Raw genomic sequence first — 57,671 nt, forward strand, 5'->3', positions numbered from 1 at the left:
AACTTGTGGATAAGTCAAAATATGTTACAATTAACTTATTATTTCAGTTCATTTAAATTTGGTAAAAGAGGTGACTTCATGGAAGAGAAAGACCAGTTTTGGCAAGAAATGACTGAATATCTCCGCCAACTCCTCTCTGAGAATGCTTACAAAAATTGGGTCGAACCCATATATCCTCTACGTATGGGGAATCAAGCCATCTCATTAGCTGTTCCTAATGATCTCACTAAGACATATTGGGAAAGACATTTGGCTGGTTATATACTGCAGCATTCACTTAATAAATATGGGGTAGAATATCAACCCACTTTTATGATAGTTCAAGATCAAGGACCTGCCCCCACTGCTTACAATCAGGTAAATAAAGCGAATCGGCCAGCCTATTTTTCTGATACTTCACTTAATCCCAATTATACTTTTGATAATTTTGTCATTGGGGAAGATAATAAAATGGCAAGTGGAGCAGCACAAGCTGTCGTGGAATATCCTGCCACTCTTTATAATCCTTTCCTTATATATGGTGGCGTTGGATTAGGAAAGACGCACCTGATGCAAGCCATTGGTAATGAGATTAAAAGAAATAATCCCAGTGCTAGAATCAAATATGCTACCAGTGAAGCCTTTGTTAATGACTTTATTACGAGTATTCAAAATGGATCACAAAATGAATTTCGTGAAATGTACCGAAATGTTGACGTCCTACTGATTGATGATATTCAATTTCTATCTAATAAAGGGAAAACCCAAGAAGAATTCTTCCACACTTTTAATGTCCTTTATAATAATCGTAAACAGATCGTACTAACCTCGGATCGACTCCCTAATAATATTGATAATTTGGAAGACCGATTAATTAGTCGCTTTAAATGGGGATTATCCACAGATATTACTCCACCTGACTTAGAAACGCGGATTGCTATCTTAAGAAAAAAAGCAGCCAATGAACACCTAGATATTTCCTCTGAAACTTTAACCTATATCGCCAATAATATTGATTCAAATATTCGTGAACTTGAAGGCGCATTGGTGCGTGTCATAGCTTTTGCTGCAATTAATGGTCAAGAAATAACTACAGATCTTGCCGCTCAAGCTTTAAAGAATATTGTTGATCAACAAGACGATCGGCCACTAACTTGCGAGCGAATTATTAATGAAGTTGCTCATTTCTATACAGTGACCAATAAAGAAATTAAAGGTAAGAAACGCATCAAAGAGATTGTCGTCCCCCGCCAAATTGCCATGTATTTGAGTCGTGAACTTACTAATCTCTCTTTTCCAAAAATAGGAGAAGAATTTGGTAATAAAAATCATACAACCGTGATTCATGCCTATGAAAAAATTTCAACTAACTTAAAAACAGATGCTTCTTTACAAGAAGAAATCCAACAACTAAAAGATCGACTAAAATAAGCTTGTTGATAAGATCGCAACTCATCAAGGACTTATTGACATGGTCTTACACAAGATAAAGCTAGAGTAAATACTGTTTAATTCATTTTTACACAGAATCCACACCTCCTACTACTAAGACTTATTTATATAAAATATATTAATTAATAAAGGAGCTTATTATGAAATTTACAATCCATCGACAAGCGTTTATGAATCAACTTGCCAATGTTACAAGAGCAGTTCCAGTAAAAGCAACAATACCTGTCTTGACTGGGATTAAAATAGTAGCCCAAGAAGATGGAATTACATTGATTGGTTCAGATGCAGAAATTTCCATCGAAGCTTTTCTTGATACTAATGATGAAGCCTATCAATTAGAAATTATTGAACCAGGTTCTATCGTGGTAACTGCTCGGTTATTTAGCGAGATAATTAAAAAATTACCAACTGATATTATTACCATTGAAACCGATGAACAATATTTATTAACAATACGTTCTGGTCAAGCCGTATTTAATTTAAATGGAATTGATGGACAAAGTTATCCTCATTTACCTGAGATCGTAGCAGAATCAACACTTGAATTACCTACCTTACTTTTCCGCGATTTGATTAATCAAACAATCTTTTCTGCGTCTAACCAAGAAAGTAGACCAGTATTAACTGGATTACATCTAAGTTCTGGCGATCATTTCTTATCTGGAGTGGCTACGGATAGCCATCGATTAAGTCGGCGAATGATTCCAGTTAAATATTCTCAAGAGGAATTAAATTTTGAATCCATAAACATTCCTAAAAAAACTGTCCAAGAATTATCCAGAATTATCGAAGACGAAGATCAGTTGAAGATGATGGTAGCCGATAAACAAGTAATCTTTACCATGGACAATTTAGTGATTTATTCACGCTTATTGGAAGGAAATTACCCAGATACGAATCGTCTCATTCCTCAAGACCATCAGACAGAAATCGTTGTGGATTCACAAGAATTCTTAGCGGCAATCGAACGGGCAAGTCTAATGTCTCATCAAGGTAAGAATAATGTCGTCCAATTAGATATCAATGACCAACAAGTGGAATTGTTGGTTAACTCCAATGAACGTGGCCAAGCTTCAGAGATTATTGAAGTTAAATCAGCTGAAGGCGATGATTTAAAGATTTCTTTCAACCCTGATTACATGAAAGATGCTTTAAAATCCTTTGGTCCGATTGATATTCATATTGGTTTCCAAACTCCAGTTCGTCCGCTTCTGCTTACCCCAGCTGAGAAGAATGAGAATGAGACCGCTAATAATCAACTTCTTCAATTATTAACCCCAATTCGGACACATTACTAATCTAAAATTTAAAGAAAAAAAGGCCTTTTTAGGCCTTTTTTATATTTTAGGGATTTTTACTAAGTTTGCTTTGTAAGACTTACAAAGTGATTTATTTTTGATTATGGTTTGTGAATGATCGTAATATTGGGTATAATATAAGTAAAGAAAGGGTAGGTGAATTATGGAATCAATCCAACAGTCATTAAGTCAGCCATATATTAATTTGGGACAACTATTAAAGCAGCATGACATCATTTCTAGTGGTGGTATGGCGAAATGGTATTTACAAACCTACCCTGTCTATGTCAACGGCCAACTTGAGAATCGACGTGGCAGAAAATTATATGTCGACGATCTTATTGAATTGCCAGAAGAAGATTTAAAGATTCTTCTGACTAACCATGAAACTGAGTGATTTTTTCAATGTTTATTGACAATCTTCAACTTCAACATTATCGAAATTATGATTCTCTTGAACTAGAATTTCACCAAGGTTTAACGATTTTAACTGGCGAGAATGCCCAAGGAAAGACCAACCTCCTTGAGGCGATTTTTTTGTTATCACTTGCAAAAAGTCATCGCACCAATCATGATCATGATCTGATTCAGTGGGGTCAAGATTATGCCAGTATCCAAGCTCAAGTTCATTTGAAAGATTACACTTTTCCCTTAGAATTAATCCTTCATCCTAAAGGAAAAGTGGCCAAAGTCAATTATATCGAACAAGCCAAATTAAGTGCTTTTATTGGCAAATTAAATGTCGTTCTATTTGCGCCAGAAGATTTACAAATGATTAAAGGCGGTCCTAGTTTACGTCGAAAATTTATCGATGCTGAATTAGGCCAAGCACATCCCTTATATCTACAATCTTTAGTCAAATATCAGACGATTTTAAAACAAAGAAACAAGTATTTGAAAGATTATGGACAGAGTTCTAAATTTGATCAAACCTTCTTTGAAGTGTTAACGGATCAATTAATAGACGAGGCCTGCGTGATTATAAACAATCGTCTGGATTTCATTGACCGTTTGATGACAATCGCTCAACCCATTCACCGAATCTTATCTAATCAACGGGATAAATTGACCATGTCCTATCAATCTAGCATTAAGCAAATCGATTATGGGGATCTTTCTCAAATAAAAACACAAATGAAAGAGTATTTTGAGAACAACATTGATAAAGAAAAAGAGCGTATGTTAACTCTGATTGGACCTCATCGAGATGATTTAATTTTTTATATCAATAATCGTCCCAGTGATCTTTTTGCCTCGCAAGGTCAACAACGAACCATTATTTTGAGTTTAAAACTAGCCGAAACCGAATTATTCCAGCAATTCACCGGGGAATATCCTATTTTGCTATTAGATGATGTATTGTCTGAACTTGATGATGATCGACAGCATCTTTTGATGAACCATATAGAAGATAAGATTCAAACGTTCTTAACCACAGCTACCATTAAGGGCATTCGCTCAGAGAGTTTACAACATGCACAAATATTACAAGTTCACCAAGGAATCATTAATGAATTATAAATAAGGAGTGTTTTCCATTGCCAGAACAAGAAAAAAATAACAATGTCTATGATGCGAGTCATATTCAAGTATTGGAAGGATTAGAAGCTGTCAGAAAGCGACCTGGGATGTATATTGGCTCTACTTCCATTGAAGGTCTTCATCATTTAGTCTGGGAAATTGTCGACAATGCAATTGATGAGGCTTTAGCAGGTTATGCTGATCATATTGAAGTGATCATTGAAAAAGATAATAGTGTGACAGTGATTGATAATGGGCGCGGAATACCGGTAGATATTCAGGAAAAAACCGGTCGTCCTGCTGTTGAAATCGTCTATACAGTATTGCATTCGGGAGGAAAATTCGACGGATCTTCTTATAAAGTTTCTGGCGGACTCCATGGTGTGGGTGCTGGAGTGGTTAATGCTCTTTCTACTCAAGTCAATGTTGAAGTATATCGAGAGGGAAAAATTTATTCAATTGCTTTTGAACGCGGTGTAGTCCATAAAGAATTAGAAGTCATTGGCAAGTCGGAACATTCTGGAACAAAGGTTAATTTTACACCAGATCCAGTGATATTTTCTGAAACGACAGATTTTAAATATGATCGCTTAAGAGATCGTATTCGTGAGCTAGCCTTTTTGAATAAAGGATTGCGGATTAGTTTAGAAGATAAACGTCAAGACCGCGAACAAAGTGAAAGTTTTCATTATGAAGGTGGCTTAAAAAGTTACATTCAATATTTAAATGAGGAGGAAAAGGTATTATTTGATGATGTTATTTATTTAGAGGATGAGTCTGAAGGCATTGAAGTGGAAATTGCTCTTCAGTACACATCCGGATATAGGACAAAGATCTATTCGTTTGCCAATAATATTCCCACCCATGAAGGCGGGACCCACGAATCAGGATTTAAAGCCGGATTGACTCGGATTATTAATGATTATGCTAGAAGACAAAAGATGTTGAAAGACAACGAAGAAAATCTCAATGGGGATGATACTCGAGAAGGATTGACCGTTATCCTTTCAGTTAAACATCCAGATCCGCAATTTGAAGGTCAAACCAAAACAAAATTAGGAAATTCAGAAGTCAGGACGATTGTCGATCGACTATTCTCTCAAAATTTTGAAACTTTCCTTCTAGAGAATCCTCGCATAGGTAAGATGATTGTTGATAAGGGTATATTAGCGTCTCAAGCACGCAATGCTGCTAAGCGAGCAAGAGAGATGACTCGGAAGAAATCAGGCTTAGAGATTGCTAACTTACCTGGTAAATTGGCAGATTGTTCAAGTAAAGATGCTGAAAAATCGGAATTATTTATCGTCGAAGGTGATTCAGCGGGAGGTTCAGCTAAGCAAGGTCGATCAAGAATGTACCAGGCTATTTTACCTATTCGAGGTAAAATATTAAATGTTGAGAAAGCAACCATGGACCGCATCTTGGCCAACGAAGAAATTCGTTCAATGTTCACGGCGATGGGCACTGGCTTTGGTTCTGAATTCGATGTTAGCAAAGCTCGCTACCACAAATTAATTATTATGACCGATGCTGATGTCGATGGTGCACATATTCGGACATTGTTGTTAACATTAATTTTTCGTTTTATGCGCCCTCTTTTGGATGCGGGCTATGTATATATTGCTCAACCCCCTCTTTATCAAATTAAACATGGAAAAAAGGCTATTTACATCGATTCTGATGCAGAATTAACCGCTTGGAAAAGAGAAAATCCCGATGCCAAATATCGAGTGCAACGGTATAAAGGTTTGGGGGAAATGGATTACGAACAATTATGGGAAACTACGATGAATCCAGAAAATCGTCGCCTATTAAAAGTTTCTGTTGATGATGCCGAGGAAGCTGATCAAGTGATGTCAATGTTAATGGGTGATGAAGTTCCACCAAGACGTAACTTTATTGAAGAAAATGCCATTTACGTTGAGAATTTAGATATTTAATTTATTCTAGTTGAAAGGAGTAAATCATGACTTTAGAAAATATTGACTTCACCCCACGCGATGATTATGAAAAAGTAGACCTACCAAAAGAAATGCGTAAGTCATTTCTTGATTATGCTATGAGTGTCATTGTTTCTCGTGCCCTGCCTGACGTGCGTGATGGCTTAAAACCAGTCAACCGTCGTATTCTTTATGGTATGAGTGAACTAGGTGTGACGCCAGATAAACCTCATAAAAAATCGGCCCGGATTGTCGGTGATGTGATGGGGAAATATCATCCTCATAGTGATTCAGCAATCTATGAAGCGATGGTAAGAATGGCACAAGATTTCTCTTATCGGGAGATGCTAGTTGACGGACATGGAAACTTCGGTTCGGTCGACGGTGATGGGGCTGCGGCCATGCGGTATACAGAGTCGCGAATGAGTAAAATTGCTCTGGAAATGTTGAGAGATATTAACAAGGACACGGTTGATTTTCAGGACAATTATTCTCAAGAAGAGCGTGAACCGGTTGTTCTGCCGGCACGCTTCCCTAATTTACTGGTCAATGGGGCCGCTGGAATTGCTGTCGGTATGGCTACTAATATTCCGCCTCATAACTTGTCAGAGGTCATTGATGCTATTATTTTATTAATAAAGAACCCAGAAGCTACTTTGGATCAGATTCTAGAAGTTTTACCCGGACCGGATTTTCCTACCGGAGCGATGATTATGGGTCGAGCCGGTATTAAAAAAGCCTATAAAACAGGTCAAGGCAAGATTTTAGTTCGCTCAAAAATAGAAATTGAAGAGTTAGCTCATGATCGCGAAAGAATTATTATCACTGAAATACCCTATGGGGTAAATAAAGCCAATCTCGTTAAAAAAATTGCTGAATTGGCTCGGGATAAAAAAATTGAAGGAATCACATACGCTAATGATGAATCTAGTCGTGATGGTATGCGGATTGTGATTGAAGTTCGACGTGAAAATTCAGCAGCAGTGGTCATTAATAATTTATACAAATATACTCAATTACAAACTACCTTTGGCATTAATATGTTGGCAATTGATCAAGGGGTTCCAAAGATATTAAGCCTTAAAGAAATTTTACAAAAATATATTGAGCACCAAGAAATTGTGATTCGGCGGAGAACCGAATTTGAGAAGAAAAAAGCTGAAGATCGAGCTCATATTTTAGAAGGTTTACGCATTGCCCTAGACCATATTGATGAAATTATTTCAATTATCCGCTCATCCCATGATAGTGAGGTAGCTAAAGCTCAATTGATTGAACGTTTTAGTTTGACTGATATCCAAGCTCAAGCAATTTTAGATATGCGTTTGGTGCGCTTAACAGGTTTAGAGCGAGACAAAATTGAAGAAGAATATAAGTCACTATTGGAACTTATTGCTCGTTTAACTGAAATCTTGGAAAATAAAGATCGTCTCTATGAAATTATCCAAGATGAATTAATTGAAATTCGAGATCGATTTGGTAATCCGCGTCGAACCGAGATTGTTTCAGGAGAAATTATCGATATAGAGGATGAAGATTTAATCCCCGAAGAAGATATTTTGATAGCTTTAACGACCAATGGTTATGTTAAACGGATGACTAATGATGAATTCCATGTTCAGAATCGTGGAGGACGTGGGGTTAAGGGAATGACCTTAGCCGATAACGACCGTATTCAGAACCTAGTTTCTTGTTCAACCCATGATACTCTGCTATTCTTTACTAATTATGGGAAAGTTTATCGAGCCAAAGGATTCGATATTCCAGAATTTGGTCGACAAGCTAAAGGCTTACCTATAGTGAATTTATTGAATATCGAACAAGATGAAGTTGTTAAAGAGGTCATTGCTGTTAAACCGAGAGAAGAAGAGACTGGTTATTCTGAACGAGAACGCTATTTGTTCTTTATTACCCGTGATGGAACCGTGAAACGTAGTCTGGCTCAAGAATATTTTAATATTCGGACGAATGGTCTGATTGCGATTAATTTGAAAGATGAAGATGAGTTAATTAATGTGATTGAAACCGATGGTCATGCAGCGATAGTTATTGGAACTCATGAAGGAAATGCCACCGTCTTCCCTGAAGAAGAAGTTAGAGTCATGGGTCGGACCGCTACTGGCGTTCGTGGCATTAAATTAAGATCGGCTGATTATGTGATTGGAGGAGCTTCATTAGCTGCCAATCAACACGTCCTGGTAGTCAGTGAAAAAGGATATGGTAAAAAGACCCTTGCTGAAGAATATTCAATTAAACATCGGGGCGGCTTTGGCGTAAAAACAGCCAATATTTCTGAAAAAAGTGGAAAATTAGCCGGTATTCTAGTGACTGACGGTAGTGAAGACTTATTAATTATGACCAATCAAGGGGTAGCTATTCGCATAGATAGTAATGATATTCCTGAATCATCTCGCGCCACTCTTGGAGTGAAAGTGATTCGGATGAATTCAGATTCCATTGTATCTTCGGTCACAAAAATTATTGCTGAAGAAGATGATGCTGATGATTTAGAAGATTCAAATGAAGAAAGTGAGTCAAATTCAGCAGAATAATTTTTTCGAATGAGATATGTATTTTTACCGATACACATCTCATTTTTTCTTGCTATTATTTACCGTTTGCTGTAAACTAGGCAAGTGTGAGTATTGTTTTCAATACTCTCCTTGCTTTAATGTTTCATATTAAAGCCAATAGACCAAAAGGAGGTGCAGACATGAGCCAAACAGCAAAGTATGAAATCTTATACATTATTCGTCCTGATATGACTGATGATGCAAAGAAAGAACTTGTTGAACGTTTCGATGCTATTGTTACAGACAATGGATCAACCATCATCGAATCAAAAGATTGGGCTAAACGTCGTCTTGCATATGAAATCAATGATTATAAAGAAGGTATTTACCATCTCATTAATCTTGAATCTTCAGATGCAAAGGCTATTGATGAATTTGATCGTTTAGCACGTATTAATCGCGATATCTTACGACACATGATTGTTAAAATTGAAGATTAATTTTGTTTCACGTGAAACATTGAGGAGGATGTAAAATATGAACACTGTTCAATTAGTGGGACGGCTGACTAGAGAAGTAGATTTAAAATTCACTTCTTCTGGAGTAGCGGTAGGAACATTTACTTTAGCGGTTAATCGTAGTTTTACTAATCAACAAGGTGAACGTGAGGCAGATTTTATTAATTGTGTTATTTGGCGGAAAGCAGCTGAAAACTTAGCTAATTTTACCCGTAAAGGATCTCAAATTGGAGTTGAAGGACGGATTCAAACCCGTAATTATGAGAATCAACAAGGTCAACGTGTGTATGTTACCGAAGTGGTTGTGAATAACTTCCATCTCTTAGAGCCTCGATCAGTTACAGAACAAAGACCTGTATCTAATAATTCAAACAACTCTTATTCTAGTCCGACATTTGATAACACAAATCAATATAACAATAATAAGTCATCATTCGATAACAAATCGTTTAACAATAATTTTGACAATCAGTTTTCTCAAAGTCCATTCGTGGAAGATGGACGTCCAATTGAAATATCAGAAGACGACCTTCCCTTCTAAGCAATGGCACAAAGTGTAAAGGAGGAAGAATAATGGCACAACGTCGTGGAGGAAGACGCAGAAGAAAAGTATGTTATTTCTGTGCAAATCATATCGACCATCCAGATTATAAAGATGTTGAATTGTTAGGACGTTTCGTTTCCGATAAAGGTAAAATTTTACCTCGTCGTGTAACTGGAACTTGTGCAAAACATCAACGTGCTTTAACAACTGCAATTAAACGTGCGCGTATTATGGCATTACTACCATTTACCGTACAAGATTAATCGTAAAAGATCCTTCGGGATCTTTTTTTGTTTCACGTGAAACAAACTAGCTAGCATAGTAATGGTGCTGTAAATATGATAAAATTAAACATATTGAAATGAGGTGAACCATGTTCTCAAAAGAAAAAATCAAAAGATTTTTTTCTATTTTCCATTCTTTGGAAATTTCCTGGCAAATCTATACGGTAACGCTGGCTTACATCATTATTATGACGATTGCCATGATCAATGATTGGAAAACAGGAATCTTACTATTATTATTACTGCTCATTGTGCTGGCTTTTTTGTATTTTAATATGGAAACATTCGTTCAAAATATTAATGCTCTAGCAAATGATCTATCTAAAGAAATACGAGAAGCCCATGAAGATTCATATAATCGTAGTCCACTAGGAATTTTATTTTATGATGATAAACAAAGAATTCGTTGGTTGAATACTTCGATGCAGAATATCATTGGTAAGAAAGACGTATTAGGAGAATATATTCCTGAGATTGACGAACAAATTTCTCAATTCTTTGCTGTAGAAGATGATAAGCATTGGCATATTATTAAGTATTATTCAAAATATTATAAAACACTCCATCAAAAAGCTGATGGTAGATTGTTTCTTATTGATGTCAGTGATGAAGTCAATATTCAAGAACAACGAAAAAATGATCGTTTGGTCTTTGGTTATTTATTGTTAGATGATTACAATGAGGTCATTGAAACTTTAGATGATCAAGAGGCAGCTGATTTTGACGCAACCTTATTGAAAGAAATTAATTACTGGACCAATACCTATCATATTTATAGTAAACGAATAGATGATGAGAAATTCATTTTACTAATGAATCTAGCTACCTTAGCTGAACTTGAACAAAATAAATTTAAATTCTTTGATGAGCTTAAAAAGAAAAATAACCTACAAAATATACTTGTCTCTGTAAGTATCGGAATTGCTTATCCAAGTAAAGAAGAAGTAGATTATCGAATCAATGATTTGGCCAAACAAGCTCAAGCAAACTTAGATTTAGCCTTAGGTCGAGGTGGCGATCAAATTGTGGTGAAATCCCAATATGATAAAGCTCGTTTCTATGGCGGGAAAACCCAACAAACGCAGAAACGGTCAAATATTCGCTCAAAACTCATATTTCAAGCCTTTCAGACCCAAATTCAACAATGTGACAACGTGTTGATTACAGGCCATCAAGTCCCCGATTTAGATTCTATCGGCTCGGCTCTAGGTATGTATAAAATTGTTAAGCTGTTTAATCGACCAGTAAAAATAGTTGTCAATGAAGACGAATTTAATTCTGATGTAAAGGAATTAATACGTTTAAGTAAGAATTTAAATGTTAACGAAACCTTTGTAGATGTGGAGGCTGCCAAGGCTCTTATTTCTAAGAAAACCTTGATTATTATGGTGGACCATAATAAACCGAGCTTAAGTGATGCTGAAGAGCTGATCGATATGGCTGAAGTAGTAATTGTTGACCATCACCGTCGGGGAGAAGAATTCCCAACGAACTCTGTGTTAACCTATATTGAGCCTTATGCTTCCTCAACTTCTGAACTAGTGACAGAATTCTTTATGAATATGCGTTATTCAAAAGAAGGTTTAAGTGCCTTTGAAGCAACTGCTTTGTTAGCTGGTATTATGATTGATACCCATAGTTTTTCATCCAGAACGGGATCTAAAACGTTCGATACGGCAAGTTTCTTGAAATCCCGGGGTGCCGATATGGATCAGATTCAGATACTTATGAAAGAAGACTATGCAGCCGTAAGTATGCGTAATCGTCTGATTGAGAAGATGGAAGTGTTTGATCATTTTGCAATTACCAAAGGCGATAATCAAACCATCATTGATAATATTATTGCTTCACAAACAGCTGATTCAATGCTAACCATTAAAGGCATTGATGCAAGCTTTGTGGTTTATCGACGGAATGATCATACCATTGGTATTAGTGCACGTAGCCTCGGTACCGTTAACGTCCAAATTATTATGGAGAAATTAGGTGGCGGAGGACACTTGTCTAATGCGGCTACTCAGATTGAAGATATCAATATCGATCAAGCCTATCAAAAGCTTATTGAAGAAATTAAGATATTCAAGGAGGATAAATAATTATGAAAGTCATTTTACTTGAAGATGTTAGAAAACAAGGTAAAAAAGGACAAGTTATTGAAGTGTCCGAGGGTTATGGACGCAATTATCTTATCAAAAATAATCTGGCCATATTGGCTGATAATGCAGCATTAAACCAATTAAAATCAAAGAAAAAGGCTCAGGCGCGGATTGCTGAAGAAGAATTGCAAGAAGCAGAAGCAACTAAAAAAGCGATTGAAGCCAAAGATGTTACCGTCACCATCGAGGTTAAAATTGGTGAAGATGGTAGATTGTTTGGTGCCATTCCACCTAAGCAAATTGCTGACGAATTAATGAAACAATATGATATCGAGATTGATCGTCGTAAAATTCAATTAAAGGAAAATATTACTGCTATAGGTAGATATAATGTGCCAGTCAAATTACATCATGAGGTGCTGGCTAATATTGATTTGAAAGTCACTGAGAAATAATTCGACACATTAGGGCTTTAAATTGGAGGTTTCCGATTGGAAGGTTTGAATTTTGAAGAAAAGCAGCTCCCTTTTAATATCGAAGCAGAAAAATCTGTGCTAGGAGCTGTTTTAATTAATCCACAGAAAATTGCAAATTTACAAATGATTTTGGAGATGGACGATTTCTATAAAAGGGCCCATCAGCTGATCTATAATGCCATGGTTAGACTAGCCGATAACAACTTAGTTATCGATATTGTCACTTTAGCTAATCAACTTGACGCCTTTGACGAGTTAGAAAATGCGGGTGGTAATGAATATTTAATTGATATTTCATATGCGACGCCAACCGCGGAAAATATTGATTATTATGCTAAAATTGTTAAAGAAAAAGCGACACTCAGAAATTTGATTGCAGCTAGCCAAAAAATCTCTAATTTGGCTTATGCAGAGGCGGATGAAGTTGAAAATATTATCGATGAAAGTGAAAAGATTATTCTTTCAATTGGGGATAAAAATCATGCCAATCATCCCGTCTTAATCCGCAATATTGTGGGAGAAGCTTTTGAGCGTATTACTACCTTAAGTGAAACAAAACAAGACATCGTTGGGCTTCCTTCTGGTTATATTGATTTAGATCGGGTGACCACAGGATTTCAACCGGATCAATTGATTATCATCGCAGCTCGACCTTCAGTGGGTAAGACCGCTTTTGCTTTAAATATTGCTCAGAATGTGGCTACCAAGTCAAAAGTGCCTGTTGTCATCTTTTCCTTGGAAATGGGTGCTTTGGATTTGGTCAATCGGATGCTGTGTGCCGAAGGAAACATCAATGCAACAAATTTAAGAACAGGACAATTAACTGACGATGAATGGACCAGTCTATCAATCGCTGCCAATGTATTACGGGAGTCTCCAATTTATATTGATGACTCTGCAGGTACAAAAGTTAATGAAATACGCGCCAAATGTCGCCGACTAAAACAAGAAACTAAAGAATTAGGATTGATTGTTATCGATTACTTGCAATTAATTGAAGGATCAGGGAAAGAAAATCGACAACAAGAAGTTTCCGAAATTTCACGTCAACTCAAAAAATTAGCTAAAGAACTTTCTGTACCGGTCATTGCTTTATCTCAATTATCCAGAGGCGTGGAACATCGTCAAAATAAACGGCCAATTCTAAGTGATATTCGTGAATCTGGATCAATTGAACAAGATGCTGATATTGTAGCGTTCTTATATCGCGAAGACTACCATCAACAAGAAGATGAAGAGGGACCTCGTGACGACGATTTGCCAGATAATACTGTGGAAGTTATCTTAGCAAAAAATAGAAACGGGGCTCGCGATACGGTTACTTTGTTATTTAAGAAAGAATATAACAAATTTTCTAGTTTATCTTTCGCTCCCGTCCCGGAATTTTAAATTACTTAACATTTACGAAAAAATAACCCCATCGTTACGAGTTATTTCTACTCGTAACGATGGGGTTTCCTTATGACGTATGATTACGTAAAGGGTCAACATCACGTCTAGTAATGATTAGATTTATTAGTATAGGGTTCTACATGAACATCTGTATCATAGACTTGATAGAGTCGGTTTAGAATTATTTCTATCTCTTCGGTAATAGTATGGGATTCAGTAACGCTTAACGCTCCATCAATTTCTACCACGACGTCAACGTAAATATTGACACCACTACGTCGTGCCCGAATCGCTCTGACTTTTTTGACTCTTGGATGCTTTTCGACAGCAACTTGATATTTTAATAAATCTTCTTTATTGAAGGCATCGGATAAAATAAAAGTTGAATCTTTAATAATTGTAAAAGCTGAATAGATGGTTAATAATCCAACTAATATCGCAATAAATATATCTATGGAAGCATAGCCTCGATTAGCAGCTAACGTCCCAATAATTGTTGAAAGCGATATCATCACGTCAGTAAACATATCTTGGGCGGTAGCTCTCAGTCCCAGACTCCGATTCTTGGTCGCAATAGCTTTCAAATATTTGTAAGTTATAAATAGAATGATTGATGAGAGCACAGAAATCCACATAACTTTTAAGTCGGGATTAGGAAAATCCTGTTGAATGAATCGATTAATCGCGGAGCGAATGACATCAATCCCAATATTAGCCATCAGCATCGCAACAATAAATGAAGCTAAGGATTCGTACTTATGATGATCAAAATAATGGTCATCATCCTTCGGTCGTTGGGCAATGAAAAGACCGATGAAAATAGCCAAAGATGAGAAGACATCCGATAAATTATTTAAACCATCGGCATACACTGATGGGGAATCAAAAAAGAGCCCGCCAAGTATTTTACTAGAAGCCATTATAATATAAATAAAAATGCCCAGTCTTGCCCCAAAAGAGGCTGAAGGCTGGGATTTATTTGAATTTGATTGGTTAAACATTTGATAACGTCCTTTTTCCTTATTTAGCATATGACCAATAATTGAGGCCTTCCTCTAAAAAAATACTCTCATCGATACCTTGAATCGAAAACATTTTTAAGGGGTTGTCATTGGGATCATTGACATAAACTTTTCCATTATCGTAGCCACGAATCACAAGAATATGGCCGATTTCAGTGAAATAGCCAGGTTTAACACTAGCCACAACAACTTCGCCTTGTTTGACGGCTTCCATGGCTTGATAGAAATCATTTCCATAATTCATGAATTGATAGCCAAAAGCGTCAGCAAAATCACCAAAAATTTGCCAAGAAGTACCTTGATTATCGACATAGTAATTTTCTTTAGACCAATCAAGAATGTCTTGGGGTTCTTGGTAATGACCAGATAGACTTGAATGTACCATGGCCAAAGAAACGATGGCACACCCGTTTTCGCCTAATTGACGTGTGGTATTAGTACCATAAGGTGTTTTACGCCAATGGGCATCTTTTTGCAAAATCAAGGGAATATTTATTTGGGGAATTTCGGCCAATTCGGGATAATTAGCTGGATTTTCCGGTAAAAAAAGATAGCCTAGCTCTTCAATATCTAGGTTATTTGCATTAATAGCGGAAACTATTTCGTCTTGAGACTCAACTAAATTATTTTCGAATTGTTGTTCATTAATCTTTTTTACTTCATCAATGGTTTCTGGGTTATCAGGATTATATTCAACCAAAGCTTGGGATAAGGGTTTTTGAATTTGCCTTCCCGTCACGAGCGATCCCTGCGAGCTGTCAGGTTCCATCACTAAACTGGTTGTTTCTTCTGGTTCCTGTTGGTTATTTTCTACAATGGTTTGATTTTTCACCGTCATGTCATTTAAATAGAAAACAATGACGGACCCAATAAGGATGATGATAAGACTAAGGCCTGCTGCAAAAAAGTTATGATATTTATTTTTCATGCACAAAAAGGGCCTCCTCATATTTTTTCTTATTGTAACACATTCTCTATAAATTTATATTACAAATCGCTTTCAATCCGATTTATGAACAAAGCTTAAAAAATTTTTGAAAGTTTACAAAAATACTTTGACCCATGCCCATAGTATTTTTATAATGGTCACATTATTAAAAGGAGGCAATAGTATGTCTGAGAAAAAATGGAATCGACAAAGTATCCTGGAGGATGCGCGCCTAAACGAAGTTCGATTTATCCGTTTAATGTTCACCGATATTATGGGCATGATCAAAAATGTTGAAATCCCCTTCTCTCAATTAGAGAAAGCTTTGGAAAATAATATGACTTTTGATGGCTCTTCAGTCGATGGCTTTGTTCGTATCGAAGAAAGTGATATGTATTTAATTCCCGATTTAGATTCATGGTTAGTTTATAATTGGCAGGAAGGCAATGGCAAAGTTGCTTCCTTAATCTGCGATATTGAAACTTCAAAACGTCAACCTTTTATTGGGGACCCTAGAACGAACTTAAAACGCGTCTTAGAAGAAATGGAAGAAATGGGCTTTACTTCCTTTAATTTAGGACCAGAACCAGAATTTTACTTATTTAAGAATGACGAAAATGGGAATGCTACGATGGAATTGAATGACCAAGGAGGTTATTTCGATTTAGCGCCGATGGATTCAGCTGAGAATACTCGACGAGATATTGTCCTAGAGCTTGAAGATCTAGGTTTCGAAATTGAAGCTAGTCACCATGAGTGTGGCCCTGGTCAACATGAAATTGATTGGAAGTATAGTGATGCCTTAACTGCTTGTGATAACATCCAGATATTTAAACTCATCGTCAAAAATGTTGCCCATCGTCATAATTTACACGCATCTTTTATGCCGAAACCAATTCATGGCTTAGCTGGGTCAGGCATGCATTTCAATTTATCTTTGTTTACGGAAGCAGGAAATGCCTTTTATGATCCTGATGGCGTTGACCAACTTTCACAAACGGCCTATTACTTTATTGGGGGATTAATGAAATATGCTAAAGCCTATACTGCTATTATTAATCCTACCGTCAATTCCTATAAACGTTTAGTTTCTGGTTTCGAAGCACCAGTATATATTGCTTGGTCGCAACAAAATCGTTCTCCGCTTATTCGTATTCCTGCAGCAAGAGGCAATTCAACCCGTATTGAAGTACGTAGTGTTGACCCGTCAGCCAATCCTTACTTAGCTTTATCGGTTTTACTCACGGCGGGATTAAAAGGAATTAAAGAAAAGATTATGCCACCTGAAGCAGTTAATCAAAATATCTACGCCATGTCTGATCAAGAACGCTCTGAACATCATATTGATCAATTGCCAGCCTCATTACGTGAAGCAGTCGCCTATTTAAGTCAAACACCTGACATGTTGGCTGCGTTAGGAAGTCATATCTCTGACGCCTTTATCAGAGAAAAAAGTTTAGAATATGCCGAGTACATTCAACAAGTCACTCAATGGGAAATTGAAAAATACTTTATGACCTATTAATAAATTGATATAGTAGCTTATAGTTTTGAAAAGTATTTCGTTTCAGATTTCGGTATTTAGCATGAAGATAGCCTCGAATCTTCAAGAAATTATCACTTGATTCAATTTTTTTGATAGAATAATTAGGATAGGAGGTGACCAAATGATGCAAAAAATTCGTGGTTTTGAAATTGTAACTGCATTTAAATCAAAGGACATTCAACTGCCTTATAGGTCGACGCATCATGCCGCAGGCTATGATATTCAAGCTGCTGAGACCATTATTATCCCCTCCTATTGGGAGCAATTGTTTAAATATTTCTGGGCTAAAATTAATAAGACAGAGGATGTTGAGCATAAATTTGATGAAGAGATTTTTAAAGCGAGTTTAGTCCCTACCGGTTTAAAGGCTTATATGCAAGAAGATGAATATCTTCAGATTATCAACCGATCAAGTAATCCCTTGAAACGATTCCTCACTTTACCCAATAGCGTAGGCATTATTGATGCGGATTACTATAATAATTCAAAGAATGAAGGGCATATCTTTGTTCAATTAATTAATTATGGCTTAAAAGATCGGGAAATAAAAAAAGGGGACCGCATCGCTCAAGCAATTTTTACCAAGTATTTAAAAGTTGATGGCGATCAAGGCGGCTTAAGTCAACGTGAAGGTGGTTTCGGATCTTCAGGACGATAAAGGAGTCAGAATGGCAAAGAAAAAAGTAATCTACGAATGCACAGCTTGTGGTTATGAATCACCAAGATGGCTAGGCAGGTGTCCAAATTGTGGTGGCTGGAATACTTTAGAAGAGCAATATGTTGCACCTGAACCTGCATCGAATACCTTGTCGAATTTAACTCAACGATCAGCCAACCATCCAGAAGCCAGCACTTTACAGAATATTCCTCTGATGGAGGCTGAACGAATTTCCAGTAAGCTGGCAGAATTTGATCGTGTCCTAGGTGGGGGCATCGTTCCAGGATCTTTAGTCTTGATTGGTGGAGATCCTGGCATTGGCAAGTCCACTCTATTATTACAAGTATCCTTGTTATTGGCCGAGCAGAATCAACAACTTCTATATGTATCCGGCGAAGAGAGTTTAAGCCAAATAAAATTAAGAGCCCATCGCTTATCAGTACAAGAATCTGAATTATTATTATTAGCTGAGACGGATCTTACGATTATTGCTAACGAAATTAATAAAACTCAGCCAACGATTGTAATTATTGACTCGATTCAAACGATGACTTTGCCAGATCATCAAGGAATTGCCGGTTCTGTATCCCAAGTTCGAGAAGTCACCGGTCAATTGATGAGGATAGCTAAAGATAATCAAATCGCAATCTTTATCGTTGGTCATGTTACCAAGGAAGGGAATATAGCTGGACCACGAATGTTAGAACATATGGTGGATACAGTTCTTTATTTCGAGGGAGAAAAGTACAATCGTTTCCGCATTTTGCGAGCTGTAAAGAATCGTTTTGGTTCGACGAATGAAATGGGTGTCTTTGAGATGCTGGACTCGGGCTTAAAAGAAGTAACCAATCCTTCGCAAATGTTTTTGGAAGAACGGTTACCGGGAGCCATTGGCTCCATCGTGGTGCCTGCCCTGGAGGGGAGCCGGGTGGTCCTGGCTGAAATTCAATCCCTAATGACTCCCACCGTCTTTGGGAATGCTAAGCGGACCAGTAGTGGTATGGAATATCAGAAAGTTTCTTTAATTTTGGCTGTAATGGAGAAACATTGCGGTTTGTTAGTCCAAAATCAAGACGCCTTCTTTAAAACGGCAGGTGGTGTTCGTTTAGATGATCCAGCCATTGATTTAGCTTTGGCGATGAGTATTGCATCTAGTTACTGGAACCGGCCGACTAAAGTGGCGGATTGCTTTGTGGGTGAAATTGGTCTAACAGGAGAAATTCGCAGAGTCAATCAAATCCGCGATCGAATTAAAGAGGCCGATAAGTTAGGCTTTAAACGAATCTTCATTCCTAAAAATAATCAGGACCAGTTAGAAACAGATTATGAGATTGAGATTGTTCCAATTAGTACGATTCAAGAAGCCGTAAGACTAGTTTTTCCGCGATAAAGTTTTATAATAAGATTTAGCAAAGGGGGTGAGATGATGTTAAAAAAAGTAGTGCTATTTATTTCAGCAATTGTGGGCATAAGTTTTGGTTTAACCATTGGACAAGCTTTGTGGCAAGCGATTAATATAAAAAATGTAATCTTAACCAACCCATTGTTTAACGCACTTATTTTTGGACTTATTTTTATGATATTAGGCGGGTTGTTGCTACCTTTTATTGATAAAGTGACACGTCGGATTATCGATTGGACCCATCGGCAAACGACCTCTTTATTAATTGTTGAAGCCATTGGAACACTTCTGGGATTAATCATTGGTTATCTAATTGCCTTACCTTTTGTCAGTTTAAATATCCCATTTATTTCCAGTACTTTACCAATTGTACTTTCAATTATTTTGGCCTATATTGGCTATAATATTGCTGCGACTCAACATGAAGAGATTGTAACCAGTGTGAGTCATTTTTTTGCTAAGGATCGTCCGTTTAGTTTTTCTGAAAAAGGTAAACAAGCTAAGCTTACCGAATCTAAGTCGGGGGAAGCTCTTTACAAATTACTTGATACCAGCGTGATTATTGATGGCCGAATTGTTGATATTGTTAAGACGAATTTTATCGAGGGGACCTTAATCATTCCTAATTTTGTTTTACATGAATTACAATTAATTGCCGACTCTTCGGATGGCTTGAAACGGGCCAAAGGTCGACGCGGATTAGATATCTTAAATGAACTGCAGAAAGATGATTCTATTCCCATTGAATATTATGAAGGTGATTTTGATGATATTAAAGAAGTGGATAGTAAATTAGTCCGTCTGGCAAAATTATTAGGGGCGGCGATTATCACTAATGATTATAACTTGAACAAAGTTAGTGAATTCCAACAAGTGAAGGTCTTTAATATCAATGAATTGGCTAACGCACTTAAACCAGTATTTATTCCTGGGGAAGAGATGATGGTTCAGGTGATTAAAGAGGGTACTGAGCGCAAACAGGGTGTGGCCTATTTAGAAGATGGTACCATGATTGTGGTCGAAGACGGGCAGCTCTATATGGGCGAAACGATCCCTGTGGTAGTAACGAGCGCCTTACAAACAGCGGCGGGTCGGATGATCTTTGCTAAACCAAAATAAGAAATTGTCAACTGAACTGGAGGGTCTATTGGTAAAGTGATAGACTTAAAGATAACAATAATAAAAAAGGAGTCGTAATGAATGAGTTCTAAAATTCGGGTACGATATGCACCAAGTCCAACCGGACATCTTCATATCGGTAATGCAAGAACAGCTTTATTTAATTACTTATTTGCCAGACATCATCAAGGTGATTTTATCATTCGGACTGAAGATACCGATTTAAAACGTAATATTGCCGATGGTGAACGCAGCCAATTAGAAAATCTTGAATGGTTAGGGATGGATTGGGATGAATCGGCAGTCAATCCTGGCGCTTATGGACCCTATCGCCAATCTGAACGTTTAGATATTTATCAAAAATATATTGATCAATTATTGGCGGAAGATAAGGCCTATAAATGTTATATGACCGAAGAGGAATTAGAAGCTGAGCGTGAAGCCCAACAAGCTCGAGGCGAGGCGCCCCATTACGGAGGACAACATGCTCATTTAACCAAAGAAGAACAAGCTGCCTTCGAAGCGGAAGGTCGTGAGCCAGTCATTCGTTTCCGTGTTCCCCAAAACAAAACCTATGCCTTTGATGATATTGTGAAGGGCCCGATCCAATTCGAATCTAAATCAGTTTCTGGTGATTGGGTTATTCAAAAACGTGATGGCTATCCAACCTATAACTTTGCCGTGGTAATCGATGACCATTTAATGGAAATTACCCATGTCTTAAGGGGAGACGACCATATTGCCAATACTCCTAAACAAATGATGATCTATGATGCTTTCGATTGGGAATATCCTCGTTTCGGTCATATGACCTTGATTATAAATAGTGAAACGAATAAGAAATTAAGTAAGCGTGATGAATCTATTCTCCAATTCATTGAACAATATCGTGAATTAGGGTATTTGCCAGAAGCTATGTTTAATTTTATTGCTTTGTTAGGTTGGTCACCTAAGGGAGAAGAAGAAATATTCAGTCGAGAAGAACTCATCGATATCTTTGATGTTTCTCGCTTATCCACTTCACCAGCTGCTTTTGATGTGAAGAAGTTGGAATGGATTAACAATACTTACATGAAGAAAGCTGACTTAGAGACAGTGACTCAATTGGCTTTACCGCATTTACAAAAAGCCGGGCTAGTAGCAGAAAATCTAAGTCCTGAAGATGATGAATGGGTAGAGAAATTAGTTTCTTTATATCATGATGAGATGAGTTATGGAGCGCAAATCACCGACCTATCACAATTATTCTTCAATGAGACATTGCAGATTGATGAAGCGGCTCGTCAAGAAGCATCGGTCGATACAGCTAAGACAGTTATTGAAGCTATGGCAGAAAAATTAAAAAATCTCGACCTGGCTTCCTTTACCGAAGAAAATATCAAACCTCTTATCAAAGAAATTCAAAAGGAAACAGGCATCAAAGGCCGTAAGTTATTTATGCCAATTCGGATTGCGGTCAGTGGACAAATGCATGGTCCAGAACTCGCCAAGGTTATTGAAGTGTTAGGTAAGGAAAAGGTCTTAGACCATATTCAACAAGTCCTGCAACAATTATAATTAGCCGTTGACTTATTTATTAACGCTACACTGATATAGATCCACCAGCCATTGGTTAAATCCATGTGACTTGGTGGATCTCTTTTTGTCGTTACTATGTGGTATGGATTCCTTGACTGTTTTTTCCCGAAATAGAAATTGTTCCAAAGTTGATCCAGGAAGATAAAAGCTCGCCAACATCACAGCATGCATGAAAAAATATTAGTAGGGTGCCTGTTTAAGTTGAACTAATTTTCTAACTTGAGGGAATCAGTAGATAATTTTATTAATGATCAGTCTTCCTATAGATGACAAAGTTTTTCCGATCATAGTCAGTTGCGATTCATCCCTGGGCCAAGTAGAAAACCGTTCAAGTTGCATGATGAAATGTGTTAGAATGTATTTATTATCGAACAGAGGGGGAAGAGCATGGGAATTGAAATTTATAATACAATGACTCGACAAAAAGAAGTATTTAAACCGATTGAAGAAGGAAAGGTACAATTCTATGTATGTGGGCCCACGGTTTATAACTATATTCATATTGGTAATGCTCGGAGTGCTGTGGCTTTTGATACCATTCGGCGCTATCTAGAATATCGCGGATATGAAGTTAACTATGTGTCCAACTTTACCGATGTGGATGACAAAATCATCAAAGCTGCTAAACAAGAAGGGTTGTCGCCGAAAGAGCTCGCTGATAAATATATCGCCGCCTACAAAGAAGATACTCAAAAAATCAATATTAAAACTGCCAATGTTCACCCCCGCGTAATGGAAAACATTCCAGAAATTATTGATTTTATTCAAGATTTGGTGGATCAAGGATTTGCTTATGAAGCTGATGGTGACGTCTACTTTAGAACCCAAAAATTTGATGATTACGGCAAACTATCGAATAAATCGGTGTCAGAACTATTAGTAGGTGCTAGTCAGCGGGTTGATACTGATGAGACTGAACGGAAGGAAGCGCCGATTGATTTTGCCTTATGGAAGGCTAATCGCCAGCCAGATGAAATTTCCTGGCCATCACCTTGGGGACCTGGCCGTCCAGGTTGGCATATTGAATGTTCAGTCATGTCAACCAAATACTTGGGCGAACAATTAGATATTCATGGTGGTGGACAAGATTTGGAATTCCCGCATCATGAAAATGAAATTGCTCAATCAGAGGCTCACAGTGGTCACACCTTTGCCAATTATTGGATGCATAATGGCTTTGTCACTGTAGGTGCTCAAGATGAAAAGATGAGTAAGTCATTAGGAAACTTTGTTTTGTTACGAGATATGTTAAACGAAGTAGATCCCCTAGTCGTTCGATATCTATTAGCTTCAGTTCATTACCGTCGTCCTCTACGTTATGATGATACAACGGTTCAAGAGGCCCAAGTTAATATTAATCGCTTAAAAGAATTGCATCGCCGCTTATCTTTACGATTAAAAGATGAGAATCTGGCTGATGCGCTCTCTACTGATCAAGAATGGCAAAACAAAATTCGTCAACATGAAGCAGATTTTGTTCAAGCTATGGATGATGATTTCAACGCAGCGAATGGTCTGACTGTTATTTTTGAGATGGTTAAAGAGATGAATCGCTATCTCAGTCTAACTCAATGCTCACGGACCAGCCTACAAATGATGCTTGATCGTCTGGAGACTTTGTTAAGTATTTTTGGTTTGATCTTTGAGAATGAAGAAGAAATTTTGGATGCAGAAATTATTGCCTTAATTGAGGAACGCAAACAAGCACGCCTAAATAAAGATTATCAAAGAGCAGATGAGATTCGTAAACATTTGAAAGAACAGGGTGTGGAACTAGATGATACTCCCCAAGGAACGGTTTGGAAACGTCAATAACTATAGGAATTAAAGGAGCAATCAATGGATGTAAATCAATTAAATGGGGTGGCTTTAGCTTATTTGGGCGATAGTGCCTATGAATTAAAAATTCGTCAATATGTTCTAGAACAAGGTATTCGCCAAGCTAATCAGTTACATCGAGCCAGTGTTCAATACGTCGAAGCCAAGGCGCAAGCTAAAGTCATCCAATATTGGCTCCATGTTAGTGACTGCTTAAGCGACGAAGAAATTAATATCTATAAACGGGGGCGTAACCATAAGGCGAATACTAAAGCAAAAAATGCTTCGATAGGTGAATATCGTCAGGCTACAGGATTCGAGGCCTTGATGGGCTGGTTGTACTTAAGTCAACAGTACGATCGATTCAATCAGTTGGTTGAAGATGCCATCCAAATCATTGAAGGAGAATAAAAATGGCTGTGGATAAGAGAGAAAATTTCAATGGAAAACAAGAAGATAACGAAATTTTATATGGTCGACACACCGTTTTAACCATTTTGCAGTCAAATAAAGAGGTAAATAAATTATTTTTACAAAAAGGGATAGCGGGTAAACAAATAACCGATATACTGAAGTTGGTAAAGCAACGAGGTATTGTTTACCAAGAGGTCCCCAAGAACAAATTAGATGAACTGAGTCAAGGAGAAAATCACCAAGGCGTGATCATCACTGTAGCTCCATATCACTATCAGAGTATAGAAGATAGCTTTGCTTTAGCTAGTCAAAGACAAGAAGATCCTTTCTTGTTAATATTGGATGAAATCGTTGATCCTCATAATTTAGGTTCGATTCTCAGAACGGCTGACGCAACTGGCGTGCATGGGATCATTATTCCTAAACGTCGATCCGTTGGCTTGACAGGGGTCGTCGCCAAAATTTCAACGGGAGCGATTGAACATATCCCTGTGATACGGGTAACCAATCTAGCGCAAACGATCGATCAGCTTAAATCTAGAGGCCTATGGATATTTGCAACGGATATGGAAGGTGAAGATATGCGCCAATGGAATTCCCAAGGACCGATTGCCTTGGTTATTGGGAATGAAGGCAAAGGAGTTTCCCCTCTACTCAAACAAAAATGTGATGGGATCGTGACCATCCCGATGCAAGGGCATGTTCAAAGTCTCAATGCGTCAGTCGCAGCTTCTGTCTTAATGTATGAGGTTGCTCGAGATCGCATTCCGATCAGGTGATTTGATGCGAAAGAAAATTCTATTTGTTGATGGGTATAATATGATAGGATCCTGGCCCCACTTGAATCAATTGAAACATAAGGATTTAATTCAGCAGGCCCGGGATCTTCTCCTATTCGAACTCTCAAATTACCGGAAATTTCGAGGTATCGACCAATTAGTGGTAGTCTTTGATGCCCAATTCGTTCCGGGACTGAGCCAAAGTTTCGAAGAATATGAGCTGACCGTTGTCTTTACCAAAGAAGGAGAAACAGCCGATACTTATATTGAAAGAGAAGTTCAAGCTTTTATTCATCCTTTAAATGCTGTCCGTGTAGCGACTAGTGATGCAGCAGAACAATGGTTAATCTTTCAACAAGGGGCTCTGAGAATGTCAGCTCATGAGCTCTTACTGGATAAAGAATTAACTGAAAAACAAATTCAAACTGAAGTAAAACATCACTATCAGCAAATTGTGCGGCGCAGAAGTCCATGGGAAATGGAAGATTTAGAGTATTTAGATTTACTTCGTCATAATATTGAACACTTATCAGATAAGGATGGCCATTCTCCTAAATAAGTAAAGGAGAAAGAAATATGAAGAAGATTGCTCTATTATCGAATGAACAACTTGTCGAAGCTTATCAACAAAGCTCTAACCAAGATTATTTAGTTGAATTATTTGATCGTTTTAAACCTTTAATACGCAGTCTCTCCCGTCAATACTTTATTATTGATTATGATAATGATGATTTCGAACAAGAAGTTCGGGTCGCATTATTGAAAGCTGTCCGCACATTCAATTTGGAGCGTAGATCTTTTTTTGCACCTTATGCCCGCTGCGTATGTCGCAATCACATCATTAATATTGCGCGTTACCGGTTGGCTTCCTGTCGAGGCGGAGGCAAGAAGGATTTATCACTTAATGTGGAAGTTGATGGAGATAGTGTGGATACCTTGAGTCTATTACCAGATACTAATAATTTGCCCATTTATGAAATTTGTTCAACCCAATCTAAATTTATAAGAGTTTTGAATAGCTTGTCTAAATTAGAGAAACAGGTATTGCATAAATATCTTTCGGAAGGAAATTATAAGAAAATTGCCGAAGAATTAGGGATGAGTTTGAAAAAAGTTCACGATACGATTTATCGGTGTCGGAAGAAATTCAAACAATTAGCCTAAATTTCAAAAAAACCTCTAAACTTTAGAGGTTTTTTTTAATGGATATGATAATATATAGCTTAGGCAAAGGAGTGGGAGACTGAATGGTAAAAAACGAGTTTATTGAAAAGGTTCAAGTGGCTGTAGAAGGAAAGGAAAAATTACTTAATCAACATTTTCCTTTATATGCATTAAGAGCCATCTATGCAGGAATGTTCCTCACCATCGCAACGGTGTGTGCTGCGATGGCAGCGAATGTATTTCAGGATCCTCTTCCTTATTTAGCTAAATTTGTATATGCAATTATTTTCCCTTTTGGTTTAATGATGATTTTGGTACTCAAGACAGAACTAGCGACCTCTAACATGATGTATACGATGGTCGGTCAGCATCAGGGTTTGTTGAAGATAAGCTCAGGCATTAAGATTGTCCTAATTTGTACTTTCTTTAACTGGTGTGGGGCTATTTTAATGGCATTGTTAATGAGCTGGGCGACAAATGCGCAACAAATTACAGAAACATCATTCTTAGTGAATGTGGCGCAGGCCAAATTAGCGAAGAGTCTGTTAAGTATTTTTATCGAAGCTATTTTAGCTAATATTTTTGTCAATATTGCTATCATTGGCCAAATGAATATTAAAAATGAATTCGCCAAACTATTTTTTGTTGAAGTCGTTATTTTTATGTTTGCTTATTTTGGTTATGAACACGTAATCGCGAATTTTAGTGTGTTTTCAATGGTAGGTTTTACAGGTCATAGTTTACCTTGGGGGCAAGTTTTGATGCAATGGCTTGTGGCCTTCTTAGGTAATGTTGTCGGCGGCGGTGTAATTATGGGCTTGGGTTATAGTCTGTTAAATCGAAACACTTTATAGAGATACTTGACAAAAGTGGCATCAGTTCATTAGTATATTGATGACTTATAAAAAGGAGGGGTTGTTATGGCCCAAAAGAAAGGCGCTTTAGCATGTACGGTCTGTGGCCAACGCAATTATTCAATGACTCCGACACAAATGGGCAAGGCCACTCGCTTAGAAGTTATGAAATTCTGTAAATACTGTAATAAACACACGCTTCATAAAGAGACTAAATAGTAAATGTTATAGAAAGGAAAGACTCATGTCATATTTTAAAAATGTTCTGCAAGAAATGAAAAAAGTGACTTGGCCAAATCTCCAAGAAGTGAATCGTTATACTTGGACAGTTATTTTCATGGTGATTGCTTTTTCTATTTTCTTTGCTGTCGTTGATTTCGGCCTATCTAATCTACTAAATTGGTTATTTACCTTAGCTTAAGCTACTGATATTTTAACCGAAAACATGGTATAATATACTAAAAGAAAGCCTACATGATGTAGGTTTTTTATTATGAAGAGAAAGTCAAAGGAGGAAAGTTGCGTGAACGGAGAAAAAGCTTGGTATGTGCTCCATACTTACTCAGGATATGAGAACAAAGTCAAAGAGAATATAGAATTGCGTAAAGATTCGATGGATATGAATGAAAATATCTTCCGGGTTATGGTTCCAGAAGAAGAAGTAACCGAAATGAAAGATGGCGTTAAGAAGACCAAATCTAAGAAGAAATTTCCTGGTTATGTGTTAGTAGAAATGGTCATGTCTGATGAAGCGTGGTTTGTGGTCAGAAATACACCAGGGGTAACGGGGTTTGTTGGTTCACATGGTGCAGGATCTAAACCTTCTCCCTTATTAGAAGAAGAAGTGGCTGTTTTATTAGGTGATAAAGCTGCTCCAAAACCAGTGGTTGATTTAGAAGTTGAGATTGGTGATCGGGTTGAAATTATCGATGGTGCCTTCTCAGGGTTAGCCGGTGTCATTGAAGAAATTGATCAAGATCAGCAACGATTAAAAGTTGTGATTGAAATGTTTGGTCGCGAAACCGTGACCGAGCTAGAATTCTATCAGGTCAAAGCCGAAGAAATCTAAATTGAGCAAGTAGTCCTGAAAAATATTATAAATTTGCTTGATTTTGCTAAAGATTGTGTTATAATGCTTCGGTGCGCATGTACGCACACTGAGTGGGAGGTTACTAACCGTATACCACATCACGAACTTAAAAAAACAAGGAGGAATGTTTCGTGGCTAAAAAAGTTGTCAAACAAGTCAAATTGCAAATTCCAGCCGGACAAGCAAGTCCAGCTCCACCAGTAGGTCCTGCATTAGGGCAAGCCGGTGTGAATATTATGGCTTTCACCAAGGAATTTAATGCTCAAACTCAAGATCAAAATGGAATGATTATTCCAGTAGTGATTGATGTTTATGAAGACCGTTCATTTACCTTCATCACTAAAACTCCACCAGCCCCAGTTCTATTGAAGAAAGCTGCTGGTTTATCTAAAGCTTCTGGCGAACCTAACAAAAATAAAGTTGGAAAAGTGACCAAAGCTCAAGTTCAAGAAATTGCTGAAATCAAAATGAAAGACTTAAATGCAGCAGACGTAGAAGCTGCAATGCGCATGATCGAAGGTACTGCTCGTTCTATGGGTATTACTGTAGAAGGCTAAATGCGGGTGCAGTTTCCACAAACCCGTATTCTATCGGGTGTGGGAGGAAAAACCGTTATCACCACAAAAATAGGAGGAAATAAAAATGGCTAAAAAAAGCAAACAATATCAAGCGGCCTTAGAAAAAGTAGACCGCAACAAACTTTATACTCCAACAGAAGCAATTACTTTAGCTAAAGAAATCGACTTTGCTAAATTTGATGCCACTGTCGAAGTATCTTATAACTTAAATATCGATGTTAAAAAAGCAGACCAACAAATTCGTGGTGCCATGGTCTTACCAAATGGTACTGGTAAAACTCAAACGGTTGTCGTAGTTGCTCAAGGAGCAAAAGCTGAAGAAGCTCGCGCTGCTGGTGCTGACTTCGTTGGTGATGCTGATATTATTGAGAAAATCAACGGCGGCTGGTTAGATTTTGATGTTATGGTAGCTACCCCTGATATGATGGGTCAAGTAGGCCGCTTAGGTCGTGTCCTTGGTCCAAAAGGCTTGATGCCGAACCCTAAAACAGGTACCGTAACAATGGATGTTACTAAAGCAGTAGAAGAAATCAAAGCTGGTAAAGTAAATTACCGTGCTGACAAAGCTGGTATCGTGAACGTGCCAATTGGTAAAGTATCCTTCTCTACTGAAAAATTAGTTGAAAACTTCAAGGCTTTACACGAAGAATTAATTCGAGTAAAACCAAGCGGAGCTAAAGGTAGATTTATCACCAATCTTACTTTGACCACAACCTTTGGACCTGGTATTAAGATTGATGCACAAACAATCACCGCAGCCGTAACTAAGAAAGATGAAGAAGAAGAATAATTCTTCTTGCAAATCAAATAATAATGCGTTACAATGTGTAGCGTCAAACGACCGAAGACAGTAAGTGGCTTTAGCCTTAATTTCTTACCGAGGAAGTTCCCGAATTATTTTGGAAGCTATCTCTATGTCTAAGGTGACATAGAGATTTTTTAATGTAAATTAATGAATCTCTATCTTATCTAATATTGACGGAGGTGAATTATTTGGTTAAACGTGTTGTAAGTAAAGAAGCAAAACAAGCAGAAATCGATCAACTTGTTGAAGATTTCAAATCTTCTTCAGCAATCTTGGTTGTAGACTTTTTAGGTTTATCTGTTGCCGAAGTTACTGCATTACGTAAGGAATTACGTGATAACGACGTGAAGATGAAAGTTGTTAAGAATACTTTATTACGTCGAGCTGCGGCTCAAGCAGAAATTGAAGGTCTTGATGAATATTTCAGCGGACCTACAGCGATTGTCTTTAGTGAAGACATTGTGGCTCCTGCTAAAATCTTGACCGAACAAGTCAAGAATCTTGATGCCTTGGAAATCAAGGGCGGTATGATCGAAGGTAAAGTGGCCTCATTGGCTGATATCGAAACTGTCGCTAAATTACCTAGTCGTGAAGGATTACTATCAATGTTACTATCAGTGCTACAAGCGCCAATGCGCAATACAGCATCTGTTCTATCTCAAGCATCTCCTGCACGCAAGATGGCTTATGCGCTTAAAGCTGTTGCAGATTCAAAAGACGCTGCCTAATAAAATAAAATTATAAAGGAGAAATATATTATGGCATTAAATATTGAACAAATTATTGAAGATATTAAATCATCAACTGTTGTAGAATTAAACGAATTAGTTAAAGCAATCGAAGAAGAATTCGGTGTGTCTGCTGCTGCTCCTGTAGCTGTAGCTGCTGCTCCTGGTGCTGGTGAAGCTTCAGCTGCTGCTGAACAAACTGAATTCAATGTTGAATTGAAATCAGCTGGCGCTGCTAAAATCAAAGTTATCAAAGCAGTTCGTGAAGCAACTGGTTTAGGCTTGAAAGAAGCTAAAGAATTAGTTGACGGCGCTCCTTCAGTGATTAAAGAAGCTGTTTCTAAAGAAGAAGCTGAAGAACTTAAAGCTAAGATCGAAGAAGCTGGCGGAGAAGTTGAAGTTAAATAATTATATTAACTTACAAATAAAAGAGAAGCATTCCTTGCGGAAGCTTCTCTTTTTTTGCGTTAAGAATTAATAATTTTTTAGAATAGCTTCGATGATTTGGCTCACACCGTGGAGATTATGGTCGGGGGCACGTAAGGTTGAGAATGATTTAACCTCTTCGCTCGCGTTTTCCATGACAAATCCATATTTTGCCATTTGTAACATGGATCGATCATTTAAGGAATCGCCAATCGTAGCCACTTCATCCATCGTCCAACCTTTAGCTGCGGCATAAGAGGCAATGGCTAAGCCTTTCTGAGCTTTTTGATGGGTTACTTCTAAATTGTCAATATTTGATGAAGTTATATCTAAACTATCTTCACTCGCGAAGACATCTTGAAAGGCCTGCAGTTTTTCCGGATTTTCGGAAAGAATCATCATCTTCAGGACGGGACTAGCTTGATTGAATTGGTAATCATTAATATCACGAACATAATTAATATCATTAATGAATTGCATGCGACTACTTTGGTCTGAATCGATTCCCAAGTCGAGATTGGCGAAGATCTTCTTTAAGAAACTATCAGTATCCATCACATAGAGATATTGTGAGTCCATAACGGAATAACCAATTCCATGCTGTTGACAAAAGAGGATCATTTGTTTAACAATTGGGAAACTCATTGGGATCGAATGCTCTAAATGCCCGTCTCTGGTATAAATGGCAGCACCGTTTAAATTAATCATTTCGCAATCAATCTGATGCATATCTAAAAAAGGTTTAGCTGAATGGAAGGTTCGGCCAGTAGCAATCATAAATTCGATACCACGAGCTTGTAATTTCTTGATACTATTGGCATTTTCTTGACTAATAATGTGTTGGTCATTTAACAGGGTACCATCCATATCTGAGACAAATAATTTAATCATATTTTTCCTCCATGCTTACTATGCTAATAGTTTACCATGAACCTCGGTAAAATGTTAGAATATCAATTAAGATTACAATTCAAAGGAGTATAGCATTGACGGAACAATATTTTGAACACCAGCCTCATAGCGCCGACCATCCTCAGACTTTTGAATTTAGCTTTAAGCACAAGACTTATACCTTCCAAACGAATGCTGGAGTATTCTCCAAGAGTCAAATCGATTACGGTTCCCAGGTCTTATTAGAAAGCTTTCTTTCAAATTATCAAGTTGAAAATCAAGAAAAAATCCTGGAATTAGGTAGTGGTTATGGGCCTATCTCTATTATTCTAAACCAGGAACTTCCCCAGACGAAGATTACGGCGGTGGAGATTAACCGACGAGCTTATGAATTGGCAAAGCAGAATGCTGCAGTGAATCAGGCTTCATCAATTCAATGGCTTTTAACGGATGCCATTAATTTACAATTAATTGATCGATATCAGTGGGTCTTGACGAATCCACCCATTCGAGCTGGGAAACATGTAATCCAACGATTTGTAGCCGTGGCTTATGAGCATTTATTAGAAAATGGCCGTCTGGTTCTCGTGATTCAGAAAAAACAAGGGGCCCCTTCGATGAAGAAATATATGGAGGAAGTTTTCGGCAATGTCGAACGACTAAAGCAGGATAAAGGCTATTGGATTCTATCCAGTCAAAAGCTTGCATCGACAGATGAAAACCGCTAAAATGATTCTAGACATAAGTCTTATAATAGACAATAGTTTAAAATTGAGGCGGAGGAATCCAAATGTTAAGTCATAACGAGGAACGCATCTTGTTATTATTGAAAGAAAACCCCTTTCTATCGCAACAAGAAATCGCTGACCTGATTCATTTAAGCCGATCGACCGTAGCAACACTTATTTCCAATTTAATTGAAAAGAAATACCTATTAGGTCGGGCCTATGTCCTTAATCAAAGCAGTGAAATTGTATGTATTGGGGCGATGAACCTCGACCGTAAGTATTTTCTCAAAGATCATTTACAAGCTGGCACGAGTAATCCGGTGATTTCTAGCCAAAGTATGGGCGGCGTGGCCCGAAATGTTTCGGAGAACCTAGGGCGTTTAGGTTTAGATGTGTCGCTCGTTTCTTTAGCGGGTAATGATAAGGAATTTGATTGGATTCGTCAACAGAGTCAACCTTATATTAACTTCCAATATGTCCAAAACCTAAGTAATTACCCGACCGGGAGTTATACAGCGGTGATTGATTCAAATGGAGAGATGACTCTAGCCCTTGCTGATATGGAAATCTACGATCAGATGACCCTATCTTGGATTCAGCAATACCAAACCGCTTTTTCTTCGGCTAAAGCACTGGTGGTTGACCTGAACCCTCCTTTAGCGGTTGTCGAATATGTGATAAATTTTGCCCGACAGACAAAAGTTCCCTTGTATCTGATTCCAGTGAGTGGTCCAAAGATGGCTCGACTGCCTAAGGATTTAACCGGAGTGACGGGGATGATTGTGAATCTAGATGAATCACAGACTTATTTCTCGTTAAAGGATAACGACCGAGATCTCGCCAAAATTGCTCCCTTGTGGATGGGTACGGGTCTGGAACAAATCGTTCTAACGCACGGAAGTCAACCAAGCTATTACTTGGATCGAACGGGTCAGACGTTCTCAATCAAACCTCCTCAAGTTGATCAGGTGGTTGAGGTGACCGGCGCTGGCGATGCTTTCTCAGCGGGAATGATTTATGCTTGGATTAAGGGCTATCCAGCTGATCGAGCATTAGAATTAGCCATGGCCAATGCCAATCTGTGTATCCAATCCCGACAGACAGTCCGCAAAGATTTGAATGAAACCTTATTAGAAAATTATCGTCAAACAATATTTAGGAGGTAATTATGAACCCATTAATTCGTTTAAGCCAAGAAGTTAAAGAAGCTTTAGATCATCACCAACCAGTAGTAGCACTAGAATCTACCATTATATCTCATGGGATGCCTTATCCACAGAATGTAGAGATGGCGCGTAAGACTGAACAAATTATTCGTGAACATGGAGCAGTACCCGCCACCATTGCCTTAATGGATGGTAAGATCCAAGTCGGTCTTGATGATCAACAGTTAGAATTACTAGCGACTGCTCCGAATGTTGCCAAAGTATCTCGTCGTGATTTTGCAGAAATTTTGGCTAGTCAACAAATTGGAGCTACGACAGTGGCTTCAACCATGATTGCGGCTAAATTAGCTGGGATTAAGGTCTTCGTCACGGGAGGTATTGGGGGAGTTCATCGTGAAGGACAGGATAGTATGGATATTTCTGCTGACCTAGAAGAGCTAAGCCAAACTAATCTTACGGTCGTATGTGCGGGTGCGAAAGCAATTCTTGATTTAGGCCGCACGATGGAATATCTTGAAACCAAAGGAGTGCCGGTGGTCGGTTATCAAACCGATTATTTACCTGCCTTTTATTCTAGAGCCTCTGATGTGGCTTTGAATTTACGTAAAGATCATCCCGAAGAGATTGCAGCTTTGATGCACTATCAAGATGTCGCTGAATTAAAATCAGCCATTCTAGTCACCAATCCAATTCCAGCAGAACATGAAATTCCTCATGAAGATATTGATCAAATTATTCAACAAGCCCTCGCCGAAGAAAAAGAAGCAGGAGTTCATGGTAAGGATTCAACACCTTTCTTACTTGCTAAGATTGTCGAATTAACCGAAGGCCGATCGCTAGCGAGCAATATTGAATTGGTCTATAATAATGCTCGTCTCGGGGCAGAGATTGCGGTGGCCTACCAAGCCTATCAATAAAATAAAATTTATGTATCAGGTTATTTCTGATCAGCTTCGATATTCATAAATCAATCATTCAGCCCAACTTTTTGTTGGAGGTTGCTCGAAGAAATTTCTTAATTAAAAGATATGATGAAGGGAGTCGATTCAATGCCAGCCAAGCAAGAACATCAAACGATTACCCACCCCTTGTCTCCTTTATATCAATCAGATTCTAAAATTTTAATTCTTGGATCTTTTCCTTCAGTTCAGACCCGGGCTTACGGCTTCTTTTATGGGCATCCGCAGAATCGCTTTTGGCCATTAATGTCCGCCTTGTTCGGAGAAACTTTATCAAACGAGATTGGAGAACGTCGCGACTTTCTACTACGACACCAGATTGCCGTTTATGATTCAATCTATCAGTGTGATATTATTGGTTCGAGTGATGCCTCGATACAAAATGTGATCCCGACAGATTTAAGTCAGGTCTTCCAACAAAGCCAAATTGAACAAGTCTTCTGTAATGGAGCTACTTCCTACAAATATTATCAGAAGTATCATGCCAAACAAAGTCAGATAGCTGGTATAAAACTTCCATCCACGAGTCCAGCTAATGCTCGGTTCCGTCTGGCTGATTTGTTAGAAGCTTGGTCGGTGATATTGCCCTATTTAGCTTAGCAGAATAGGTCTAAAGAATGTTAGCTGAATAACATCAAAGAAGGAATTGACTTTCCTTCTTTTTTTTGCTATGATGGATGAACGTGAGAAGCAGATTATAAAAGAAAACCATCTGAAATATTGTCCAGATAGGCTTTCTAGGGAATTAAACAAAAGAATTGTGTAGTCGTACTCAAATCTTTTGTTATTTTTTTGCCTAAAAGTCTGGTAAATCCACGATTTGTTATCAAAATGTAAGGTTTGTAACTTAATTGTAACATTGTGTTTGATTATATATAAGGGGTGAAGAGCTTGAGTCATCATATTGTTAAATATGGTAAGAAAGCAGAACGTCGTAGCTATTCGCGCATTGCCGAAGTCTTAGAACTACCGAATTTGATTGAGATTCAAACTAAATCCTATGAATGGTTCCTAGATAAAGGGATTCGGATTATGTTTGAGGATATTTCTCCGATTGTCGACCACAGCGATAATTTGGAACTCCATTTCGTCGATTACGAATTGAGAGAACCCAAATATGATGTGGAAGAAGCTCGTAGTCATGATGCCAATTATTCACAACCAATTTATGTGAAATTACGTCTGGTGAATAAAGAAACTGGCGAAGTCAAAGAACAAGTCGTCTTTTTTGGTGATTTCCCAATGATGACCGAGATGGGAACGTTCATTATTAACGGGGCAGAACGGGTTATAGTATCTCAATTAGTACGATCCCCGTCCGTTTATTTCCATGACAAGATTGATAAGAAGAATCGTCATACCTACACTTCTACCGTGATTCCAAATCGTGGTGCTTGGTTAGAATTCGAAACAGATGCCAAAGGGGTTGCCTATGTAAGAATTGACCGGACGCGTAAGTTGCCATTGACTGAATTGGTGCGCGCCCTTGGTTTTGGTTCAGATGATGAGATTGTGGCCTTGTTTGGGGAAAGCCAATTATTAGACACCACCTTAGAAAAAGATATCCATAAGAACGTGGCTGATTCACGGGTTGAAGAAGCTTTGAAAGATGTTTATGAACGTCTTCGTCCGGGCGAACCTAAGACTGCTGAAAGTTCACGAAATCTTTTGATTGCTCGATTCTTTGATCCACGTCGGTATGATTTAGCACCGGTGGGTCGCTATAAGATTAACAAGAAACTTCATTTGAAATATCGCTTGTTAGGCTTGACCTTGGCAGAAACCTTGGCAGATCCAGAAACTGGAGAAGTGATCTTCCCAGAGGGCACTGTGCTTGATCAAGACAAAATTGATACCTTAATTCCTTATTTGGAAAATAATATCAATCTAGTCACTTGGGAACCTGCTGAAGATGCCGTCTTAACCGATCCAATTCCTTTGCAAATGATTAAAGTATATGCTCCGAGCGATCCTGAACGTATCATTAATATAGTGGGTAATGCAAATATTCCTGATTCAGTAAAATGTTTAACACCCGCCGATATTATTGCTTCAATTAACTATTATTTATTCCTCGATGAAGGTATTGGGAAGACGGATGATATTGACCACCTTGGCAATCGTCGGATTCGTTCTGTTGGAGAATTATTACAAAACCAATTTCGAATTGGTTTAAGCCGAATGGAACGTGTGGTCCGTGAACGGATGTCTTTACAAGATATTGCCACAATGACCCCGCAACAGCTGGTGAATATTCGTCCAGTGGTTGCTGCAATTCGGGAATTCTTCGGTTCATCTCAATTATCTCAATTCATGGACCAATCCAACCCATTGGGTGAGTTAACCCATAAACGTCGGTTGTCAGCCTTAGGACCTGGTGGTTTGACTCGTGATCGGGCGGGTTATGAAGTGCGTGACGTTCACTATTCTCACTACGGCCGGATGTGTCCGATTGAAACCCCTGAAGGACCGAATATCGGGTTGATTAACTCGCTCGCTTCCTACGCCAAGATTAATGACTATGGTTTTATTGAAACGCCTTATCGAAAAGTTGACCGACAAACTCACCGTGCTACTGATGAAATTCACTATTTATCAGCAGACGAGGAAGACTTATATGTCGTGGCTCAAGCTAACTCATTAATTGATGAAGAGGGTAATTTCATTAATGATACTGTAATGGCTCGTTATAAAGATGAGAACTTGGAAGTTTCGGTTGAGCAACTCGATTTTATGGACGTGTCACCGAAGCAAGTTGTTTCGGTGGCTACGGCTTCCATTCCATTCTTGGAAAACGATGACTCCAACCGGGCCCTGATGGGGGCTAACATGCAACGGCAAGCTGTGCCATTGGTTAAACCGCAGGCACCTTTTGTCGGAACCGGGATTGAATATCAAGCAGCCCATGACTCAGGTGCAGCTCTAATTGCCAAAGCAGGCGGTACCGTGGCGTATGTCGATGCTAATATGATTGTGATCGAACAAGAAGACGGTTCGATTAAAGAATATCATGTAACTAAATTTGCCCGCTCGAATGCTGGAACCTGTTACAATCAACGACCTTTGGTTAAGCAAGGAGAAGTGGTTGATGCTGGCGATGTCTTAGCTGACGGACCATCGATGGAAAAAGGTGAAATGGCACTAGGACAAAATCCATTGGTAGCCTTTATGACATGGGACGGTTATAACTTCGAGGATGCGATTATCATGTCTGAACGTCTGGTCAAAGATGACGTTTATACTTCGATTCATATTGAAGAGTATGAATCTGAAGCTCGCGATACTAAATTAGGTCCAGAGGAAATTACACGTGAAATCCCTAACGTCGGTGAGGATGCTCTGAAATTCTTAGACCGTGATGGAATTATTTCAATTGGTGCCGAAGTTCGCGATGGAGACATTTTGGTCGGCAAGGTAACCCCTAAGGGAGTGACTGAACTTTCTGCTGAAGAACGATTGCTACATGCCATCTTCGGTGAGAAAGCTCGTGAAGTTCGTGATACCTCATTACGTGTGCCTCATGGTGGTGGAGGTATTGTCCACGACGTGAAGATCTTTACTCGCGAGAATGGTGATGAACTCTCTCCTGGCGTAAACATGTTGGTCCGGGTATATATTGTTCAAAAGAGAAAGATTCAAGTCGGTGACAAGATGGCTGGACGCCACGGTAATAAGGGGGTTGTATCCCTAGTGGTTCCAGAAGAAGATATGCCATTCTTGCCTGATGGTACACCGGTTGATATTATGTTGAACCCACTTGGGGTACCTTCACGGATGAATATCGGTCAAGTCTTCGAACTCCATTTAGGTATGGCAGCTCGTTCATTGGGCATTAATATCGCTACACCAGTCTTTGATGGTGCTAATGAAAACGATGTTTGGGAAGCTGTCAAAGAAGCTGGTTTAGCAGAAGATGCTAAGACCGTCTTATATGATGGCCGCACTGGTGAACCTTTTGACCGTAAAGTATCTGTGGGTGTCATGTATATGATGAAACTTGGCCACATGGTAGATGATAAAATCCATGCCCGTTCTACAGGTCCTTACTCTCTAGTTACTCAACAACCACTGGGAGGTAAAGCCCAATTTGGTGGACAACGTTTCGGTGAAATGGAAGTTTGGGCGCTTGAAGCCTATGGAGCAGCCTTTACCCTCCAAGAAATCCTAACCTATAAATCAGACGATGTGGTTGGACGGGTTAAGACTTATGAATCTATTGTTAAGGGCGAAGGAATTCCAAAACCAGGCGTTCCAGAATCTTTCCGTGTTCTTGTTAAAGAACTGCAAGCCTTAGGTCTCGATCTGAAAGTCTTGGACGAACGTGATCAAGAAATTGACTTACAAGATGATGAAGATGAAGATGATGTTGTGAACTTTAACGCTTTGGATAAGTTCAAAGAAGAACAAAAAGAAGCTGAACGTTTGCGCCAAGAGAAAGAAGCTGAACGTCAAGAAAGCAACGATGAAGAACAGGCTGCTGTTGAATTAGTTGATTTAGAAGATTAAAGTCGACACTCAAAGGTTTAAAATAAGGAGGTTAGCCTTTTGATCGATGTGAATACATTTGAATCCATGAAAATTGGATTGGCATCCCCAGAAAAAATTCGTTCATGGTCATACGGTGAAGTCAAGAAACCAGAAACGATTAACTACCGGACCCTCAAACCTGAAAAAGATGGTCTGTTCGATGAACGGATCTTTGGTCCAACCAAAGACTGGGAATGTGCTTGTGGAAAATATAAACGTATTCGTTATAAAGGACGGGTTTGTGAACGTTGTGGGGTTGAAGTCACACGTTCCAAAGTTCGGCGCGAACGGATGGGCCATATTGAATTAGCCACCCCCGTAACCCATGTATGGTATTTTAAAGGGATTCCTTCCCGGATGGGCTTGGTCTTAGATTTAAGTCCACGCTTACTGGAAGAAGTCATTTATTTTGCTTCTTATATTGTGATTGATCCAGGTGATACAATCTTAGAACACAAAGCCCTACTTTCTGAATTAGAATATCGTGAACGTAAACGTGAATACGGAGATCGTTTCGTAGCTAAGATGGGGGCTGAAGCGATTCGCGACTTATTAAAACAAGTTAATCTTGAAGCTGAAGTTGCTGAATTGAAAGAACAATTGAAGACAGCCACCGGCCAAAAACGGACACGGGCGATTCGTCGACTTGAAATTCTAGACTCATTCTTAGAATCTGGAAATAAATTAACTTCAATGATTATGGAAGCTTTGCCAGTTATTCCACCTGAATTGCGACCAATGGTCCAATTAGAAGGGGGTCGCTTTGCAACCAGTGACTTGAATGACTTATATCGTCGGGTAATTAACCGAAATAACCGTTTGAAACGTTTGTTAGATCTTGGTGCTCCAGATATTATTGTGCAAAATGAAAAACGAATGCTACAAGAAGCGGTCGATTCATTGATTGATAACGGTCGTCGCGGTCGTGCCGTTACCGGACCTGGTAACCGGCCATTGAAATCTTTATCGCATATGCTAAAAGGGAAACAAGGACGTTTCCGTCAAAACTTACTAGGAAAACGGGTAGACTACTCTGGACGTTCAGTTATCGTAGTTGGACCAACTCTAAAAATGTATCAATGTGGTTTACCAAAAGAAATGGCGATTGAATTGTTCAAGCCATTCGTGATGAAAGAATTAGTAGAACGTGAAATTGCCGGAAATATTAAAATGGCTAAGAAAATGATTGAGACCCAAGATGATCAAATCTGGCCAGTGATTGAAGAAGTTATCAAAGAACATCCCGTTCTACTGAACCGGGCACCGACCCTTCACCGCTTGGGAATCCAAGCCTTTGAACCAGTATTGGTCGACGGTAAAGCCATTCGACTTCACCCATTAGCCTGTGAAGCCTACAACGCCGACTTTGACGGTGACCAAATGGCGGTTCACGTGCCTCTTTCTCATGAAGCTCAAGCTGAAGCACGATTATTAATGTTGGCCGCTCAACACATTCTGAATCCAAAAGATGGAAAACCGGTCGTGACTCCTTCTCAAGACATGGTTCTAGGAAACTATTACCTAACCATGGAAGAAGCTGGTCGTGAGGGCGAAGGTATGCTTCTATCTAGCGAAAGTGAGGCAGAACTTGCTTATGTTAATGGTTATGCCCACTTACATACCCGGGTAGCAATTCCAGCCAAAGCCTTAGCGGCTAATGGTAAGGAATTTACCGAAGAACAAAGCTCTAAGATCTTAGTGACAACCATTGGTAAGATTCTATTTAATCAAATCATGCCGAAAGAATTCCCATTCTTAAATGAACCAAGTACTGAGAACCTAACAGTGAAAACTCCTGATAAATATTTCTTAGAACCGGGCTCAGACATTAAGGCAGCGATTGCTGAGATGCCATTGGTAGATCCATTTAAGAAGAAATATCTTGGTAAGATCATTGCCGAAGTCTTCAAACGCTATAAAGTAGCTGAAACTTCTAAAATGCTCGATAAGATGAAGAATCAAGGATACAAGATTTCAACCCGGGCGGGGATCACCGTCGGCGTTGCTGACGTAATCCGTCTAGAATCGAAAGAAGAAATTTTAGAAAATGCTCATAGCACGGTTGAAAAGATTACCAAACAATATCGTCGTGGTCTGATTACCGAAGACGAGCGCTATAATAATGTAATTCGTACATGGGAAAAGGCTAAAGATGCTATCCAAGATAATCTGGTTGAAGAACTACCAAGATTGAACTCCATTAATATGATGGCGGACTCCGGAGCCCGTGGTAATATCTCTAACTTTACCCAATTAGCAGGAATGCGGGGGAACATGGCGGCTCCGAGTGGTAAAATTATCGAATTGCCAATTACCTCTAACTTCCGTGAGGGACTATCTGTCTTGGAGATGTTCATCTCCACTCACGGGGCACGTAAAGGGATGACCGACACGGCCTTGAAGACCGCTGACTCTGGTTACTTGACTCGTCGTCTGGTGGACGTGGCTCAAGATGTCATTGTTCGTGAAGATGATTGTGGGACTGAAAAAGGGGTTATCGTTGAGGATATTCGTGATGGTAACTCTATTACAGAATCCCTGGAAGAACGTTTAATCGGTCGGTACACTCAAAAAACAGTCTACCATCCAGAAACAGGCGAAGTGATTATTGGTCGTAACCAATTGATCAATGAAGATATCGCAGCTCAAATTGTGAATGCAGGTATTGAAAAAGTAACCATCCGTTCTGTCTTCACTTGTAATACGAACCACGGTGTATGTAAGCACTGCTATGGTCGAAACTTGGCCACGGGTGAAGAAGTTGAAGTTGGGGAAGCTGTCGGAACCATCGCTGCCCAATCGATCGGTGAACCAGGTACTCAGTTAACCATGCGTACCTTCCATACCGGTGGGGTTGCGGGTGGTGGCGACATCACTCAAGGGTTACCGCGGATTCAAGAAATCTTTGAAGCCCGGAATCCGAAAGGTCAAGCTACCATCACTGAAGTGGCTGGTGAAGTTGAAGCCATTGAAGAGAAAGCCTCAGACCGAACCAAAGATATCACTATCAAAGGAATTACTGATACGCGTACTTATAACGTTCCTTTCCAAGCCCGCTTGAAAGTTAAAGTCGGCGACCAGGTGGAACGTGGCCAAGCCTTGACCGAAGGATCAATCGATCCGAAGGAATTATTACGCGTAACCGATGTACTAACTGTAGAAAACTACTTACTCCGTGAAGTTCAAGGAGTTTACCGTGGTCAAGGGGTAGAAATTGGCGACAAACACGTTGAGGTTATGGTACGTCAAATGCTACGCAAGGTACGAATTATGGACCCAGCTGATACCAATATCTTGCCAGGTGCCTTATTAGACATTGCTGACTTTACTCAGGCGAATGAAGAGATTATTAAGTCTGGCGAAGTGCCAGCAACAGCTCGTCCAGTTATTCTTGGAATTACCAAGGCTGCCTTACAAACCAACTCCTTTATCTCGGCTGCTTCCTTCCAGGAAACAACGCGCGTCTTAACAGATGCAGCGATCCGGGGTGACAAGGATCCACTAATTGGTTTGAAAGAAAATGTGATTATTGGTAAGTTAATTCCAGCCGGAACTGGTATGCAACGTTACCGTCAAGTGGTTACCAATACATCAGCTGAGCAAACAGCTATTGAAAGCCAAATTGACGAATTTGCAGAAGAAGAGTAGCTAGCAATGTTGCCAACAGAATAAGTCCATAGAAACAAAACAAACGGTGTTGGAAAGGGATCGCCCTGACCAGCACCGTTTTTTGTGTTTTATGGAGGAGGAGTTTAAAGACTCAAGTTCGTCGGAGAAATTTTCATTGTATCAAAAAAATGGAAAGGAAAGTATTTATCAGGTGCGCACTCGGTATAGATATAATGCGTAGAAATGTGGTATAGTGAAGATAATTATGCTGTTTTGTAGCGAAATCGATAGTTATTTAAAATTATTGCAGAAGAATAATGCCAAGTTAGCAAGTTTAATGGAGACTATGTGGTTAGATATTGAAAGAGATCCAGCGCATTACCAAAATCATGAAGTTTCTCAAATTCTAGAGGAGCTAATTGCTAATTCGCAAGAAGAAGTCATCCGGCAAATTTCTCAGAAGTGGTTTATTGAGGAAGATAAGCTTTCCTTTGTCGTAGAAAATTACAATCCAAAACGAGATAAACAAAACGGGGAAAATGAGTTAAAAGAAACTTCTGATTATCAGGCTTATAAAGAAAATACTGAGAACCCGGTCTCCAAACTTAAATATTGGGGCCAAGTTCTCAAGGATATTCGTCTGAATATGGATCAAGAAATCCTACCACTTAGAAAGAGATAATCAGAGATTTTTCTTAGTCATCAGTTCTTGAGCAAGAGGGATATCGACTGGGGCCCAATCTAGGCTCATCAGTTGAGAGCGGTCGACCCATTTGGCTTGCAAATGCTCGGTCAGCTGATATTGATTATCAGTAATCGTTGCTGAATATAGTTTCATTTCAACTCGGCCAAAATCATAGTCATAGGCGGCCTCTCCTATATATTGACTAATTATCAATTCAGCCTTTAGTTCTTCTTTTATTTCCCGGATCAAAGCTTCTTCCTGGCTTTCTCCGGGTTCAATTTTTCCACCGGGAAATTCCCAAAGCCCTGCTAGACTTCTGCCTGGACCACGTTGAAAACAAAGAATTTGGTCGCGATCATTATAGATGGCTGCTGCTACAACATTGATTGTTTTAATAAAAATCCTCTCCTTATGTTTCTTTTTATGATCAAATGGTTATAATAATATTATCATATTTACACAAGGACGATGTCGATGAAGCAAAAATATTCAAGCCAATATCAAGAATACCTGGGCGAATCTTTGAAATTTGGTTTTATTAATAATATTGATTATAAGAACGCCACCTATTCGCCGAAAATATTAATGAATAATCCGGAAACGGGTCAACATGTCTTAACAGATATTCAAAATGAACTTAATAAATGTTTCTCTTTCTCCATCAATGTTGCCTTTGTTACTGAGGCGGGAATTGGAATGTTAAAGACCCATTTTTCTGATTTTGCAGATCGAGGGGGTCATGGTCGATTAATGATCTCACCTTATCTAGGCTTTAACCAACCAAAGGCCCTGCAAGAGTTATTAAAGTTGCGGAATGTCGAAGTACGAATGGCTAAAGACGACCTGAATAGTCATGCTAAAGTCTATATGTTCAATCATGGATTAGAACAAGTTGTGATTGTAGGTTCTTCCAACCTGACTCATAACGCTCTTAAGTTAAACTATGAATGGAATATCAAATTATCTTCTACAGATAATGGTGATTTTATTCAGAAAACAAAAGACAACTTTGACCAAGTTTGGCAACAAGCAGTTCCTTTAACAACACAAATTATTGAAGATTATCAAAAGGCTATTTATCGCCCGTTAACTTTGACGCCAAAGCCTATGGAAGAAACGTTGGCTGACTATCAAAAAGTAATCAAACCTAACCGAATGCAAGCTGAAGCATTAATCGGGCTAGCCAAGATGCGTCAGCAAGGAGCCCAAAAGGCTTTGATCATTTCAGCTACTGGAACCGGAAAAACCTATCTGTCTGCTTTTGATGTAAAAAAATATCAACCAGATCGATTTTTATTTATTGTCCACCGCGAACAAATCCTTCGCAAAGCTTTGAAAGATTACCAGCGCGTTATTGGTTTCATGGATGAAGAAGCCTGTATTTTCCAATCGGGCAAGCCTCTTGGACAGGAGAAATACATCTTTGCTACCATTCAGTCTTTAAGTAAAATTGACAATCTCTATCAAATTGATCCGCAATGGTTTGATTATATTTTAATTGACGAGGTACATAAAGCCGGAGCTCAAACTTATCAACGAGTCATCGATTATTTTCAGCCGAAGTTTTTGCTAGGGATGACGGCAACACCAGAACGAACTGATGACAAAAACATTTATGAATTATTTGATTATAATATTGCTTATGAAATCCGTCTGCAAGAAGCTTTAGACGAAGACATGTTATGTCCTTTCTTATATTATGGTGTGTCTGAATTAGTCTATCAAGGTGAGCTACTGGATGATAAAACTCAATTTACTAATTTAGTTACAGACCAACGAGTTAAGCACATTATTGATAAAATTCAGTATTATGGCCATTCAGGTGAACATGTTAAAGTCTTAATCTTTTGTTCTAAAAAAGAAGAAGCTCGGGAACTTTCAGCCCTGTTCAATCAAAGAAGTTATCGAACAGTCGCTTTAACCGGCGAAGACCCACAGGCGACTCGTGAGCATTTCGTTCAAGAATTAGAAGAGGGCAAATTAGATTATATATTCACGGTAGATATCTTTAATGAAGGAATTGATATTCCGACTGTAAATCAAGTGGTCATGTTGCGTAACACCCAATCAAGTATTGTATTTATTCAGCAATTAGGCCGGGGTTTGCGTAAACATGCCAGCAAGGAATTTGTCACCATTATTGATTTCATTGGGAATTATCAGAATAATTATTTAATTCCGATTGCCTTATTTGGTGACCAATCGATGAATAAAGATAATTACCGCCGTGATTTAGTAAATCGTAATCAACTCACTGGGCTAACGACCATCAACTTTGAAGAGATTGCCCAACAACAAATTTTTGATTCTATTCGTAATACTAATCTTTCCAGTATGAAAGTCTTACGTGAAGCCTATCAAGACTTAGCAAACAAACTCGGTCGACCGCCTATGTTAAAAGATTTTATTCTATCTCAATCGATTGATCCGATTGTCTTTTTCGAACGTAATTTAAGACATTATGGGGATTTTCTAGTAAAAATGAAATTAGATCGCTATCGCAATCTTTCTGAACGAGGACACGCGAGCTTAAACTTTATCTCCCATGAGCTCTTGGACGGTAAGCGCCCTCACGAGTTATTATTATTGAAACAGTTGATGAAATCACAGGGGAGTGTCAAAGTTGCTGATTATTTAGCCATGCTTCACCAACAAAACATCTACAGTGATCAAAATATTTTGAATTCGGTTTTAGGGATTCTTGATTTATCTTTTTATACTGAACAAAGTTTGAAGAAATATGGTCAACCAATCATTGAATGGAATCAAAGTCAGATTATTCTCTCTGAAACCTTCCAACAATTACTAAGTAATCCCCAATTCCTTGAACTGGTTCAAGATATTATCGATACTGGACTCATTCGAAATCAAAAATACCCAGCTTCAAGAATGAAAGAACGTCTGGAGCTTGGCGAAAAATATTCACGAAAAGATTTCTGTCGTTTGATGGGTTGGGAACGGGACGAATCTTCTACAATTTATGGTTATAAAAATAAATATGGAACCTGTCCAATTTTTGTAACTTATCATAAGAGCGATGAAATCAGTGAATCCACTCAGTATGGTGATCGCTTTATTAATGAACAAGTCTTTCACTGGTATACTCGAAGCAATCGAAGTTTTGCTTCAAAAGAAGTAGCCGATATTATTCAGCTAGGCCATGATCCTTTAGCTATTTCACTTTTTGTTAAGAAAGAAGATGGGGAAGGCAAAGATTTCTACTATCTAGGTCGGGTGCGACCGATTGAAGGCACACCAAAAGAAACCTTTATGGATCCGGAAACTCAAAAGACACCCGTAGTAACCATGGACTTAAAATTAGATCACCCCATTCCTTATAATTTAATGCAGTATTTATTAAGTGGTGATCAGTAAAGCGAATGAATCGTTGTAAATGGTTGAAGTTTTTATTGACTTTTATCAGTAAACCTCAGTAAAGTGCCTAAGTTGGCACTTTTTTTATTGGTGAAAATATTGTCTAAATATGTGAGTAATTATGTAAGAAAAAAATATAGCCGGGACAAAAGGAATAGCTCTATTAGTAAAACGTAAATTTTTATATAAAAAGGTCATGATTAAACCGATTAAAGAAGCCAAGGCAAGAAAGTAAGGATAAAGTTGAACTGGGAAGTACAAACAAAGGATTGAAAGTAATTTGATGTCAGCAAAACCTATTCGACCGGGACGAAGATAAGCAATGATAGATAAAATAACAAAAATCAATCCAGCGTAGCAAAATCTCTCTTGCTCAGGATAAAAGATCAGTCCAAGAAGGAGCAGACACAGCTGTAAAAAATCTGGCACCCAGCCCTGGTGATAATCAATTAAAGCCATCAGAGTTAATATATATAAGCTGATTAAAGAAACATTGATATGGAATGGGAAAAGATTTGCCCAGAGTAATGAAAGAAGAGCGATGGATAGTTCAAGGAGAATATATTTATAAGAGAATCGTTGTCGACAGAATAAACATTGCGAATTAGAGAATAATTGGGACAAAATGGGAACAAGCTGAAAATATTTTAAAGGTCTTTGACAATGATCGCAACGCGAGCGTCGCAACCAAGAAATGTTTTGGACAGCCCATTCTTCAGCTAAGACAGGGAGAAAGGATCCCATACAAGCTCCAAAAATAAAATAAATCATGAGATAGTTCACCTTCTAACGGTTAGTCTTTTTATAAATACCAGGTTGAAATACAAAATACGAAAATAATTCGAAAAAGTTACAAATAATCATTGACCCATTCTGAAAAGCATGCTAGTATAGTAATCACCGTTAAGGCGAAGCCAAATGTTAACCAGCTTTTGAAATAAAAAATAAAATAATTTTAAAAACTTGTTGACAAAGTCATCGCTCGATGGTATGATGTAATAGTTGCGTCACAACCCCTTGATGAGGACAGTGGCGCACGAAAGCTCATTGAAAACTGAACAAAGACACACCAAACTTGTAATAGGGGTTCATTATGAACACCCCCGAATATAAATTCGAGACACTGGCGATACCCCAGTCTAAACCTGGTATCACACAGTCAGTATTGAATTGAGTAAAGACTCAAACAATCTTTCATGAGAGTTTGATCCTGGCTCAGGACGAACGCTGGCGGCGTGCCTAATACATGCAAGTCGAACGCACAAAGAAGGAGCTTGCTTCTTCCGCGTGAGTGGCGAACGGGTGAGTAACACGTGGGAAACCTGCCCTTTAGCGGGGGATAACATTCGGAAACGGATGCTAATACCGCATAGGCCAGTGAGTCGCCTGACTCATTGGGGAAAGATGGTTTTGCTATCACTAAAGGATGGTCCCGCGGTGCATTAGCTAGTTGGTAAGGTAACGGCTTACCAAGGCGATGATGCATAGCCGACCTGAGAGGGTAATCGGCCACATTGGGACTGAGACACGGCCCAAACTCCTACGGGAGGCAGCAGTAGGGAATCTTCCGCAATGGACGCAAGTCTGACGGAGCAACGCCGCGTGTGTGAAGAAGGACTTCGGTCCGTAAAGCACTGTTGTTAGAGAAGAACCATCCTGTATTAACTGTACAGGACTTGACGGTATCTAACCAGAAAGCCACGGCTAACTACGTGCCAGCAGCCGCGGTAATACGTAGGTGGCAAGCGTTGTCCGGATTTATTGGGCGTAAAGGGAGCGCAGGTGGTGGCTTAAGTCTGATGTGAAAGCCCACGGCTCAACCGTGGAAGGTCATTGGAAACTGGGTCACTTGAGTGCAGAAGAGGAAAGTGGAATTCCATGTGTAGCGGTGAAATGCGTAGATATATGGAGGAACACCAGTGGCGAAGGCGACTTTCTGGTCTGACACTGACACTGAGGCTCGAAAGCGTGGGGAGCGAACAGGATTAGATACCCTGGTAGTCCACGCTGTAAACGATGAATGTTAAGTGTTGGGGGGCTTCCACCCCTCAGTGCTGGCGTTAACGCAATAAACATTCCGCCTGGGGAGTACGGCCGCAAGGCTGAAACTCAAAGGAATTGACGGGGACCCGCACAAGCGGTGGAGCATGTGGTTTAATTCGAAGCAACGCGAAGAACCTTACCAGGTCTTGACATCCGCTGCATAGCTTAGAGATAAGCGAAATCCTTCGGGACAGCGAGACAGGTGGTGCATGGTTGTCGTCAGCTCGTGTCGTGAGATGTTGGGTTAAGTCCCGCAACGAGCGCAACCCTTATCATTAGTTACCAGCATTGAGATGGGGACTCTAATGAGACTGCCGGTGACAAACCGGAGGAAGGTGGGGATGACGTCAAATCATCATGCCCCTTATGACCTGGGCTACACACGTGCTACAATGGATGGTACAACGAGCAGCGACCTCGTGAGAGCAAGCGAATCTCTTAAAGCCATTCTCAGTTCGGATTGTTCTCTGCAACTCGAGAACATGAAGCCGGAATCGCTAGTAATCGTGGATCAGCACGCCACGGTGAATACGTTCCCGGGTCTTGTACACACCGCCCGTCACACCACGAGAGTTTGTAACACCCGAAGCCGGTGGCCTAACCTTAGGGAGGGAGCCGTCGAAGGTGGGACAGATGATTGGGGTGAAGTCGTAACAAGGTAGCCGTATCGGAAGGTGCGGCTGGATCACCTCCTTTCTAAGGAGCTTGGAAACAAGTGGCTGTCTTTGTTTAGTTTTGAGTGAGCTTTCACTCAATGATCATTGAAAACTGAATATCAAACACACCATAGATTGTGTCTCGATGCGAGCATAATTTATGGCAAATAATTTCTAGATAATGAACCGAGAAATAAACCGAGTTGTACGAAAGTATAACAAACCAAGAGCGCGAAAGAGTGGTTAAGTAACCAAGGGCGCACGGTGAATGCCTTGGCACTAGGAGCCGATGAAGGACGGGACGAACACCGATATGCTTCGGGGAGCTGTAAGTAAGCTTTGATCCGGAGATTTCCGAATGGGGGAACCCCACAACTGAAGGTTGTGACACGCAAGTGAGGTAAACGCAGAGAACTGAAACATCTAAGTACCTGCAGGAAGAGAAAGAAACATCGATTCCCTAAGTAGCGGCGAGCGAACGGGGAAGAGCCCAAACCATGGTGCATGCACCATGGGGTAGTAGGACTCCCATACGGGAGAGGACGCAGTAACCGAATGACTTGGGAAAGTCAGTCAAAGAGGGTGAGAACCCCGTAGGTGAAACTGTAACCTCCCCGGGAGGATCCTGAGTACGGCGGGACACGAGGAATCCCGTCGGAAGCGACCAGGACCATCTGGTAAGGCTAAATACTCCCTAGTGACCGATAGTGAACCAGTACCGTGAGGGAAAGGTGAAAAGCACCCCGGGAGGGGAGTGAAAAGAACCTGAAACCGTGTGCTTACAAGTAGTCAGAGCCCGTTAAGGGGTGATGGCGTACCTTTTGTAGAATGGACCGGCGAGTGATGATAGTTGGCAAGGTTAAGTTGAAGAAACGGAGCCGTAGCGAAAGCGAGTCTGAAGAGGGCGACAGTCAGGTGTTATCGACCCGAAACCAAGTGACCTACCCATGTGCAGGTTGAAGGTGTGGTGAAACACACTGGAGGACCGAACCGAAACACGTTGAAAAGTGTTCGGATGACGTGTGGGTAGCGGAGAAATTCCAATCGAACTTGGAGATAGCTGGTTCTCTCCGAAATATATTTAGGTATAGCCTCAAAGTAAGCGTCGTGGAGGTAGAGCACTGTTTGGACTAGGGGGTCTATCGACTTACTGAATCCAGATAAACTCCGAATGCCATAGACGTATCTTTGGGAGTCAGACTGCGAGTGCTAAGATCCGTAGTCGAAAGGGAAACAGCCCAGCCCACCAGCTAAGGTCCCTAAATTACTGTTAAGTGGCAAAGGATGTGGGGTTGCCTAGACAACTAGGAGGTTGGCTCAGAAGCAGCCATCCTTGAAAGAGTGCGTAATAGCTCACTAGTCGAGTGACCCTGCGCCGAAAATGTACCGGGGCTAAACAGTATACCGAAGCTGTGGATTCATCGTAAGATGAGTGGTAGGAGAGCGTTCTATAGGCGGCGAAGCGATACCGTAAGGAGTCGTGGAGCGTATAGAAGTGAGAATGCCGGTATGAGTAGCGCAAGACGGGTGAGAATCCCGTCCACCGAATGACTCAGGTTTCCAGGGGAAGGCTCGTCCGCCCTGGGTTAGTCGGGACCTAAGCTGAAGCCGAGTGGTGTAAGCGATGGCCAACAGGTAGAGATTCCTGTACTTATCATTTGTGATTGAGTGATGGAGTGACACAGGAGGTAATGTTCCGCATCCGGATGGAAGAGGATGTCGAAGCAACGAGGTGGATGAGGAGTAAAAGGCTTCTCATTGTAACATTGAGTTGTGACCGGGAGTGAAATGAAGTAGCGAAGGGAACTAGCCACACTGTCGAGAAAACCTTCTAGCGAATAAATGGTAACCCGTACCGCAAACCGACACAGGTAGTCGAGTGGAGCACACTCAGGTGATCGAGAGAACTCTCGTTAAGGAACTCGGCAAAATGACCCCGTAACCTCGGGAGAAGGGGTGCTGACTGACGTCAGCCGCAGTGAATAGGCCCAAGCGACTGTTTATCAAAAACACAGGTCTCTGCTAAACCGTAAGGTGATGTATAGGGGCTGACGCCTGCCCGGTGCTGGAAGGTTAAGAGGAGCGCTTAGCGCAAGCGAAGGTGCGAATTGAAGCCCCAGTAAACGGCGGCCGTAACTATAACGGTCCTAAGGTAGCGAAATTCCTTGTCGGGTAAGTTCCGACCCGCACGAAAGGCGTAACGATTTGGGCACTGTCTCAACGAGAGACTCGGTGAAATTATAGTACCGGTGAAGATGCCGGTTACCCGCGACAGGACGGAAAGACCCCATGGAGCTTTACTGTAGCTTGATATTGAGTGTTTGTTGACCATGTACAGGATAGGTAGGAGCCAATGAAGTGTGGACGTTAGTCTACATGGAGGCGCTGGTGGGATACTACCCTTGGTGAATGACCCCTCTAACTCGCGTTAAAGAAACGGAAGACAGTGTCAGGTGGGCAGTTTGACTGGGGCGGTCGCCTCCTAAAGTGTAACGGAGGCGCCCAAAGGTTCCCTCAGAATGGTTGGAAATCATTCGCAGAGTGCAAAGGCAGAAGGGAGCTTGACTGCGAGACAGACAGGTCGAGCAGGGACGAAAGTCGGGCTTAGTGATCCGGTGGTACCGTATGGAAGGGCCATCGCTCAACGGATAAAAGCTACCCTGGGGATAACAGGCTTATCTCCCCCAAGAGTTCACATCGACGGGGAGGTTTGGCACCTCGATGTCGGCTCATCGCATCCTGGGGCTGAAGTCGGTCCCAAGGGTTGGGCTGTTCGCCCATTAAAGCGGTACGCGAGCTGGGTTCAGAACGTCGTGAGACAGTTCGGTCCCTATCCGTCGCGGGCGTTGGAAATTTGAGAAGAGCTATCCTTAGTACGAGAGGACCGGGATGGACGCACCGCTGGTGTACCAGTTGTTCCGCCAGGAGCATCGCTGGGTAGCTATGTGCGGGATGGATAAGCGCTGAAAGCATCTAAGTGCGAAGCCAGCTTCAAGATGAGATTTCCCAATTCGTAAGACCCCTGAGAGACGATCAGGTAGATAGGCTAGGAGTGGACGTACAGTGATGTATGGAGCGGACTAGTACTAATCGGTCGAGGACTTAACCACGGATTTGAGGGAAGTGATGGGAATTATTTGGATGAAGGGTTGATATTCAGTTTTGAGTGATTAGACACTCAGCGAAGAGATTACCTGTGTGGTGATGAGGGCAAGAAGGACACACCTGTTCCCATCTCGAACACAGCAGTTAAGCTTCTTAGCGCCGATGGTAGTGGGACCTTTGGTCTTGTGAGAGTAGGTCGTTGCCGCGCAGGGTAATTTTCTCATTCCGCAATAGCTCAGCTGGCAGAGCGCATGACTGTTAATCATGATGTCGCAGGTTCGAGCCCTGCTTGCGGAGTTATTTTTTTGTATATGCCGTTTTAGCTCAGTTGGTAGAGCGCATCCATGGTAAGGATGAGGTCGCCGGTTCAAACCCGGCAAATGGCTTTCAAAGTTTTCAATCAAAGGTTGATGTTATGGAGTTTCTAGACTGTTTAACATCAACTTTTTTTATATTTGGAATATGTAATAGAGGGAAATAGGCGGAAATAATTGGAATTAAAATCGGCAACTTTCGGCAACTCACGAACATTGCTATCGGCAACTTTCTGAGGCTTAATTTGTTGATTCATTGCGGTTTAGCAGAAATCTATTTTTAAATTTTCCGGCAACTTACCGAGTTTTACCCGGCAACTTTTATGAATTTGCGGATAAGTTTTTGAAATCTCGGAATTTTTGTTGTATTCATAATATTTATTATATCTAATTTGTTGGGCCTGAACTAGAATCTGTTGGGGAAATGGAGATGAAAAAGATGACTCATATATTTTATGAGATTAAGACTTTCTTATTCAAAAAATATAAAAAATTAGTATAGATAATAAAGATTGTTTCAAATTAGGTAACGGAACTATATTTAAACTGAGCCTTCTAAAGGATTTCAATGCATTTGTTGTTGAATACGCTAAAAATGATAAAGATGGTCTGAATAACTTAATTGAAGTTGGTGATTAATAGTGGAATTAACAGAATGCGAAAAGAATAGTGATGTTGAAGGTTATAACAAAGTAAAAACTGAGCTTTCATTTGCTAAAAATTCATTAGAGTTATATTCAAAAAAAACTTAAAAAATCCATTCAAGAACCTTTAATTAGTAAAGCGCAACTTCAGCAAGACTATCAACAGTTATCAGATCAGTATATTTATGAACAAAATAACCATACTATCAAATAAAAAATATTATTTCTGAAATAGAAAAACTAGCTGATGAATCTTTCAGTATTAGTAAAAAATCAAGAGATATATTATATCTACTAAATCGGAAGATTTGTAGGATAAAACCGAATAAAATTAATCACCCATTTAATTATAGTGATAGCGGCGTGGTAGACTTAATTCACGAGAAACAACCAGATTATTATACGTGTTATGATTTCTATGATAACGGTATTAAAAAACATACCCCCTATTAAATTGCCCACCCATTCTTTCCATGTGAATAAGAAAAGAACCCGTGCGGCATGTATCTATGCTAGGTAGGGGATGCAGCGTTTAATTAATAATTGAATTATCTTATCGAGAGAACATAAAACTAAACATAATTTATGTATATAATCCAACAACATACAAGTTGAAACGGTTAATTATAACAAGAAAATTATGTATTACTTTCCCGTGGATATCAGCGATCTACACTAGGCTAATCGATAGCTAATAGTAAACTGATTGCATAGGTAAATGAGTTGGTCATAGATTAGGTATTAAACAAATATAAAATGTTTAGTTGTTACTGTTCATTTTAAAAAACGTGTAACATTTATAAAAAACGCAAACAAACCATACAGGGGCATACCACCCTACCGTTGGTTGCTCGGGACTTCACGCAGTACTGCACATTTTTTCTCGCGCCAATACATATCACAAAAAAGGAGTCAAAAAATGGGTCTAATTGGATAAGAATATCTTGAAAAAAAGCTAAACAATTACAAGTATAGGGTTGAAACACGCTATAAATACTATGACATGAAACATAAACAATGGAATAAATGCTTTAGAAAATCCATTAGATGTTGGTCCTATTAAATATGATGATAAGAATAGACCTTCATTCAAAGTAATTGGAGAAAAAACAACATTATATATTAATCCTAAAAGTGGTAATCTAACGACATCACATAGGACTAGTAGTAAGAAATCAAAAAAATTAAAAGGAGAAAATAATGAAGATTAAACTTGAAGAAGAAGAAAAAAAGCTTTTAAATTCAATTGGGATAAAGATAAATGTAGAAAAAAATTATTCGGAAGATGAGCTTGAAGAGATTCTAGATGATGTTTATTTTAATGAATCGACTCATGTCGAAGAAGAACCAGAAATAGCTAGAAAAATAGCCAGAATAGCTGATAAAATTGATGAAATCTATAATAATAACTAATAGTTAATAATGTGCTTTTTATTTTGCTTTTCGGAGGTGTTGCTGATTGGCGCCCTTAGAAAGGGGTGGTAATAATAGGTAATAAAATTAAATTTGGCAATCAAAACCCTATTTCCTTATTCGGAGGCAGGGTTATTTTTGTATTAATCATTGATTTTTCCGCCCTTTACGGCTCGTAGTACGTTGGCAGCGTTGTCCCAACAAAACTCATCTGTTGGTTTTTTCTTTCATTTCGATTTCCTCCCAATATTCTACTAATTTTTCAGCTTTCCCGAGAGCCATATTTTTTATTTTACTTTTACCGACTCTGTAATTGTCAACATATTGCGGACTTAACCCGCAATCTTTAGCGATTCTATAACTTGTTATTTCCGAGTCAAAAAGTTGTTGTATCATTTCCGTATACTTCATTTTAACACCGTCCGTTTTTTAATATTTTATCAACTATAAAAAGATGGTTAACAGATATCTATTTTAAAAAAACGATTAGAATTATTAATAGATTTGTTAGTATTTTATTTTCATCTTTCATGGTATATTGTAAGTAGGAAAAAGAGGTTAGGTTGGTTAATCCAATCCACTTTCTTTATAGTTAAGCTCTTTCTCAACCTTACAACTTTATTATACAAAATACTTTGCATAAAGTCAAGAGTTTTTCTATTTTGATTAAATTTGTACAGCACAGCCATTAAAGGTTGTACTCTTTTTTTATGGTTTCTGCATAGTTATAAAGTTTTTCAACGGTTGAAAATTTAGCGTTATCTAAATTGCTTTTACCATTTATCAAGTCGTTAACAGTCATGTATGGAACGCCTGCTCCTTTTGAAATTTTATAAGCGCTAATATCTGATTTCAGTAACTTTTCAACTTGTTCTCTCATACTATTTCCCCCAAATGAAGTAGATAATGTTTAGCACCAACAAAATCAATAAGACAACAGTCCAGGCGTGTTCACTCTTTCTATTTTTACCCATTTGAATTCCTCCTTATTTTGTATTAAAATGAAGAGGAAGGGAAGGTCAACCTTCCTCTTACTGACTAAGATAACAGTTTGGAAATGAGATTAGCTATTGCAAGGATAATATTTAGTATCCCTAGTACTATGTTTATTCTAAGGCTAATCTTTTTTCTTTCTTTTCTCTTTGTTGTTTTTGGTACTCTACTCTTTTCACATTCGCATCTTCCTTGACCTTCTAAACATATTAAACGGTATACCGTTATAAAGTCAAGTGCTTTTCTATTTTGATTAAATTTTTAGAGCATAACCCACTACAGGTTGTGCTATTTTTTATTGTATTAATGTATTTCATATATTCAATTGCTGTCGCTAAAGTCATATTATTCACATCAAGTTTTCCTTTTTTATAGTTACCATGACTTTGTTGTTTAATGGCACCATTAGTATCTTTGTTAATTCTGTAGCCTGTAATGTTACTATTAATTAATTCAGTAATTTTGTCAGTATCAATTATCATTTTTTTCATCCTTTATCTTTAAATATAATAATACTAATAGTATGGCAGTGATTGCATATACCATTTGAATTCCCCCTTCTTAATGATATAATAGAGGTAATAGGAGAGGGGTTAGCTCTCCATTACCTAAACGATTGCTACTTATCGGTGCGGTCGTTTTTATTTTTGAGTTCTTTGTAGGTTAGATACGCTACAATCGCTGTTATCAGCTCTGGTATATTTTCAATTACTTTTTCAAGTAATTTGACGATGTTTTCCACCTTGATTATTTTCACTTCCTTCCTATTCCTTGTTATATCCTCCTTTCAACTTTTTTTATATTTGGAATATGCAATAGAGGGAAATAGGCGGAAATAATTGGAATTAAAATCGGCAACTTTCGGCAACTCATGAACATTGTTCCCGGCAACTTTCTGAGGCTTAATTTGTTGATTCATTGCGGTTTAGCAGAATTCTATTTTTAAATTTTCCGGCAACTTTCCGGCAACTTTCCGAGTTTTACCCGGCAACTTTTATGAGTTGGCGGATAAGTTTTTGAAATCTCGGAATTTTTGTTTTATTCATAACATTTAGTGTACCTAATTTGTTGGGCCTGAACTAAGATCTCTTGGGGAAATGGAGTTGAAAAAGATGACTTATAAATTTAATGAGATTATGACTATCTTATCCAAAAAATATAAAAAAATATAAAAAAATTGGTATAGATAATAAAGATTGTTTTAAATTAGATGATGGAACTATATTTAAACTGAGCTTTCTAAAGGATTTCAATGCAATTGTTGTTGAATATGCTATGAATGATAAAGATGCTCTGAATAATTTATTCGAAGATGGTGATTTGATTGACTTTAATTTGCCAATAGAAGAAATAATATACTTAATTATAGAAGAAATCGAAATGTAGACATCAATTGAAATGCAATGCTTTTTATCTATATTGTTTGATCATTGTTTTTCGTTGCACTATAAAAACTATTTAGTCAATTAGTGCTTGCCATTTAATTTTATAATGATAACTTTGAACGGCTCATGATTGTTTCCTAAACTTACTACACGATAATTGACAAGTGCTAGTAGGTTTTGCGCAGACATGTTCTGTTGGGAGGCTTTTTGTGTACTTACTTTTTTTCTTTGCTACTAAAAACTTCACCCGCATCTT

General features: G+C 39.0%; 47 protein-coding genes, 2 tRNA genes, 3 rRNA genes and 1 other annotated feature (1 of these 53 running past the window's edge). Of the genes, 44 read left to right on the top strand and 8 right to left on the bottom strand.

The genetic code is table 11. From position 1 onward, the window contains the following. Positions 1 to 78 precede the first annotated feature (78 nt). From dnaA to dnaB, 12 genes are all read left to right on the top strand, one after another. A complete protein-coding gene (gene dnaA / locus M0R79_RS00005) occupies positions 79 to 1,410 on the top strand; it encodes a chromosomal replication initiator protein DnaA (RefSeq protein WP_092570977.1) in 1,332 nt (443 codons plus the stop codon). A 161-nt stretch (positions 1,411 to 1,571) separates the two neighbouring features. Next, a complete protein-coding gene (dnaN, locus tag M0R79_RS00010) occupies positions 1,572 to 2,729 on the top strand; it encodes a DNA polymerase III subunit beta (RefSeq protein ID WP_248416956.1) in 1,158 nt (385 codons plus the stop codon). Between the two features lie 163 nt (positions 2,730 to 2,892). Then, positions 2,893 to 3,126, top strand: coding sequence for a S4 domain-containing protein YaaA (yaaA, locus tag M0R79_RS00015; protein ID WP_092570981.1), 234 nt, complete (start codon positions 2,893 to 2,895; stop codon positions 3,124 to 3,126). Beyond that, positions 3,123 to 4,250 (top strand): DNA replication/repair protein RecF, encoded by a 1,128-nt coding sequence (gene recF, locus M0R79_RS00020; protein ID WP_259560622.1) that lies wholly within the window; start codon positions 3,123 to 3,125, stop codon positions 4,248 to 4,250. The genes yaaA and recF overlap by 4 nt, the downstream gene beginning before the upstream one ends. Before the next feature lie 17 nt (positions 4,251 to 4,267). Next, positions 4,268 to 6,190 carry a DNA topoisomerase (ATP-hydrolyzing) subunit B gene (gene gyrB, locus M0R79_RS00025; RefSeq protein WP_248416954.1) on the top strand — a complete coding sequence of 641 codons (1,923 nt, stop codon included), beginning with the start codon at positions 4,268 to 4,270 and terminating at the stop codon, positions 6,188 to 6,190. Positions 6,191 to 6,216: 26 nt separating this feature from the next. Continuing rightward, positions 6,217 to 8,742 (top strand): DNA gyrase subunit A, encoded by a 2,526-nt coding sequence (gene gyrA, locus M0R79_RS00030; protein ID WP_248416953.1) that lies wholly within the window; start codon positions 6,217 to 6,219, stop codon positions 8,740 to 8,742. A 161-nt stretch (positions 8,743 to 8,903) separates the two neighbouring features. Next, positions 8,904 to 9,203, top strand: coding sequence for a 30S ribosomal protein S6 (rpsF, locus tag M0R79_RS00035; protein ID WP_092570987.1), 300 nt, complete (start codon positions 8,904 to 8,906; stop codon positions 9,201 to 9,203). A 37-nt stretch (positions 9,204 to 9,240) separates the two neighbouring features. Beyond that, complete coding sequence (gene ssb, locus M0R79_RS00040; RefSeq protein WP_248416952.1) at positions 9,241 to 9,762, top strand: single-stranded DNA-binding protein; 522 nt, start codon at positions 9,241 to 9,243, stop codon at positions 9,760 to 9,762. Positions 9,763 to 9,794: 32 nt separating this feature from the next. Beyond that, on the top strand, positions 9,795 to 10,028 hold the full coding sequence (gene rpsR, locus M0R79_RS00045; RefSeq protein WP_092570991.1) for a 30S ribosomal protein S18: 234 nt from the start codon (positions 9,795 to 9,797) through the stop codon (positions 10,026 to 10,028). A 110-nt stretch (positions 10,029 to 10,138) separates the two neighbouring features. Continuing rightward, a complete protein-coding gene (locus M0R79_RS00050; RefSeq protein ID WP_248416951.1) occupies positions 10,139 to 12,145 on the top strand; it encodes a DHH family phosphoesterase in 2,007 nt (668 codons plus the stop codon). Positions 12,146 to 12,147: 2 nt separating this feature from the next. Then, complete coding sequence (gene rplI, locus M0R79_RS00055; protein ID WP_248416950.1) at positions 12,148 to 12,600, top strand: 50S ribosomal protein L9; 453 nt, start codon at positions 12,148 to 12,150, stop codon at positions 12,598 to 12,600. Between the two features lie 36 nt (positions 12,601 to 12,636). Next, on the top strand, positions 12,637 to 14,010 hold the full coding sequence (gene dnaB, locus M0R79_RS00060; RefSeq protein WP_375163560.1) for a replicative DNA helicase: 1,374 nt from the start codon (positions 12,637 to 12,639) through the stop codon (positions 14,008 to 14,010). A 107-nt stretch (positions 14,011 to 14,117) separates the two neighbouring features. On the opposite strand, the gene M0R79_RS00065 is transcribed toward dnaB, so the two are convergent. Continuing rightward, a complete protein-coding gene (locus M0R79_RS00065) occupies positions 14,118 to 15,014 on the bottom strand; it encodes a cation diffusion facilitator family transporter (protein ID WP_248416949.1) in 897 nt (298 codons plus the stop codon). 19 nt (positions 15,015 to 15,033) lie between these two features. Further along, positions 15,034 to 15,873, bottom strand: coding sequence for a C39 family peptidase (locus M0R79_RS00070; RefSeq protein ID WP_259560629.1), 840 nt, complete (start codon positions 15,871 to 15,873; stop codon positions 15,034 to 15,036). A 274-nt stretch (positions 15,874 to 16,147) separates the two neighbouring features. On the opposite strand from M0R79_RS00070, the gene glnA reads away from it, so the two are divergent. From glnA to rplL, 18 genes are all read left to right on the top strand, one after another. Further along, complete coding sequence (glnA, locus tag M0R79_RS00075; RefSeq protein ID WP_248416947.1) at positions 16,148 to 17,488, top strand: type I glutamate--ammonia ligase; 1,341 nt, start codon at positions 16,148 to 16,150, stop codon at positions 17,486 to 17,488. A 142-nt stretch (positions 17,489 to 17,630) separates the two neighbouring features. After that, positions 17,631 to 18,167 carry a dCTP deaminase/dUTPase family protein gene (locus tag M0R79_RS00080; protein ID WP_375163561.1) on the top strand — a complete coding sequence of 179 codons (537 nt, stop codon included), beginning with the start codon at positions 17,631 to 17,633 and terminating at the stop codon, positions 18,165 to 18,167. 10 nt (positions 18,168 to 18,177) lie between these two features. Beyond that, positions 18,178 to 19,557 (top strand): DNA repair protein RadA, encoded by a 1,380-nt coding sequence (gene radA / locus M0R79_RS00085; protein WP_248416946.1) that lies wholly within the window; start codon positions 18,178 to 18,180, stop codon positions 19,555 to 19,557. A 36-nt stretch (positions 19,558 to 19,593) separates the two neighbouring features. Then, positions 19,594 to 20,688 carry a PIN/TRAM domain-containing protein gene (locus tag M0R79_RS00090; protein ID WP_248417165.1) on the top strand — a complete coding sequence of 365 codons (1,095 nt, stop codon included), beginning with the start codon at positions 19,594 to 19,596 and terminating at the stop codon, positions 20,686 to 20,688. Positions 20,689 to 20,769: 81 nt separating this feature from the next. Continuing rightward, a complete protein-coding gene (gene gltX, locus M0R79_RS00095) occupies positions 20,770 to 22,245 on the top strand; it encodes a glutamate--tRNA ligase (protein ID WP_248416945.1) in 1,476 nt (491 codons plus the stop codon). 408 nt (positions 22,246 to 22,653) lie between these two features. After that, positions 22,654 to 24,081, top strand: a complete 1,428-nt coding sequence (gene cysS / locus M0R79_RS00100; RefSeq protein WP_248416944.1) for a cysteine--tRNA ligase — start codon at positions 22,654 to 22,656, stop codon at positions 24,079 to 24,081. A gap of 24 nt (positions 24,082 to 24,105) precedes the next feature. Beyond that, positions 24,106 to 24,495, top strand: coding sequence for a Mini-ribonuclease 3 (locus M0R79_RS00105; RefSeq protein ID WP_248416943.1), 390 nt, complete (start codon positions 24,106 to 24,108; stop codon positions 24,493 to 24,495). A gap of 2 nt (positions 24,496 to 24,497) precedes the next feature. Continuing rightward, positions 24,498 to 25,277 (top strand): 23S rRNA (guanosine(2251)-2'-O)-methyltransferase RlmB, encoded by a 780-nt coding sequence (gene rlmB, locus M0R79_RS00110; protein WP_248416942.1) that lies wholly within the window; start codon positions 24,498 to 24,500, stop codon positions 25,275 to 25,277. A 4-nt stretch (positions 25,278 to 25,281) separates the two neighbouring features. Beyond that, on the top strand, positions 25,282 to 25,836 hold the full coding sequence (locus M0R79_RS00115) for an NYN domain-containing protein (protein WP_248416941.1): 555 nt from the start codon (positions 25,282 to 25,284) through the stop codon (positions 25,834 to 25,836). 17 nt (positions 25,837 to 25,853) lie between these two features. Further along, positions 25,854 to 26,441: a sigma-70 family RNA polymerase sigma factor gene (locus M0R79_RS00120; protein WP_092571021.1), complete on the top strand. Its 588-nt coding sequence runs from the start codon at positions 25,854 to 25,856 to the stop codon at positions 26,439 to 26,441. 83 nt (positions 26,442 to 26,524) lie between these two features. Continuing rightward, on the top strand, positions 26,525 to 27,295 hold the full coding sequence (locus tag M0R79_RS00125) for a formate/nitrite transporter family protein (protein WP_248416940.1): 771 nt from the start codon (positions 26,525 to 26,527) through the stop codon (positions 27,293 to 27,295). 66 nt (positions 27,296 to 27,361) lie between these two features. Then, positions 27,362 to 27,514 (top strand): 50S ribosomal protein L33, encoded by a 153-nt coding sequence (rpmG, locus tag M0R79_RS00130; protein ID WP_092571025.1) that lies wholly within the window; start codon positions 27,362 to 27,364, stop codon positions 27,512 to 27,514. Positions 27,515 to 27,539: 25 nt separating this feature from the next. Beyond that, positions 27,540 to 27,716, top strand: a complete 177-nt coding sequence (gene secE / locus M0R79_RS00135) for a preprotein translocase subunit SecE (protein ID WP_092571028.1) — start codon at positions 27,540 to 27,542, stop codon at positions 27,714 to 27,716. A gap of 72 nt (positions 27,717 to 27,788) precedes the next feature. Beyond that, on the top strand, positions 27,789 to 28,364 hold the full coding sequence (gene nusG, locus M0R79_RS00140; protein ID WP_259560637.1) for a transcription termination/antitermination protein NusG: 576 nt from the start codon (positions 27,789 to 27,791) through the stop codon (positions 28,362 to 28,364). Positions 28,365 to 28,516: 152 nt separating this feature from the next. Continuing rightward, positions 28,517 to 28,942, top strand: coding sequence for a 50S ribosomal protein L11 (gene rplK, locus M0R79_RS00145; protein WP_092571032.1), 426 nt, complete (start codon positions 28,517 to 28,519; stop codon positions 28,940 to 28,942). A gap of 85 nt (positions 28,943 to 29,027) precedes the next feature. Further along, entirely contained in the window at positions 29,028 to 29,753 is a 726-nt protein-coding gene (rplA, locus tag M0R79_RS00150; protein WP_248416938.1) for a 50S ribosomal protein L1, read from the top strand. Positions 29,754 to 29,786: 33 nt separating this feature from the next. Next, positions 29,787 to 29,913: a sequence feature (ribosomal protein L10 leader region), on the top strand. A 43-nt stretch (positions 29,914 to 29,956) separates the two neighbouring features. After that, positions 29,957 to 30,496: a 50S ribosomal protein L10 gene (gene rplJ, locus M0R79_RS00155; protein ID WP_248416937.1), complete on the top strand. Its 540-nt coding sequence runs from the start codon at positions 29,957 to 29,959 to the stop codon at positions 30,494 to 30,496. A gap of 30 nt (positions 30,497 to 30,526) precedes the next feature. Next, a complete protein-coding gene (rplL, locus tag M0R79_RS00160; RefSeq protein ID WP_092571038.1) occupies positions 30,527 to 30,904 on the top strand; it encodes a 50S ribosomal protein L7/L12 in 378 nt (125 codons plus the stop codon). Between the two features lie 66 nt (positions 30,905 to 30,970). Here rplL and M0R79_RS00165 read toward each other — a convergent pair whose 3' ends face one another. Further along, positions 30,971 to 31,813 carry a Cof-type HAD-IIB family hydrolase gene (locus M0R79_RS00165; protein ID WP_248416936.1) on the bottom strand — a complete coding sequence of 281 codons (843 nt, stop codon included), beginning with the start codon at positions 31,811 to 31,813 and terminating at the stop codon, positions 30,971 to 30,973. Between the two features lie 95 nt (positions 31,814 to 31,908). Between M0R79_RS00165 and M0R79_RS00170 the strand changes: the two genes are divergently transcribed. From M0R79_RS00170 to M0R79_RS00200, 7 genes are all read left to right on the top strand, one after another. Then, positions 31,909 to 32,541, top strand: coding sequence for a class I SAM-dependent methyltransferase (locus tag M0R79_RS00170; protein ID WP_248416935.1), 633 nt, complete (start codon positions 31,909 to 31,911; stop codon positions 32,539 to 32,541). Positions 32,542 to 32,603: 62 nt separating this feature from the next. Further along, a complete protein-coding gene (locus M0R79_RS00175) occupies positions 32,604 to 33,707 on the top strand; it encodes a carbohydrate kinase (protein ID WP_248416934.1) in 1,104 nt (367 codons plus the stop codon). 2 nt (positions 33,708 to 33,709) lie between these two features. Further along, a complete protein-coding gene (locus tag M0R79_RS00180; protein WP_248416932.1) occupies positions 33,710 to 34,624 on the top strand; it encodes a pseudouridine-5'-phosphate glycosidase in 915 nt (304 codons plus the stop codon). 111 nt (positions 34,625 to 34,735) lie between these two features. Beyond that, positions 34,736 to 35,266, top strand: a complete 531-nt coding sequence (locus M0R79_RS00185; protein WP_259560642.1) for a DNA-deoxyinosine glycosylase — start codon at positions 34,736 to 34,738, stop codon at positions 35,264 to 35,266. Positions 35,267 to 35,548: 282 nt separating this feature from the next. Continuing rightward, the gene (gene rpoB / locus M0R79_RS00190; protein WP_248416928.1) at positions 35,549 to 39,172 is read left to right on the top strand and encodes a DNA-directed RNA polymerase subunit beta; all 3,624 of its coding nucleotides are present in this window, start codon (positions 35,549 to 35,551) and stop codon (positions 39,170 to 39,172) included. A gap of 39 nt (positions 39,173 to 39,211) precedes the next feature. Beyond that, positions 39,212 to 42,841: a DNA-directed RNA polymerase subunit beta' gene (gene rpoC / locus M0R79_RS00195; protein WP_248416926.1), complete on the top strand. Its 3,630-nt coding sequence runs from the start codon at positions 39,212 to 39,214 to the stop codon at positions 42,839 to 42,841. A 265-nt stretch (positions 42,842 to 43,106) separates the two neighbouring features. Further along, complete coding sequence (locus M0R79_RS00200) at positions 43,107 to 43,484, top strand: hypothetical protein (RefSeq protein WP_259560644.1); 378 nt, start codon at positions 43,107 to 43,109, stop codon at positions 43,482 to 43,484. Here M0R79_RS00200 and M0R79_RS00205 read toward each other — a convergent pair whose 3' ends face one another. Continuing rightward, the gene (locus M0R79_RS00205) at positions 43,485 to 43,889 is read right to left on the bottom strand and encodes a (deoxy)nucleoside triphosphate pyrophosphohydrolase (RefSeq protein ID WP_248417164.1); all 405 of its coding nucleotides are present in this window, start codon (positions 43,887 to 43,889) and stop codon (positions 43,485 to 43,487) included. 72 nt (positions 43,890 to 43,961) lie between these two features. On the opposite strand from M0R79_RS00205, the gene M0R79_RS00210 reads away from it, so the two are divergent. Further along, complete coding sequence (locus tag M0R79_RS00210) at positions 43,962 to 46,862, top strand: DEAD/DEAH box helicase (protein WP_248416922.1); 2,901 nt, start codon at positions 43,962 to 43,964, stop codon at positions 46,860 to 46,862. Positions 46,863 to 46,946: 84 nt separating this feature from the next. On the opposite strand, the gene M0R79_RS00215 is transcribed toward M0R79_RS00210, so the two are convergent. Continuing rightward, positions 46,947 to 47,633: a prepilin peptidase gene (locus M0R79_RS00215; RefSeq protein ID WP_248416920.1), complete on the bottom strand. Its 687-nt coding sequence runs from the start codon at positions 47,631 to 47,633 to the stop codon at positions 46,947 to 46,949. 421 nt (positions 47,634 to 48,054) lie between these two features. On the opposite strand from M0R79_RS00215, the gene M0R79_RS00220 reads away from it, so the two are divergent. The 6 genes from M0R79_RS00220 to M0R79_RS00245 all read left to right on the top strand — a co-directional run bounded on the left by M0R79_RS00220 (position 48,055) and on the right by M0R79_RS00245 (position 55,037). Next, a 16S ribosomal RNA gene (locus M0R79_RS00220) occupies positions 48,055 to 49,601 on the top strand. A 201-nt stretch (positions 49,602 to 49,802) separates the two neighbouring features. After that, positions 49,803 to 52,671: ribosomal RNA gene (locus tag M0R79_RS00225) — 23S ribosomal RNA — on the top strand. Positions 52,672 to 52,758: 87 nt separating this feature from the next. Beyond that, positions 52,759 to 52,874, top strand: a 5S ribosomal RNA gene (gene rrf / locus M0R79_RS00230). Together the 16S, 23S and 5S rRNA genes with 2 tRNA genes alongside form the textbook arrangement of a ribosomal RNA operon. 16 nt (positions 52,875 to 52,890) lie before the next feature. After that, positions 52,891 to 52,963 (top strand) — tRNA-Asn (locus tag M0R79_RS00235). A gap of 16 nt (positions 52,964 to 52,979) precedes the next feature. Then, positions 52,980 to 53,052 (top strand) — tRNA-Thr (locus tag M0R79_RS00240). 1,772 nt (positions 53,053 to 54,824) lie between these two features. Then, positions 54,825 to 55,037 (top strand): hypothetical protein, encoded by a 213-nt coding sequence (locus tag M0R79_RS00245; protein ID WP_248416919.1) that lies wholly within the window; start codon positions 54,825 to 54,827, stop codon positions 55,035 to 55,037. Positions 55,038 to 55,725: 688 nt separating this feature from the next. Here the strand turns inward: M0R79_RS00245 and M0R79_RS00250 are convergent. The 3 genes from M0R79_RS00250 to M0R79_RS00260 form a co-directional block, all read right to left on the bottom strand. Continuing rightward, on the bottom strand, positions 55,726 to 55,917 hold the full coding sequence (locus M0R79_RS00250; protein WP_248416917.1) for a hypothetical protein: 192 nt from the start codon (positions 55,915 to 55,917) through the stop codon (positions 55,726 to 55,728). A gap of 337 nt (positions 55,918 to 56,254) precedes the next feature. Then, a complete protein-coding gene (locus M0R79_RS00255; RefSeq protein WP_248416915.1) occupies positions 56,255 to 56,512 on the bottom strand; it encodes a hypothetical protein in 258 nt (85 codons plus the stop codon). A gap of 1,118 nt (positions 56,513 to 57,630) precedes the next feature. After that, a protein-coding gene (locus tag M0R79_RS00260; RefSeq protein ID WP_248416913.1) for a helix-turn-helix domain-containing protein crosses the window boundary here: on the bottom strand, positions 57,631 to 57,671 show its final stretch. It continues 187 nt past the right edge of the window; the window shows 41 of its 228 coding nt (coding positions 188-228); its start codon lies beyond the right edge, outside the window — the gene reads right to left on this strand; its stop codon occupies positions 57,631 to 57,633.

It is taken from the genome of Ignavigranum ruoffiae (assembly GCF_023195815.2).
Lineage (GTDB): Bacteria > Bacillota > Bacilli > Lactobacillales > Aerococcaceae > Ignavigranum > Ignavigranum ruoffiae.

Coding starts and splice junctions, on each gene's coding strand:
- rplL (WP_092571038.1), top strand. CDS start 30,527: ATGGCATTAAATATTGAACAAATTATTGAAGATATTAAATCATCAACT.
- nusG (WP_259560637.1), top strand. CDS start 27,789: ATGAAGAGAAAGTCAAAGGAGGAAAGTTGCGTGAACGGAGAAAAAGCT.
- dnaN (WP_248416956.1), top strand. CDS start 1,572: ATGAAATTTACAATCCATCGACAAGCGTTTATGAATCAACTTGCCAAT.
- radA (WP_248416946.1), top strand. CDS start 18,178: ATGGCAAAGAAAAAAGTAATCTACGAATGCACAGCTTGTGGTTATGAA.
- cysS (WP_248416944.1), top strand. CDS start 22,654: ATGGGAATTGAAATTTATAATACAATGACTCGACAAAAAGAAGTATTT.
- M0R79_RS00050 (WP_248416951.1), top strand. CDS start 10,139: ATGTTCTCAAAAGAAAAAATCAAAAGATTTTTTTCTATTTTCCATTCT.
- M0R79_RS00165 (WP_248416936.1), bottom strand. CDS start 31,813: ATGATTAAATTATTTGTCTCAGATATGGATGGTACCCTGTTAAATGAC.
- secE (WP_092571028.1), top strand. CDS start 27,540: ATGTCATATTTTAAAAATGTTCTGCAAGAAATGAAAAAAGTGACTTGG.
- glnA (WP_248416947.1), top strand. CDS start 16,148: ATGTCTGAGAAAAAATGGAATCGACAAAGTATCCTGGAGGATGCGCGC.
- rpmG (WP_092571025.1), top strand. CDS start 27,362: ATGGCCCAAAAGAAAGGCGCTTTAGCATGTACGGTCTGTGGCCAACGC.
- M0R79_RS00175 (WP_248416934.1), top strand. CDS start 32,604: ATGTTAAGTCATAACGAGGAACGCATCTTGTTATTATTGAAAGAAAAC.
- M0R79_RS00215 (WP_248416920.1), bottom strand. CDS start 47,633: ATGATTTATTTTATTTTTGGAGCTTGTATGGGATCCTTTCTCCCTGTC.
- M0R79_RS00250 (WP_248416917.1), bottom strand. CDS start 55,917: ATGAGAGAACAAGTTGAAAAGTTACTGAAATCAGATATTAGCGCTTAT.
- M0R79_RS00065 (WP_248416949.1), bottom strand. CDS start 15,014: ATGTTTAACCAATCAAATTCAAATAAATCCCAGCCTTCAGCCTCTTTT.
- dnaA (WP_092570977.1), top strand. CDS start 79: ATGGAAGAGAAAGACCAGTTTTGGCAAGAAATGACTGAATATCTCCGC.
- ssb (WP_248416952.1), top strand. CDS start 9,241: ATGAACACTGTTCAATTAGTGGGACGGCTGACTAGAGAAGTAGATTTA.
- rpsF (WP_092570987.1), top strand. CDS start 8,904: ATGAGCCAAACAGCAAAGTATGAAATCTTATACATTATTCGTCCTGAT.
- M0R79_RS00125 (WP_248416940.1), top strand. CDS start 26,525: ATGGTAAAAAACGAGTTTATTGAAAAGGTTCAAGTGGCTGTAGAAGGA.
- rplI (WP_248416950.1), top strand. CDS start 12,148: ATGAAAGTCATTTTACTTGAAGATGTTAGAAAACAAGGTAAAAAAGGA.
- M0R79_RS00255 (WP_248416915.1), bottom strand. CDS start 56,512: ATGATAATTGATACTGACAAAATTACTGAATTAATTAATAGTAACATT.
- rlmB (WP_248416942.1), top strand. CDS start 24,498: ATGGCTGTGGATAAGAGAGAAAATTTCAATGGAAAACAAGAAGATAAC.
- gltX (WP_248416945.1), top strand. CDS start 20,770: ATGAGTTCTAAAATTCGGGTACGATATGCACCAAGTCCAACCGGACAT.
- M0R79_RS00185 (WP_259560642.1), top strand. CDS start 34,736: ATGATGAAGGGAGTCGATTCAATGCCAGCCAAGCAAGAACATCAAACG.
- gyrA (WP_248416953.1), top strand. CDS start 6,217: ATGACTTTAGAAAATATTGACTTCACCCCACGCGATGATTATGAAAAA.
- M0R79_RS00210 (WP_248416922.1), top strand. CDS start 43,962: ATGAAGCAAAAATATTCAAGCCAATATCAAGAATACCTGGGCGAATCT.
- rplA (WP_248416938.1), top strand. CDS start 29,028: ATGGCTAAAAAAAGCAAACAATATCAAGCGGCCTTAGAAAAAGTAGAC.
- yaaA (WP_092570981.1), top strand. CDS start 2,893: ATGGAATCAATCCAACAGTCATTAAGTCAGCCATATATTAATTTGGGA.
- M0R79_RS00105 (WP_248416943.1), top strand. CDS start 24,106: ATGGATGTAAATCAATTAAATGGGGTGGCTTTAGCTTATTTGGGCGAT.
- M0R79_RS00180 (WP_248416932.1), top strand. CDS start 33,710: ATGAACCCATTAATTCGTTTAAGCCAAGAAGTTAAAGAAGCTTTAGAT.
- M0R79_RS00090 (WP_248417165.1), top strand. CDS start 19,594: ATGTTAAAAAAAGTAGTGCTATTTATTTCAGCAATTGTGGGCATAAGT.
- M0R79_RS00080 (WP_375163561.1), top strand. CDS start 17,631: ATGATGCAAAAAATTCGTGGTTTTGAAATTGTAACTGCATTTAAATCA.
- M0R79_RS00070 (WP_259560629.1), bottom strand. CDS start 15,873: ATGACGGTGAAAAATCAAACCATTGTAGAAAATAACCAACAGGAACCA.
- M0R79_RS00120 (WP_092571021.1), top strand. CDS start 25,854: ATGAAGAAGATTGCTCTATTATCGAATGAACAACTTGTCGAAGCTTAT.
- rpsR (WP_092570991.1), top strand. CDS start 9,795: ATGGCACAACGTCGTGGAGGAAGACGCAGAAGAAAAGTATGTTATTTC.
- M0R79_RS00245 (WP_248416919.1), top strand. CDS start 54,825: ATGAAGATTAAACTTGAAGAAGAAGAAAAAAAGCTTTTAAATTCAATT.
- M0R79_RS00115 (WP_248416941.1), top strand. CDS start 25,282: ATGCGAAAGAAAATTCTATTTGTTGATGGGTATAATATGATAGGATCC.